The sequence below is a fragment of the Streptomyces sp. WAC07094 genome (assembly GCF_036320405.1).
Lineage (GTDB): Bacteria > Actinomycetota > Actinomycetes > Streptomycetales > Streptomycetaceae > Streptomyces > Streptomyces lannensis.
Genome location: NZ_JAVMJZ010000001.1, coordinates 1,199,658 through 1,255,911, shown reverse-complemented (window position 1 = coordinate 1,255,911; position 56,254 = coordinate 1,199,658). Strand labels below are relative to the sequence as shown.

Below are 56,254 nucleotides of genomic sequence, written 5' to 3'. Positions count from 1 at the left end.
GAGGGTGTGGCCGCAAGCACCCGGTGCAGCAAGTCGACGCTGTACCGGCAGTGGAAGACGAAGCCCCAGTTCGTGGCGGCCGCCCTCAGAGCCACCCGCTGCGTGCGGATCTCGGGCATCGACACCGGCTCCTTCGCCGGGGACCTGCGTGCCGCGGCGCAGGCCGCCGCGGAGTGGTCGCGTCGCGACAGCGCGCTGTTCCAGGCCCTCGGTCCCGCCGTCATGCAGGACCGGGAACTCGCCCAGGCGCTGCGGGAGACCCTTGTGGAGCCCGAGATCAGGGCGCTGCAGGAGATCGTCCGCCGCGGTGTGGAACGCGGGGAGGTGCCGGCCGACCATCCGGCACTGGAGTACATCCCCGCGCAGTTGCTGGGCCTGCTGCGACTGCGCCCGATCCTCGAGGGGCGGCACGCGGATGAGGAATATCTCACACGCTTCGTGGACGCGGTGATGCTCCCGGGGCTCGGACTCACCTGAGACGCAGGTCGTCGTCCGCGGGATGACCGGACGACGGCCTGTTCGCGCCGCACCGTGGGGACGGGGGCGGCGCACCACCCCGGCCGGGCGGGGTTCCCCTTGAGCGGAGGGGAACCCCACCCGGCCGCTCGGTATCCGGCCGGGCGGGGAGGCCGAAGCGGCTCAGGCGTTCTGCCCGCTGCCGCCCAGCGAGGCGGACTTGATGCCCTTGGTGATCTGGTCGAGAACGGAGGGCGCGGGAGCGTTCGCCCCCACGTCTATGCCGAAACGGACGACGACCAGGTGCTTTGTGCCGGCCGGCGACGGGAAGACCAGGGACTCGACATAGCCGTCCGCACCGTCCTTCGTGATCGCCTTCCAGCGGACCATGTAGCCCTGCTGACCGGCCACGGTCACCGCCTTGGAGGCCAGCACCTGGTGCGAGGTGATCCCGCCGTAGGAGTTGCCGCCGTAGGACTCCTCGGCGTTCTTGGCGATGTCCTGCTTCGCCGCCGCCTCCGCGGTGGCGGCCGCCAGCCCCTGCGCGTCGGCGGAAGCCGAGTACGCCCCTCCGGTGCTGCACGTCTTCGACGGGTCGCCGGGGCACTTGTACTCGCCCTTGGACTGGACGGTCGCCCCTCCGTCGATCATCCCGCCGCTCCAGCCGTCCGGCACGGGGATGCTGATGCCGTTGAACGGGTCGAGGGCGTATCCGTCCTCGGTCTGCGGCCCGCCGGGCTCGCCGGGTGCGGGCGTCTGCCCGTCGGAGCCCCCGGAACCGCCCGGACCGCCGGATCCGCCCGAACCACCGGATCCGCCCTGGTCCCCGAAGGGACCTCCCTGGCCGCCGAAGGGGCCGCCCCGGTCGCCCTGACCGCCCGGGGCCTCGGAGCGCGCCGTGTTGCCGCTGCCGCCGTCGTCCGCGGTGAGCGCGTACACGCCGCCGCCGACTCCCGCGAGGACCAGGATCGCCGCCGCGACGGCCACCGCGGTGCGCCCACGGCGCCGTGCGGGCGAGGGTGCCGCGCCCGGATACGGGCCGGCGCCGAACGGGGCGCCCGGCTGGGCGACGACCGTCGGCGGACCCCACGCGGCGGACGGCTCCGCGAGGCGGGTCCGGTCCGTCCATGCCGATCCGTCCCACCAGCGCTCGGTGGCGGGCGCGTCACTTGTCTGCCCCGGGTCGGGGTACCACCCGGGAGGAGTCACCTGCGTCATGGACCCACCGTATGAGGCATGCGTGAAAGACGGATGAGAGCGTCCCCCGTACGCCGGGAAACCGGCGCGCCGCCGGACTGCGGCACGAGCGCGCCCTCCGCACCCGGAACGCCGGCCCTCCGTGATCGAGTGCCGTCGCGCCGTTCGTCCCTCCACCCGGTCGCCGGCGTGCCGGAGGCACTGGTTCCGGACGCCCGAGGGGGAACGCGAGTGCGAAGAGGGCTGACGCCATCTCGTGTCCGCAGCCCTGCCGGGTGCGGGGCCGGGCCCCGATCACGTCGGCCGACCGGTCGCGGACGCCGATCCCGCCCTCCGCGCCCGAGTTGCCCAACTCCCCGGTGATCAGGCCGGTTCGGGAGTGTCCCGCCGGTGTCGTACGAGTGGCCGGGTCGTGGGCGAAGGCGATCGTGCACGGGCCTTTCGGATGCCGTGACCCCGTGGGAAAGTTTGCTTCATTTCCAACGGGCTTTACTGTCGATAACTTTCATCGGACCTGGTCGGCGGCCATCGGCGTCGCCCCCGGACACCCCGCGTCACCCGTCACGGCAACAGGTGTCACGACCTGGCTCCGTCGGGGCCCGCGGGAGACTAGGCTCGATGCCTGTACGTCGTTTGGGCGATCTGGGGAGGTACCGGGATGACGGAGGCAGGGCCCGGCGGGGCCGCCTCGGCTTCCCTGTGGGAACGCGACGCGGAACTCGCCGTCGTCACCGATGCGATCGACGCCCTGCGCGACGATGCCTCGCCGACGGAGATGGGGAGCCTGCTGATGTTCGGCGGGGAGGCCGGCATCGGCAAGACCGCGCTCCTCGCCGAGACACGCCGCATCGCCGAACGCCGCGGGTGCACAGTGTGGTCGGCGCGCGGCGGCGAGACCGTCACGTCCGTTCCGTTCAATGTCGTACGGCAGTTGCTGCAGCCCGCGCTCGTCTCACTGATGCCGGAGGAGGCGCGCGAGTACCTGGGCGACTGGTACGAGGTCGCCGGCCCCGCCCTCGGGATAACCGACCCCGGTGAGCGCCAGGCCGACCCGCAGGGTGTGTGCGACGGACTGGTCGCGGCCGTCTCCCGGCTCGCCAAGCGGGAATGGCCGCTGGTCCTGCTCATCGACGACGCGCACTGGGCCGACCAGGAGACCCTCCACTGGCTCGCGGCCTTCTGCGAGCGCCTCGACGAACTGCGTGTCCTCGTCGTCGTCGCCCGCCGCCCCGGTGAGGTCTCCGGCGAGAGCGAACGCCATCTGGAGACGATCGCCGCGGCCGCCCGCCTCCCGCTCACCACGCTGACGGCGCTCACCCCCGATGCCGCCGCGGGACTCACCCGTGCCACCGTCGGCGCACACGCCGACGCCCCGTTCTGCCGTGAGGTGTGGGCCGTGACCGGGGGCAACCCCTACGAGACGGTCGAACTCCTCGCCAAGGTGCAGGACAGCCAGCTGGAACCGGTCGAGTCGTCCGCCGCCGAACTGCGCGGCCTGAACCGATCGGCCCGCGGCCATGGCCTGGTGGCCCGGCTGGAGGGCCTCGGCATCGAGGCCACCCGGTTCGCCTGGGCCGCGGCCATCCTCGGCACCGGCATCACCGTGGACCTGGTGGCCCGCCTCGCGACGATGCGTCCCGCGGAGGCGGTGCGCTGCGCCGAACTCCTGAGCGCGGCCCGCATCCTCACCGAGCCGGACGCGGCCAACCGCCAGGCGGACGGCGGCGAGCTGGAGTTCGTGCACCCGCTGATCGCCAGCGCCGTGTACCGGTCGATCCCCGACGGACTGCGCACCGCGATGCACGGCATCGCCGCACAGGTCGTCACCGACTCGGGACTCGGCGCGGCGGCCGCCTCCCGCCACCTCCTCGAGGTCCATCCGGACGACGACGAGGAACTCGTCGAGCAGATGCGTGAGGCCGCGCGCGAGCACCTCGCGGTCGGCGCGCCCGAGGCCGCCCGCCGCTGCCTCGAGCGGGCCCTGCTGGAGCCTCCGCTGCCGGAGGTCCACCCCCATGTGCTCTACGAACTGGGCTGCGCCACTCTGCTGACCTCGCCCTCCACCACCATCGAGTACCTCCAGGCGGCACTCGCCATGCCGGGCCTGGAGGGCGACGACCGGGTGAGCGCCGTCTACCGGCTGTCCCAGGCACTGCTGCACAACGACCAGCTGGACGAGGCCATTCGCACCGTCGACGAGGAGGCCGCCCGGCTCGAGCCCGGCCCCGCGCGCATGCGTCTGCAGGCGGTGCACTACATGTGGGAGGGCATCCATGCGGCGGAGGAGGACTCCCCGGCCCGCTCCCGGGAACTGGCCGAACTCGCCGCCACCTGCACCGGGCGGGACAACTCCGAGCGCGCCCTGCTCATCCTGCGCGGCTTCGACGCGATGACCCACGGCGAGAGCGCCGAGGAGGTCGTGGAGCTGTGCGACCGCGCCCTCGTCAACGGCCGGCTGGCCCCCGGACTCGGCTGGACCGACAGCGCATGGGGCATCGAACTGCTCCTGATGCTGGGCAGCGCCTACGCCTACACGGACCGCCTCGACCGCGCCGAGAGCCTGTTTACCGAGGCCCTGCGCGCCTATGAGACGGCCGGCTGGAGCGGCGGTCATCTCTCCCTGGCCCATGCCTATGTCGGGCTCGCCCATCGCAGGCGGGGCCGTCTGAGGGACGCGGAGGCGTCCCTGCGCGAGTCACTGCGCCTCGCCGAGCGCGTCGGCCGCGGACTGCCCCTGTACTGGTCGTCGACCTGTGGACTCGTCGACACGCTGCTCGCCCGCGGACATGTGGAAGAGGCCTGGTCGATCGCGGAGCGCTACGGCTTCGCCCCGCCCTACCCGTCCACGATCGTGCTGCCCGACACCCGTTCCGTGCGCGGGCGGCTGCTGATCGCCGTGGGCCGGACCAAGGAGGGCGTCAACGAGCTGGAGGCCGCCGAGAAGGCCTGCGCCGGACGTGGCCGCAATCCGGTGCTGGCCCCCTGGGCGGGTGACCTCGCACGCGCGCTGGTCTCCGACGACCCGCGTCGCGCGGCCGAACTGGCCGCGACGGCACGGCAGCAGGCGGAGCTCCTCGGCACCGACACGGCGATCGGCGAGGCCCTCCGGGTCGCCGCCGCCCTGGAGACGGGCCAGCGCTCGGTGGCGCTGCACGCCCAGGCGGTGACCTACCTGGAGTCCTCGCCCTGCGCCTACGAGCACGCGGCCGCCCGGGTCGAGTACGGGATCGCCGCGAAATCGGTGGCCGAGCTCAACCGCGGACTGACACTGGCGCGGTCGTGCGGCGCCGACGGGCTGGCGGCGCGGGCGCAGGAGGTGCTGGACCACGGCAGGGGGCTGCGCTGACCGCCCGTCACATCGCCAGCAGCTGACCGGTCACCGTCTCCAGACGCTTCCGTGTCTCCCCGTCGTACGCCCGCTCGTGCGCCCGTGCCGGACGGGTGCCGTCGAAGTAGCCGCCGGTGCCCGCGTCCTGGGTCGCCAGGGCCAGCACCCCGGGCGCGCCGTCGGCAACGCTGTTCCAGGGGGTGATGCCGCCCTCACGGACCATCGCGGTGTCCATGTAGGTCGCCGGGTGCAGGACGTTGACCGAGACACCGCTGCCGCGCAGTTCCTCGGCCAGTGTGAAGGTGTACGCGGCCAGGGCGAACTTGCTGCGGCAGTACGCCGAGAGGCCGCTGTAGCCGCGAGTCAGCTCCGGGTCGTCGAAGTCCAGCGGCTCCTGGCCCGCGGAGCCCACGTTGACGATCCGGGCGGGGGCGTTCGCCCGCAGAACGGGCAGCAAGGCACGGGTGAGTACGACGGGTGCCAGGTAGTTGACGGCGAGCCGCAGTTCGTGACCGTCCGCACTGATCTCCCGATCCGAGCCGCGCGGACCGCCGCCCAGACCCGCGTTGTTGATCAGGACGTCGAGGCGGGGCTGCGCCGCGCTCACCTCCGCGCCGAGGCGCCGCACCTCGGCGAGCGAGGCCAGGTCCGCGACGAAGCCCTGCGCCTCGCCCTCGGTGCGCAGCTCCTCGACGAGCCGTTCGGTGCGTGCCGCGTCCCTTCCATGGGCGAGGACCAGGTGTCCCGAGCGGACCGATTCGAAGGCGACATAGCGGCCGAGACCTGAGGTGGCACCGGTGATCAGAACAGTGGACATGCCTTCAGCCTAAGCACCGTCCCGCGGTGGTCGAGTGGCACTGCTGAGGCTACGACCGGCAGGGTCACCCTTCGGGCGAGTCCTCCTCCGCGAGCACCCGCTGCGCCACCGCGAACGCGGAGTTCGCGGCCGGAACGCCACAGTAGACGGCGGTCTGCAGCAGTACCGCGCCGATCTCCTGCGGTGTCAGCCCGTTGCGCCGGGCCGCCTTGACATGCATGGCCAGCTCGTCGAGGTGCCCGTGGGCGACGAGCGCGGTCAGCGTGATCATGCTGCGTTCCCGGCGCGAGAGCGTGGGGTCCGTCCAGATCTCGCCCCAGGCGTAGCGCGAGATGAAGTCCTGGAACCGGGCGGTGAAGGGCGTCTGACGCGTCTGCGCCCGGTCCACATGGGCGTCGCCGAGGACCTCACGGCGCACCTGCATGCCGTATCCGGAGGCTCCCGAGAAGTGCGCACGCAGCGCCGTCAGGACGGCCTTCGGGCACTGCGCGGGCGCCAGGTGCGAGGCTCCGGGAATCTCGACGAGCACGGCGCCGGGCACCGCGTCCGCGATCTCCCGGAGATGGGCCGGTGGAGTCGCTGGGTCCTTCCGGCCCGCGACCAGCAGCGTCGGCGCGGTGATCGACGCCAGCCCGTCACGGATGTCGAAGGCGGCCAGTGCGTCACAGCAGGCGGCATATGCGGCCGGGTCGGCGTCGTGGTGGTCCTGCACGAGCCGCGGCACGGTGAACCCGTCCGTGAACCAGCGGGCTTCGGCGGTCGCCGCGACGGGGGCCAGGCCCTCCCTGCGCACCAGGGCGGCCCGCTCCTCCCACGGCCGCGCGCCGTTGAAGTGCGCGGACGAACAGAGGACGGCCAGCGAGGAGATCCGTTCGGGGTGGTGCACGGCCAGATGCAGTCCCACCGCACCCCCCAGTGACACTCCGGCGTAGGCGAAGCGCTCCACGTCCAGGGCGTCCGCCAGCGCCAGCACCAGCCCCGCGAGATCGGCGACCGTCGCTCCGGGACCGATGAGGCCCGGCGCCGAACCGCCGTGGCCGGGCAGATCCCAGCGGATCACCCGGTGGTCGGCGGACAGTTCGGGCGCGACCCTGTCCCACAGGGCGTAGGAGGTGCCGAGCGACGAACCGAGGAACAGCGGGGGAGCGGAGGGGGCGCCCTCGGCACGGTGGTGCGGCAGCATGTCGGTCACGAACGCTCCAGTGCACGGTCGGTGAGGGATCCGGCGGAGCCGGTGTACTGGGCCGGGTCCGTGGGACCCGCGAGGTCGATGTCCTTCAACTCGGCTTCCTCGGACAGCAGTTCGGCGAGGCTTCGGCTTTCCGTCCGGGTGCGCCGGGCGACCTCGTCGAGCAGCTCCCTGGCACGGGCGCGGCCCAGCAGCGGGGTCAGCTCGGCCGCCAGCCGTTCCGAGACGATCAACCCGTGGGTGAGAAACAGATGCAGGCGCATGGACTCCTCGTCCACCTGCAGACCATCGGCCAGTTCGGCCCCGTCGCGGGCGGCGCCGCCGACCAGCCGCAGCAGATCGCGCAGCGGCTCCCACTCGGCGTGCCAGGCCCCGGCGGGACGTTCGTCCTCGGCGGCCAGCGATCCGTACAGCGTTGCGGCCAGTTGCGGCGCCCGTCGGGCCGCGGCCGTGATCAGCGTCGCCCGCACGGGGTTCGCCTTGTGCGGCATCGCGGAGGATCCGCCGCCCGCGGCCTCGCCCACCTCGGCGATCTCGGTGCGGCCGAGGGTCAGGACGTCCGCGGCGAGCTTGCCGAGAGCCCCGGCCGTGAAGGCGAGTCCGCCCGCGAGATCGGCGATCGGAGTACGCAGACTGTGCCAGGGCAGTACCGGGTCGGCGAGCCGGAGTTCTTGTGCGTACGCGGCCGTGAGCGCCCGTGGGTCGTCCGCGCCGTACGCGGTGAACGCGGCCAGGGTGCCGGCCGCACCGCCGAGTTGGGCGGGCAGACCGTCCCGGACGGTGCGCACGCGGTCCCGGGCGTCCAGCACCAGCGACCGCCAGCCCGCCGCCTTCAGGCCGAACGTCGTCGGCACGGCGTGCTGGGTGAGCGTGCGCCCGGGCATGACCGTGTCCCGGTGGCGCGCGGCGAGGCGGGCCAGCGCCGTCTGGATGCGCTCGAGATCGGCCAGGACCGGGTCGAGCGTGCGCACGGCGACCAGCATCGTCGCCGTGTCCAGGATGTCCTGGCTGGTCGCTCCCCGGTGCACGTACGGCCCGTGCTCCGCGCCCACCGCCTCGGTCAGATCCGCGACCAGGGGGATGACCGGGTTCCCACCGGCCCGGGCGCGCCGGGCGATGGAGCGCACGTCGAAACGGTTCGTACGGGCCGCCTCGGCCACCGCGGCGGCCGCCGCGCTGGGAGCCAGGCCCAACGAGGCCAGGGTCCTGGTCAGCGCGACCTCCGCGTCGAGCATGGCCCGCAGCCAGGCGGAGTCGCTCGTCGTGTCCGCGGCGGGGGCGCCGACCCACCCGGGGGCGAGCAGGCCGGTATCGGAGGGGTCGGATGTCACTGGAACTCCAGGAAGACCGTCTCGCCTTCGCCTTGAAGGCGGATGTCGAAACGGTACGTGCCGTTGCCCTCGGCCACAGCGATCAGCGTGTCGCGGCGCTTGCCGTCGAGCCGGGACAGCAGGGGGTCCGCGGCGAGCGCCGCCTCGTCGTCCGGCAGGTGGATCCGGGTGAACAGGTGTGTGAGCAGGCCGCGCGCGAACACGCACACACTGATGTAGGGGGCGCAGCGACCGCGTGCGCCGGGGCGCAGCGTACGGGCGTACCAATGGCCGTTCGCATCGGTCTGGATCCGGCCCCAGCCGGTGAACTCCACGCCGTTGCGGCCCAGATGGCCACCGGTCGCCGCATCGCGCCGCATCGAGCCGTCGACGGTGGGGAGCCTGCCCTCGGGATCGGGCCCCCACAGTTCCACCAGGGCGTCCGGCAGTGGGCTGCCCTCGCCGTCGAGGACGTATCCCTGGATCGTGATGGTGTCGGGCCGGCCGGGCGGGGCGATCTCACCGCCGCCGGGGAACGGCAGCGCATATCCGTAGAAGGGGCCGACCGTGTGCGAGGGGGTGGGCAGCACGTTCTCCGGACTGCTTGTGTCGATCTTCGTCATGGCAGGTCAGCGTCCTTCCTCGATCCAGGTGGCGTTCGGGCCGTCGAGCACGATGTCCCAGTGGTAACCGAGTGAGAACTCCGGCACCGAGAGGCTGTGGTCGTATGTCGCGATCAGCCGCTGCCGGGCGGCGTCGTCGGTCACGGACTGCAGGATCGGGTCGTACGGGAAGAGCGGGTCGTTCGGGAAGTACATCTGCGTCACGAGCCGCTGGGCGAAGGCGCTCCCGAAGAGCGAGAAGTGGATGTGCGCCGGGCGCCAGGCGTTCACATGGTTGCGCCAGGGGTAGGGCCCGGGCTGGATGGTGGTGAAGCGGTAGAAGCCGCTGTCGTCGGTGAGCGTACGACCCACGCCGGTGAAGTTGGGGTCCAGCGGGGCGTCGTGCTGCTCGCGCCGGTGCGCATAGCGGCCTGCGGAGTTGGCCTGCCAGATCTCGACGAGCTGGCCGCGAACCGGGTGTCCGGCGCGGTCGAGCAGCCGCCCGGAGACGGTGATCCGCTCGCCCAGGGGCTCGCCGCGGTGATGCCGGGTGAGGTCGTTGTCGATCTCGGTGATGTCGCGCTCGCCGAAGGCCGGGGAGGACAGCTCCACCATCTCGGGGTCCTGGCCGACGTCGATCGTGATCGGCTGCTGCCGGGGGTGGCGCAGCACGGAGGAGCGGTACGGGGCGTAGTCGCGGCGCGGATGGTGCTCGACGGGCGCGCCCTCGGCCACCCGCTTCTCGTAGGCGGCGTGTTCGGCCGCGATCTCGACGTCGATGTCGTGCTGAGTGAGAGCCATGCGGGGTCCTAGCGTTCGGGGGCGGGGGTGCGGCCCCGGACCACACCGATGCACGGGGAGGCGATGTCGTCGTCGCGGCGGGCGGACCGGCGGGCGGCGGTGCGCCTGCGCCTGCCGGTGGTGTCGCCGTCGCCCTTCACGCGCGTTCCTTCGCCACAGCCACTTCGGCGCCGGTCTTGGCGTTGATCTCGTCGATGCCTACGCCGGGTGCGGTTTCGGTGAGGAGGAGTCCGTCGGGGGTGATGTCGAGGACGGCGAGGTCGGTGATGATGCGGTTCACGCACCGTTTGCCGGTCAGGGGCAGGGAGCACTGGTCGAGGATCTTCGGTGTGCCGTCCTTGGCGGTGTGGGTCATGACGACGATGACGGTGCGGGCTCCGTGGACGAGGTCCATCGCTCCGCCGATTCCGGTGACGAGTTTTCCGGGTATGGCCCAGTTGGCCAGGTCTCCGTGGGCGGAGACCTGCATGGCGCCCAGGACGGCGACGTCGATGTGGCCGCCGCGGATCATGCCGAAGGACAGGGCCGAGTCGAAGTAGGAGGCGCCGGGCAGGACGGTGACGGTCTCCTTCCCGGCGTTGATGAGGTCGGGGTCGATCTGGTCCTCGGTGGGGTAGGGGCCGGTGCCCAGGATGCCGTTCTCCGATTCCAGGACCACCTCCACTCCTGGGGGGAGGTGGTTGGGGATCAGGGTGGGCAGTCCGATGCCGAGGTTGACGTACTGGCCGTCCTGGAGTTCCTGTGCGGCCCGGGCGGCCATCTCCTCGCGTGTCCAGGCCATCAGCCGTTCACCGACTTTCCTGCGGCAGGCACGGTCAGGGTGCGCTGCTCGATCTTCTTGTCCGCTGCCTGATCGGGGGTGAGGGCCACCACGCGCTGGACGAAGATGCCCGGCAGATGGACCGCGTCCGGATCGATCGCGCCCGGCTCCACCAGCTCCTCCACTTCAGCGACAGTCACGCGTCCCGCCATGGCGGCAAGCGGGTTGAAGTTGCGGGCGGATTTGTTGAAGACGAGGTTTCCGTGGCGGTCGCCGCGTGCTGCCCGTACCAGTGCGTAGTCCGTGCGGATTCCGTGTTCGAGGACGTACTCGACGTCGTCGAAGGCGCGTACTTCCTTGGGGGGTGAGGCCAGGGCGATGCCGCCGTGGCCGTCGTAGCGCCAGGGCAGTCCGCCGTCCGCGACCTGTGTGCCCACGCCTGCGGGGGTGTAGAAGGCGGGGATGCCCGCTCCGCCGGCCCGCATGCGTTCGGCGAGGGTGCCCTGCGGGATCAGTTCCACCTCCAGTTCCCCGGCGAGGTACTGGCGTGCGAACTCCTTGTTCGCGCCGATGTAGGAACCGGTGACCCGTGCGATCCGTCCGGCGGCCAGCAGGACCGCGAGGCCGGAGTCCATGGCGCCGCAGTTGTTGGAGACGACCGACAGGCCGCCGATCCCGCGCTCGAACAGTGCCTGGATCAGCACGTTCGGAACGCCGCTCAACCCGAACCCGCCGACCGCCAGCGACGCACCGTCCGGCACATCGGCCACCGCCTCCAAGGCCGTGGCGACCACCTTGTCCATCCGCGAAGCCTCATCTCTTCCTGGCGTTCCGACCCGTAATTAATCAGCACACGGAGCATTTCTGCGAGATGGTTCTCACGCTGCCACCGTCGGCGGAGAGGCGTCAAGGCCCTTGATGGGACACAAGGTATTGGGGTACTTCGAGGTGGGACGGCCGTCGAATCACCGGCTATCGTTCAGTACACGAATCAAAACGACCAGGGGAGCGCACATGGCCGCGGTGGATCTCTCCACCCATCCGGGGCACCTGGCCCGGCGGTTGCAGCAGGCGCACTACCTGCTGTGGAACACGATGGTCTCCGAGGAGATCACCTCGCCGCAGTTCGCGGTCCTCAACGCGCTCGTCGCCGAGCCCGGCCTCGATCAGCGCACCGTGGGGGAGCGCGTGGGTCTGGACCGGTCGACCGTCGCCGAGGTGATCAGCCGGCTGAGCCGCCGGGACCTTTTGGGCAAGGTCCGCGACCCGCAGGACGGCCGTCGTTTCCTGTTGCGGCTCACGGACGAGGGGGTGCGCGCGCACCGCAGGCTGATCGTGCGCACGGCACGGATGAACCAGGTATTCCTCGCCCCTCTCTCCGCCGACGAGCAGTCCGTGTTCTTCGATCTCATCCGGCGCGTCTCGGAGGCCGCCGAGGGGCTGCGCAACCCGGCGACACCTCTCACCGCGGCGGACGCCTGACGAAGTCCGCCGGGCAGTACCGTGCAGGTGCAAGGGGGTCCAGCCGGGCCGTGGCGCGGTTCCCGGATCGAGAGGATCAGCGATGGCGGTCGAGTCGGAACGCGTCGGGATGAGAACCGTGCAGCGGGCGATCGACATCCTCCAGCTCTTCGACGAAGGCCGTCCCGCCCTGTCGATCCGTGAGATCGCCACCGAGTCGGGGCTGCCCAAGACCACCGTGCTGCGCCTGCTGGGGACGCTTCGGCTCAACGGGCTGCTCTGGCTCGACGAACACGGCCGCCATCTGGCGGGCCCCGCTCTGCTGCGCTGGTCGCGGCTGGCCGAGCAGGCCTGGCGGCTGCCGCCCGCGGCCGGGGTGATCCTGCGGGAGCTGGCCACGGAGCACGGCGAGACGGTGCACCTGCACGTGCGCCGCGACATCCGCCGCATCTGCATCGCCCAGGAGGAGGGGCCGCAGTCGCTGCGCCAGGTCGTCCGGATCGGGGACGAACTGCCGCTGTGGGCGGGCGGCGTCTCCAGGGCGCTGCTGCTGGACGCGCCGGAGGCCCTGCTGTGCCGCGTCGCGGGGACCTCACCGTACGGGGCGGCCCACCTGGAGACGCTGCGCGCCCGGATCGAGGAGGCACGGGCCCTCGGCTACGCCACGAGCCACGGCGAGTACGAAGAGGGCCTCTCGGCGGTGGCCGTGCCGGTGCGCGGCCGCGACGGGGCGCCGGCCGCGGCTCTTTCCTTCGGGGGCCCCAGCACCCGTTTCACCGACGAGCGTGTACGGCGCTTCGCGGACGGACTCCGGGCGGCGGCGCGTGAGCTGTCACTGGTGGGGCTGCCGTTCGAGGGGTGAGCCCGCGGAGGTGGTCCGTTCAGCGGACCGGACGCGCCGTAGTGCGGAACGTCGGATTAGACTCCACTTGTCCGCAGCGCCCTGTATGCGTACCCGTAAGGAAGGCGGCACCACCGTGGACCGCACCGTCGTCACCCGAACCTCGCGCACCTCCGCCGACTGGTGGGTCACCGCCGACCAGGCGCGGCACGCGGCGCAGAGCGGACTCGCGGGGGCCGCGACGGCACCGGAACTGCTCCGCACGCTCACCGAACTGGACCGGGCCCGCCGGGCGACGGTGGTCGCCGTCGGTGCCGCCGTGGAGGCATTGCTCGAAGGAGGCGTCGCCTGGGAGGCGATCGCGGCGGCCCTGGGATTCGAGTCCGTCGAGGAGGGCCGCCGGGCGCTGGCTCCCGCACGCGAGGACGCGGCCGCCGCGATCGAGCGACGGCTCGGCCGCCGGGCGTAGGGCGCCCGCCTGGTGCGGCCGGGTCAGGCCTTCGCGAGCACGACCCACACCTGCCCCTTCGCGAAGTTCAACGGTGCGCCGTCGGCCGTCGTGAACCGGGTGCCGCCCGTCGCGGACGACCGCTGCCAGCGGGCGTCGAACGCCTTTCCGTCGCGCAGCACTTGGGCCTTGCCGGAACCCACGCTCTCCGAGTAGGGCGAGTTGTTGCCGAGGACGTCGTGGAAGCGTGAGGCGCGCACCCGCACGTACTGCACCACCACCGTGGCCGGGGCCACCCGCGTACCGTCCGACGTCACGGTCGGCGTGCCGTCCATCGACACGAGCCAGCGGTGCCGTTGTGCGGACCAGTTGAACGTGAAGCGGGCCGAGGGGAAGCGGACCGTGCGTGTGTTCTCGGGAGTACCGCCCGACGGCGCGGAACCGAACCGGAACCCGGTCGTCAGCGCCGCTGCTCCGGGAGCGGACCGGAGCAGCCGCCGAGGCCGCAGAAAGAGGTTGTGCGGCGCGACCTTGCCGCCGCCGCGGAAGTAGGCGCCCGAGTTCTTCTCGGGCGGCACAGGGGTGAGCGGCGCCTTGTTGATGAGGGGCAGCAGTTTGTGCTGGGCGCCGGAGAACGCGAGCGTCGGATCGTGGAACTGGCGCAGCAGTTCCAGATCCGACTCGCGGGCACTGCGCACCGGTCCCACCACGGGCGGCAGCCTGGTGGCGAACACCGCCATCAGCCGGCTCAGACCGCCCTCGACCTGCTCCGCGTAGACGATGTCCGCCTGGTCCAGGCCCGTCTGGGGGCGGGCCGCCGACACATTGTCGATCTTCACGGCGAGCAGCGGGCCGGCAGGTGCGGCGGATGTGGTCGGGGTGGCGGGGGCCTTGGTGCTGCTCTGCGGGGGCCGCACCGACCGCCCGCCCCGGGCGTCGGACCTGTCGGCCTGCGATGTGCAGCCCGCCAGCAGGGAGCCCGTCAGGGCGACGGTCAGAAGCACCGCCGTCGCCGCAGTCCGCCGCATTCGCGCAATCTGTCCCATGCCCACCGTTCCATCACGCCTGTGCCATCGATTGTGCACTTATAAGTTCATCGATGCCCATACCCGTTCTCTTCCGTTCGCGTGCCTTGTGGGGGCGATCGTTTTGAGGAGGGGGAAGGTGGGGAGCGTTGGCACGCTCGGCGTCGGTGCGGGTCAGTCCGTGGTGCCGAGGATCTCCGCGAGGTCGTAGCGCACCGGCTCCTCCAACTGCGCGTATGTGCAGCTCTCGGGGGTGCGGTCCGGGCGCCAGCGGCGGAAGCGCGCGGTGTGCCGGAAGCGCGCCCCGTTCTCCATGTGGTCGTAGGCCACCTCGGCCACCCGTTCGGGGCGCAGCGGCACCCAGGACAGGTCCTTCTTGCCCGACCAGCGGCTCGGCGCGCCGGGCAGCCTCGCCGTCTCGTGCGCCGCCTCGTCCGACCACGCGGCCCACGGATGCCCAGCCGCCTCGTCCATCCGCAACGGCTCCAGCTCCTGCACCAGCTCGGCGCGCCGCTTCATCGCGAACGCGGCGGCCACCCCCACGTGCTGGAGGGCGCCCCGGTCGTCGTACAGCCCGAGCAGCAGCGAGCCCACGACCGGACCGCTCTTGTGGAAGCGGTACCCGGCCACCACGACGTCCGCGGTGCGCTCGTGCTTGACCTTGAACATCACACGTTCGTCCGGCCGGTAGGGAAGTGTGAGGGGCTTGGCGATCACTCCGTCCAGGCCCGCGCCCTCGTACTGCCGGAACCACTGCTCCGCCACGGCCCGGTCCGTCGTCGCCGGCGCCAGGTGCACGGGCGGCGTCACCCCGGACATCGCCCTCTCCAGCAGGGCGCGCCGGTCGCTCAGCGGAACCTCGAGCAGGGAGGAGTCGTCCAGCGCCAGCAGATCGAACGCCACGAACGAGGCCGGGGTCTTCTGCGCGAGCATCCGCACCCGGGAGTCGGCCGGATGGATCCGCTCCGTCAGCGCGTCGAAGTCGAGATGCCCCTCCCGGGCGATCACGATCTCGCCGTCCAGTACGCACCGCTGGGGCAGCCGCTCCCGCAGTGCCTCGACCAGTTCGGGAAAGTACCTGGTCAGAGGCTTTCCCGTGCGGCTGCCCAGTTCGACCTCGGCGCCGTCGCGGAAGACGATCGCCCGGAACCCGTCCCACTTCGCCTCGTACTGCATGTCCGGCGGAATCACGGCCACGGACTTTGCGAGCATCGGCTTCACGGGCGGCATCACCGGCAGATCCATGTCTTCGATTCTCCTGCCATGTGATGCGGTTCGCCCGGTGTGCGGGGGCCGGTCCCCGGGCCTACCGTGGCACGCATGGGCAATGCGGTGGAGTTGGAGGTGGCAGGCAGGACGGTACGGCTGTCCAGCCCGGACAAGGTCTTCTTCCCGGAACGCGGCTTCACCAAGCTCGACCTCGCGCAGTACTACATGGCCGTGGGTCCGGGCATCCTGCGGGCCCTGCGCAACCGGCCCACCACACTCGAGCGCTACCCGGACGGCGTGTCGGGCGAGTCCTTCTTCCAGAAGAGGGCGCCCAAGAACATGCCCGACTGGATCCCCACCGCCCACATCACCTTTCCCAGCGGCCGCTCGGCCGACGAGATGTGCCCCACCGAGGCGGCCGCCGTCGTCTGGGCCGCGCAGTACGGGACGCTGACCTTCCACCCGTGGCCGGTGCGCCGCGGCGACGTCGACCACCCCGACGAACTGCGCATCGACCTCGACCCGCAGCCCGGCACCGACTTCACGGACGCGGTGCGGGCCGCCCACGAACTGCGTGCCGTCCTGGACGAGTTCGGCGGGCTGCGGGGCTGGCCCAAGACCTCCGGCGGCCGGGGGCTGCATGTGTTCGTGCCCATCGAACCGCGCTGGACCTTCGCCCAGGTGCGCCGCGCAGCCATCGCCGTCGGGCGCGAGCTCGAACGGCGGATGCCGGAGCGCGTGACCATCGCCTGGTGGAAGGAGGAGCGGGGCGAGAGGATCTTCGTCGACTACAACCAGACCGCCCGCGACCGCACCATCGCCTCGGCCTACTCCGTACGACCGAGACCCGGCGCCCCGGTGTCCGCGCCGCTGCGCTGGGAGGAGGTCGACGACGTGGCGCCCCGCGACTTCGACCTGGAGACCATGCCCCGGCGGTTCGCCGAACTCGGTGACGTCCACGCCGACATGGACGACCACGCCTACTCCCTCGAGGCGCTCCTGGAACTCGCCCGCCGTGACGAGCACGACCACGGCCTGGGCGACCTGCCCTATCCGCCCGAGTATCCGAAGATGCCGGGCGAGCCCAAACGGGTGCAGCCGAGCCGCGCGCGGCGGGAGGGAAAGCCGGCGAGCACCGAGGGCAAGGGCGGAAGACCGGGGAAGCAGCCCGGGAAGTCCGACGCGCCGGCCGGCCCGGGCGGGACCGACGGACCGGGGGACGAGGCGCCTCCCGAGGGCTCCGCCTCCCCCTGAGCGGCGGACGGCTCCGCAACGGGACTCGCCACGACTCGGCCAGAGGTATGACCGAAATACTACGAATTTGGCCAGTCGTGAGCATAAAATCACGCTGTGCCGCTACTGTCGCTTTTTCTTTCCGGCGGCCTGTCTCCGTGAATTCCCGTACAGGATGGGGGAACCCGCCATGGACAGACGCAGCTTCCACCGCAGTATGCTGCTGGGCGGTACGGCCGTCGCGACATCGATGACACTGGGGCCGGAGTCCGTCGGTGTCGACAAGCGTCTGCGAACCGCGCCCGCAGGCGGCCAGGTCAGACGCATCACGATGTACGCCGAGAAGCTGAGAGACGGGCGGATGGGCTACGGCTTCGCCCGGGGCAAGGCGACCGTCCCCGGCCCGTTGATCGAGATCAACGAAGGCGACACGCTGCACATCGAGTTCGTGAACACCATGGACGTCGCCGCCAGTCTCCATGTGCACGGACTCGACTACGCGATCACCGACGACGGCACGAAGACGTCCCGGAGCAGTGTGGCGCCGGGCGGCAGACGCGTCTACACCTGGCGCACGCACACCCCCGGACGCCGCGAGGACGGGACCTGGCGTGAGGGCAGCGCGGGCTACTGGCACTACCACGACCATGTCGTGGGCACCGAACACGGCACGGGCGGCATCCACAAGGGCCTGTACGGGCCGGTGATCGTGCGCCGCGTGGGCGATCTGCTCCCCGACAAGACCTTCACGATCGTCTTCAACGAGACGATGATCAACCAGCAGAAGCACGAGGGCCCCGACCTGCCGGCGATCGTCGGGGAGAGGGTCGAGTTCGTGATGATCACGCACGGCGACCTGTACCACACGTTCCATCTGCACGGTCATCGCTGGGCCCACAACCGTACGGGGCTGCTCACCGGGCCCGACGACCCGAGCCAGATCATCGACAACAGGATCGTGGGTCCCGGGGACTCCTTCGGCTTCCAGGTGCTCGCGGGCGAGCACGTCGGACCCGGAGCCTGGATGTACCACTGCCATGTGCAACACCACGCCGACCACGGGATGGTGGGTCTCTTCATCGTGAAGAGGGCGGACGGGACGATTCCCACGTACGTGGCGCACGAGCACTAGCGTCTGTCGTTCGGACCGGGTCGGGCCGCGGGCATGTCCGGCGGCGCTCCCCGTCGGCCCGGTCCAGGGCGGGCGAGTCAGGGAGCGAGGCGGCGGCAAGGGTGCGGTTTCCGCTCCGCCGTGCGCCCCGCCACGGCAGGCAGGCGCTCGAGAAGGCCCGTTGTGTCGGCGAATCCTCACCGGTCCCGAGTCCGGGCATCCTCAGGTCCGTCCGGCCCGATCGTGTGACGCCTCCGAGCCGTGCCGGACGCGATGAGTTTCGAGGAGAAGCCGGGTCTACGAGGCGAGGGGGGAGGCCCGACGAGAGGATCGACCATGGACGCATCGAGGACCCCGCGGCGCACCGGCCCTGCGGTGCGCCGGGCGCCGGCGGACACGGAACGGCAGACCGCCGGGGCGAAGGTGCTGTGGCATTTCACCATGTCGCTGGACGGGTTCGTGGCGGGGCCGAATCACTCGATGGACTGGATGACGGGCTTCTCCGTCCGGCCCGGTCTCGTCGAGGAGTACACCGGGACGACCGGCGCCGTCCTCGGCGGCCGGAACGGCTGGGACGCCCGCCCCGACGCCGCCGCCGTCTACGGCGGCGCGTGGCAGGGGCCGCTCTTCGTCCTGACGCACCATCCCGAGGACGCGCGGCCCGCCGACGGTGTGACGTTCCTGAACTGCGATGTGGCGGAGGCGGTCCGGATCGGGCTGGAGGCCGCCGGCGGGAAGAACCTCGAGGTCTTCTCGCCCACGATCGGCCGTCAGCTTCTCGAGCGCGGGCTGATCGACGAGGTCGACCTGCACATCGTGCCGGTACTGCTCGGCGAGGGGATCCGGCTGTTCGACAACCCCGGCGGCGTCCCGGTCCGGCTCGAACTGCTCAACGGCGAGGACCGCACCGCGGCGGTGAACCTGCGCTACCACCCGGTGTCGATCGGCTGAAGTCGTCTGCTCCGCGGGCGCTGCCGCCCCCGTCACCCACCGGCGTGCGACGGCGGAGGCGTGATCGGATGCCCGTGCGGGAAAGCGCTCTCAGCGCCATGGGCCTTGCGGGCTATCCTGATCGGCAGCCGCCGAGGAGGAGTCCCGCAGTGACCGAGACCGCGCCCCGCCCCACGCTCGAGGCCGTGGCCGCGCGGGCCGGTGTCTCGCGGGCCACCGTGTCCCGGGTCGTGAACGGTGGTGAGGGGGTGCGCGAGCCGCTCGTCGAGCGGGTGCTCCGCGCCGTCGAGGAACTCGGTTATGTGCCGAACCAGGCGGCCCGCAGCCTGGTGACCAAACGGCACGACGCGGTCGCCGTGGTGATCGCCGAACCGGAGACCCGGGTCTTCGCGGACCCGTTCTTCGCCCTGCAGCTGCGCGGGATCAGCAAGGAACTGACCGCGCACGACTCCCAGTTGGTGCTGCTGCTCACGGAGGGCCGCGCCGACCACGCAAGGGTCGGCCGCTATCTCGCGGGCGGTCATGTCGACGGCGCCCTTGTCTTCTCGCTGCACCTGGACGACCCCCTGCCGGAGCTGGTGCAGCGCGCCGGGGTGCCGACGGTGTTCGGCGGGCGGCCCGACTGGGGCGAGGGCAACCGCAGTGTGTACGTGGACAGCGACAACCGGGGCGGGGCCCGCGAGGCCGTGCGGCATCTCGTGGGACTCGGCCGCCGCCGAGTCGGGCACATCACGGGAGCTCTGGACCAGACCTCCGCCGTGGACCGGCTCGACGGCTTCCGGGACGTCATGGTCGACGCCGATCCGCGTCTGATCGCCGAAGGGGACTTCACCCCGGCCGGCGGCGAACGCGCCATGCGGCTGCTGCTGGAGCGCTGCCCGGATCTCGACGCCGTCTTCGCCGCCAACGACCTGGCCGCCTCCGGCGCCCTGCGCGTACTGCGTGCGCAGGGACGCCGGGTGCCCGAGGACGTCGCCGTCGTCGGCTTCGACGACATGCTTCCGGTCGCCGAGCAGACTGACCCGCCCCTGACGTCGATCCGTCAGGACATCGAGGAAATGGGCCGGTTGATGGCCCGGCTGCTGTTGCGCGCCCTCGACCGTCGGGGTACGTCCCTGGACGACGGGCCGGGTGCGGACGACGGGCCGTCCGGAGTCGTGCTGCCGACGACGCTGGTGCGGCGGGCGTCCGCCTGAACCACCGGTCGGTGTGTCGGTCAGGAGCCGACGGTCACCGTGAAGCGCCGGGGGTTCCCGTCGTTCGCGGCGCCCGACACGTCCGGCTGACCGTCCGGGCGGACGTCGTCGTAGGGGAACGCGTAGCCGATCGGTGAGTTGGCGTGCACCACCCGCGCCCAGTGGTTGGTCACCCCGCCCTGGTAGTAGTCGGCGCTGTCGGCACCGTTCGGCTGGTCGGGGTGGGTGAGCATCAGTGAGCGGTTGAAACCCGCGGCCAGTCGGGCGAGGAGGCCCTTCTTGTCGTCGGGGTCCCCCGGGTTGTTGGCGAACGGGCCGTGGTTGCAGGTGAAGACGTCCTTCGAGCTGGGCTTGGCGAAGGTGTGCCCCCCGGTGAAGGTGAGCGTGTCACCGCTGACCCTGCCGGTGAACACACCGCGTCCGCCCTGCAGGTCGATCCTGAGGTCGGCCGCACGGTACTTCTGCCAGACCTCGTCGATGTAGGAGCTCCACAGGTCGCGGAACGGCATCCTGTCGGGCTGGTCGAAGTAGGGCGCCATGAGGTTCTGCGGCGAGATGACGCGCAGGACCTCTCCGCCGGTGCCACGGACCACGAGCCGGTCCCACGGCTGTCCGTCCCGCGCTGCCTGCGCCGTGAGGTCCGCGGCGATCCCGCCCACCGCGCCGTCGGGCAGGGGAGCGACGGTGTGCGTGGCGTCGCCTTCCAGGGTGAGTCCGATCGGGAGCGCGGTCACCAGGTCGACATAGCTGATGTTCGCGTACAGCTGGGCGGAGTTGAAGGTGAACTCGCAGAACGACCAGGTCTTGCCGTAGTTGGCGTCGGCGGGTGTCGCGAAGGCCGGCTCGACCAGGGCGGGGCCCGGATTGAGGAAGAAGGCGAGGGTGTCGTCGCGCACGAAGTAGATCCGGGCGCCGTACATCTGAGGAAGTGTCAGTACCGTGGCCGGGGAACCCGCCGGTCCGAGCGGGATGGAGCAGTCGACGGGCAGCGGGGTCTGCGGGGCGGACGGGGAGGTCGGCCGGTAGACGCTGCCGTCGGCGCGCAGCAGCATCCAGGCGCCGGTCGACTGCTCGTGCCCGGTGACGTACGCCCGCACCGTGCCCGGTAACGAGGCGTTGCACAGGGCGAGTTGGCAGGTCGCGGGGGCCGCTTGGGCGATGCCGGAGGCGAGTGCGCCGATGCCTGTCGAGGCGGCGGCGGCTCCGGTCAGAAACACACGACGCGAAATCACGAGGCGTCTCCTGGGGTGTGGGGGGAGTGCAAAGGGCGGCCGTGGGGGGCGTGTCCCTGCGGTGCTCCACTGTTCCCAGGGGCGGTTGAGGCGTCAAGAGTTATGACTGAGAGCGCTCTCGAAAATTGTCCGCCTTCAAGAACCGACGGTTGCGGGCCGCCGGCTGCGGGCGGCAGGACGGCGTCGAATGCCGAACGGGCAGAGGTGCGCGAGGCGGGGCCCCCGACCGCGCACCTGGACGACGACCCGGACTTCGTCAGCCCTGGCCGGGCTCCTGCGGCGCGCTCGTGATGACCGCGAACCGAGCTCCGTACGGATCGGCGAGTCGCGCGATGCGGCCCACTCCCCGCACATCCGTCGGGGGCATCAGGACGGTGCCGCCGCGTTCCTGAGTCGCGCGTGCGACGGCGTCGGTGTCGGTGGCCTCGAAGTACGGCAGCAGATATGCCCCCGACTCCGGATCCACGGGATCGTCGGCCTGCGGCACCAGTCCGCCGAACCCCGTCTCCGGGCTGCCACCGTCCGGGTTGATGCAGGTGTACGTACCGCCGGGGAAGGACACGCCCTCGGTCTCCCAGCCCAGCACCTTGCGGTAGAACGCGGCGGCGCGGGCGATGTCCGGTGTGAACAGCTCGATCCAGCACAGTGAGCCCGGCTCCCCGGCCACGTCGACCCCCTGGGTCCGCCCCGGCTGCCAGACGCCGAAGGGCACACCGGCGGTGTCGGCGAGGATGGCCATGCGGCCCTCGCCCAACACGTCCATGGGCCGGAGCAGCACGGTGCCGCCCGCCTGCTCGGCGGCCTTGGCGGTGGCCTCGGCGTCGGTGCTCCGGAAGTAGACGGTCCAGGACGGCGCGCCCTGTTCGGAGGTGGTCTGCATACCGCCGGCGACGGTCCTTCCGGTGAGTTGGAAGAAGCCGTAGCCCCCGGAGTCGGGTCCCGCCGACCGGAACTGCCAGCCGAAGAGATCACGGTAGAAGGAGATGGCCCCATCGATGTCGGAGGTGCCGACATCCAGCCAGTTCGGGGCGCCGTTGACAAAACGGGTCGTGAGCATGACTGCATCCTTCGAGGTTCCCGTTGCCTGCACTGCCGAGTCTTGCACTGCGCACCGGCGTGCGCCGCCGGGACGGCGCGAAAGTCCACGTACACGGGGGGCCGACGCACGCCGTGAGTCCGGCGAAGTTTCTCCGCGCGCCGCCGTGCGCGGGCCGGCCGGCCCGGGACATCATCGGGTGCTGCGGGAACGCCGGACGGGCCGTTGATCACGCGTTGATCGAACGTTTGTCGCCGAGCGACACGATTTCGCCATGCACATCGAAGCGATCACCGCGTCCGACATCGCCTGGCAGGAGCAGGCGCTGTGCGCGCAGACGGGGGCAGACTTCTTCTTCCCCGAGCCCGGCAGCTCGGTGCGGGAGGCGAAGCGCATCTGCGCGCTGTGCGACAGCCGCTCCGCGTGCCTGGAGTACGCGCTCGCGAACGACGAACGGTTCGGTGTCTGGGGCGGGCTGTCCGAGAAGGAGCGGATGCGTCTGCGGCGGTCGGAGGAGAACGGATGAGATCCACCGGTCCGGCGACGGGTACGGGGGTGCCGTCGAGGGTCGGTGAGCGCGGCGGCGAGGCCCGCGTGGGCCTCGCGGCCGGACCCGGCGGGCGTCCCTGAAGACCGCCGGGTACGAAGCCGGGTCGTGGCCCGAGCCGTCCGTCCGGATGCGCGGCGGGGCGCGCGGGACGATCCTGGAGTTATGTCCGGAAGGGCCCCTGTCATCGTTCATCCGCCGTCCGGCACCGGCGGCCGTCGGGTGACCACGCGCGGGGAGAGCCTGGGGATGGCCTTCTCCGACGAGGATCTGATCGAGTTCCTCGGCCGCGCCGGGCTGCCCGATGCCGAGGACGTGCTCGACGATCCGTCGTGGGTCAAGTGGCGCGGCGCGGACGCACACCACTACGAGGCGGCGTAGCGGCCGACCGCGACGAGGCGGCCGCAGGAGACGCGCACCGTCGGGGCGCGCCGTGGTGACGGTGTGCGCCGGCCGACCCGCGTGCGCAGGAGCGTGTCCGGGCATGCGCCGCCCCCGCGTCGGCGCGGATCGGGCCGATCGGAGACCTCTGCGCTCAGTCGGTGCTGACGGGGGCCAGTACGGCGAGCGTCTCGTTGGCCTGGCGCAGCGCGAGCTCCAGGGTGAGAGGCGGATGCAGGGTGCCGCTTCCGTCGGGCGGCACGATCCACTCCACCGAGCCCGCCGACCGGTACGGCGGGGGCGCCGCGACCCATGAACCCTTGCTCGCGTGGCGGACGTCGGCCCCGGTCCAGTGGCCGGCGGGGTCCGGCGGCACGAAGAAGCCCACCCGGTGCGCCGCCGAGTCCACCAGGGTCGGTCCGGGGGTCTGCAGCGGGTCGTACCACAGGATGTCCAGTGCGAGCAGACCCAGTTGCCGGGGGACGCTCACCACGTCCCAGTGGCGCCCGGCCTCCAGGAGCACGGTGCCCGCACCGCGTTCCCACTCCCGCTTGCACGCCTGCGGGTCCGGCGCGGCGGCGGCCAGCCACTCCACGCCCTGCATCCACATCGCATTCCTCATGACCCGCTCCAGGGGCGCCACCCGGCGACCAGGCGTCCGACAGGGACCGCGCCGGTCGCGGGTCCGGGAGGGGACGCGCAACCGGCATATTCATGCTGATAGATAATTCCACCCCGAGGAAAGGGTGGCGCGGCCTGGCGATTAGTGCTGAAACGTTCTGCCTCTGCATTGACGTTCCTGCCGTCGGCCACCGACCGTGCCGGGGCCGACGGCATGTGCGCGGCGCTGCGCCGCGCACGGGGTCACGCCCGGTCCCGCCCCGCCATCCGCGCCTTGCGGGCCGCGAGCTTCTCGTCGAACTTCGCCGCCTCGGCGTCCAGTCCACCCATGAACATGCCCAGTTCCTCCTGGGCGCGGCACCCCTCGGGGCCGAGGCCGTCGATCTCCATGACCTTCAGGAAGCGCAGTACGGGCTGGAGCACGTCGTTGTGGTGGATGCGCAGGTTGTAGACCTCGCCGATCGCCATCTGCGCGGCGGCGCGCTCGAAGCCGGGAATGCCGTGGCCCGGCATCCGGAAGTTCACGACGACGTCCCGGACCGCCTCCATGGTCATGTCGGGGGCGATCTCGAACGCCGCCTTGAGGAGATTCCGGTAGAAGACCATGTGGAGGTTCTCGTCGGTCGCGATACGGGCCAGCATCCGGTCGCAGACCGGGTCGCCGGACTGGTGGCCGGTGTTGCGGTGCGAGATGCGGGTCGCCAGCTCCTGGAAGGCGACGTACGCGACGGAGTGCAGCATCGAGTGCCGGTTGTCCGACTCGAAGCCCTCGCTCATGTGCGACATGCGGAACTGTTCCAGCTTGTCGGGGTCGACCGCGCGGGACGCGAGCAGGTAGTCGCGCATGACGATGCCGTGCCGCCCCTCCTCGGCGGTCCAGCGGTGCACCCAGGTGCCCCAGGCGCCGTCGCGGCCGAAGATCGTGGCGATCTCGTGGTGGTAGCTGGGGAGGTTGTCCTCCGTCAGAAGGTTCACCACCAGGGCGATCCGGCCGATTTCGGTCACCTTGGACTGGTCCTTCTCCCAGGCCACGCCGTCCTCGAAGAAGCCGGGGAAGTTGCGGCCGTCGGTCCAGGGCACGTACTCGTGCGGCATCCAGTCCTTGGTCGCCTTCAGATGGCGGTTCAGTTCCCTTTCGACCACTTCCTCCAGTGCGTACAGCAGCCGGGCGTCGGTCCAGACGGAGGCGCTGCCGAGGCGGGAAGAAGTGATCGTCACAGGAACTCCAGGGGGACACTGAGATAAACCGGCGTACCGTGCCGGAACCTACGGGATCGTAGGCTACGAAGCCGTAGGTTACGAACCCGTAGGTTAAGCGCGCTGTAAGGCCAGTTGCTCCACCGGTGCCCGTGCGGGTCTCCGCAACCGGTTCCGGCCCCGTTTTCGGGGATGCCGAACTACCGTGCGACGTAAGCCTCACGGGTGTGACGGACGCGGAGTCAGCAGGTCAGACGTACAGCTCCCGCATGCGCACCGAGAGGCATGTCACACAGCCCTCGAGCTTCTCGAACTCGCTGATGTCCACGACCACCGGCTCGTGGCCGAGGTCGGCGAGCAGTTCCGCCGTCTTGGGGGCGCTGGCCGCCATCAGCAGTCTGCCCCCGCCGAGGACCACGACGTGCGAACCGGACTCCTCCGGGACCGGCAGGAAACGCGGGAAGAGCGCGGGTTTGTCCACCAGCGGCACATGGCCGATGACGGTGCCGTCCGGCAGCGCGGTGACCGCCGACTTCAGATGCAGCACCCGAGTGACCGGTACCGAGACGACCCGGGCGCCCAGCGGTTCGAACACGGCGCGCACCTGCTGGACGGCTGCCGCGTTGGTGCGTTCGCTGCGGCCGACGTAGAGGGTGTCGTCGATCTTCAGCACGTCACCGCCGTCGAGAGTGCCCGGCTCCCAGATCCAGTTCACCGAGCAGCCGAGGCGGGCCACGGCCTCCTCGACCCCGTCGGTCTCGTCGCGTCGTGACTCCGCCCCGGGCCGGGCGATCAGGGCGACGTTCCTGTACATCACGACCGTGTCCTCGACGAACACCGAGTCGGGGCAGTCGTCGGCGGGATCCACCTCGATCGTCTCCCAGCCGTGCGTACGCAGCGCCTCGCCGTACGCCTCCCACTGCTCGAGCGCGAGATCGGGGTCGACCTTCTCCCGCTCGATGTGGGTCACCAGTCCATCGGCGAGGCGTGGGCTGGGTCGGCGGATCAGGGCCTTCTTGCTGGGCACGTGGGACTCCGTCTCGGCTGAAGGTTTCGCCCGCCATCATGCAGGCCCGGAACCCGGGGACAAAGCCCCGGGTTCCGGCAGTCGCCTGCCCGACACACGGTCCGCCAATCGTGTTCACGGGCGAGGGTCGGGATCTCCGAGCGCCTCGGGAGAGGTCTCCTTGAGCTCTCCGTCGAGCAGCACCATGCGGGTGATGCCGATCGACTCCAGGAACGGGATGTCGTGGCCCGCCACGATCAGCGCTCCCTCGTACGACTCCAGGGCCGTGGTGAGCTGCCGCACGCTCGCCATGTCGAGGTTGTTCGTCGGTTCGTCGAGGATCAGCAGTTGCGGCGCGGGCTCGGCGAGCATCAGTGCGGCCAGAGCGGCGCGGAAGCGCTCGCCGCCCGAGAGCGTCCCCGCCGGCTGGTCGGCCCGTGCGCCACGGAACAGGAAGCGGGCCAGCCGGGCCCGGATCCGGTTGTTGGTGGCCCCCGGGGCGAACCGCGCCACGTTCTGCGCCACCGTCAGCGTGTCGTCGAGGACGTCCAGCCGTTGCGGCAGCAGACGCATCGGGACGTGCGCGGCGGCCTCGCCCGAAAGCGGTTCCAGCTCGCCCGCGATCGTGCGCAGCAGGGTGGTCTTGCCCGCCCCGTTGCGCCCCACCAGACCGATCCGCTCGGGACCTCGCAGCTCGAAGGTGCCCTTCACACGCGCTCCGTAGGTCAGCTCCAGATCCCTGAGCGTCAGCACGGACCGCCCCAAAGGCACCGCCGTGTACGGCAGATCGATGCGGATCTCGTCGTCGTCCCGTACCGCCTCGACGGCCTCGTCGAGACGTTCCCTGGCGTCGGCGAGCCGCTCCTCGTGCATGATGCGGTGCTTGCCGGCGGATTCCTGCGCCGCCCGCTTGCGCGCCCCCATGACGATCTTCGGTTCACGCTTCTGGTCCCACATCTTCTGGCCGTACTTCTTGCGGCGGGCCAGCTTGACCTGGGCGTCGACCAGTTCGCGCTTCTGCTTGCGGAAGTCGGCCTCGGCCGCGCGCACCGTGCGCTCCGCCGCCTCCTGCTCCACGGCCAGCACCTGTTCGTACGCCGAGAAGTTGCCGCCGAACCAGGTGACCTCCCCGGAGCGCAGATCCGCGATCTGGTCGACCCGGTCGAGAAGCTCCCGGTCGTGACTGACCACGACCATGACCCCCGACCACGCCTCGACCGCCGCGTACAGACGCCGGCGCGCGTACAGATCGAGGTTGTTGGTGGGCTCGTCCAGCAGCAGCACGTCGGGCCGGCGCAACAGCAGAGCTGCCAGCCGCAACAGGACGGACTCGCCCCCGGAGACCTCGCCGATGGTGCGGTCGAGACCGATGTGGCCGAGGCCGAGTTCGCCGAGCGTCGCCTCGGCGCGCTCCTCCACGTCCCAGTCGTCGCCGATGGCGGTGAAGTGCTCCTCGGACACGTCGCCCGCCTCCACGGCGTGCAGTGCCCGGCGGGTCGCGGCGATGCCGAGCGCCTCGTCGACCCTCAGGGAGGTGTCGAGCGTGACGTTCTGCGGGAGAAGGCCGACGTCACCGGTGACGCGCACCGCTCCCGCGGACGGCACGAGTTCGCCGGCGATCAGTTTCAGCAGGGTGGACTTGCCCGATCCGTTGACGCCGACGAGTCCCGTCCTGCCGCCGTTGAACGCGATCTGGAGGTCGTCGAAGACGGATGTCCCGTCGGGCCAGGAGAAGGACAGGGACGTGCAGGTGAGTGAGGGGGTCTGTGACATACGGGCCTCGCGGTTGCTGGGAGTGGACATGGGCAACGCGTGTGAGACACCGCAAAGGGGCGACGGTCCGGGAACGGGAAACGGCCCCGTACCGGAGGACGGACGGCTCGAACGCCGAGGTCGCACACGACGCACACAGGCGCGGACAGCGCTGTGTGACGCGGTGTCTCATGACCTCAGACGAGCAACGTCCTTCTCCTATCGACGGCAACAGGACCGCTGAACACCGTAGGAACGGGTACGAGGAGTGTCAACGGATTAAAACCCGCATCACGACCTCCGTCCGGCCACGCGGCCACCGCGTGCGCGGGCCGGACGACTCCCCCCCGAACCGTGCGCCAGGAGGCCTCGTGTCCCACGGCTCCACCTCGCTGCCCGCCCGGCTGTATCTGCTGGCCTGGGACACCTCCGGGCCCTGCCTCACCGGTGCGGCCGGTATCGGATACCTCGTCCGGGCAGGCGCCCTCACCGAACTGGCGCAGCGGGGTCTGCTGGTCGACGTGGAGGGCGTCGCCACCCCCGCCGACCTCGACGCCGAGACGGGCGACCCCGTCCTCGACGGGCTCCTCGAACTCGTCGAGGAGTCGATGCCCCGTCCCTGGGGCACCTGGGTGACCCTGCACACCGGGATCACCCTGGACGCCGTGCGCGCGGGGCTCGTCACGCAAGGCCTGCTGCGCGCCGGGAAGAAGAGGGCGCTCGGGCTGCTGCCTCCCGCGGACCACGAACTGCGGGACGTGCGGGCCGTGGAGGCGCTGCAGCAGGAGGCGCGCCGGGTGCTCGCGGGCGGGGCACCCGTCACGGAGGTCTCCGACCGTGACGCCGCCCTCGTGTCGCTGGCCGCCGCGGCCGGACTGCGCACGGTGGCGACCGAGGCGGAGCGGGAACGCCACGGGGAGCGCATCGAGGCGCTGGCCGACCATGCCGGTGGCGCCTCGCCCGCGCTGCACAGGGTCGTCCACGAGGTGCGCTCGGCCCTGGTCGCGGTGGCGACGGCGGGTGCGGCGGGCTGATCCCCGTCGCTGCGGCACGTACCTGTCGGAAACCTGCCGGACTCCGACCCGTGGTCCTGGTTGGCTCCTCCCCATGACCTCCGAGACTCTTCCCGGCGAGCAGGCCCTCGCCTTCCGTGCCCTCCATGTGCCCGGCCGTCCGCTCGTCCTGCCCAACGCCTGGGACACGGCCAGCGCGCGGCTCGTCGAGGAGGCCGGCGCGGCGGCCGTCGCCACCACCAGCGCCGCTGTCGCCTGGGGGCTCGGCGCCGCCGACGGCGACCGGCTGACCCGGGCCGACGCCCTCGCCGCCGTCGCCCGCATCGCGGACACGGTGGCCGTGCCCGTCACCGCGGACATCGAGACCGGGTACGCGGACGACCCCGCGGGCGTCGGGGACACCATCAGGGAGGTGCTCGCGGCGGGCGCCGTCGGTGTGAACATCGAGGACGGCCTGTACGGCCCGGGTGCGCCGCTCCGCCCGGTGGACGAGCAGGCCGAACGTATCGCCGCGGCGCGTGCGGCCGCCGACGCCGCGGGGGTACCGCTGTTCGTCAACGCCCGCGTCGACACGTATCTGCGCGGTGCCGGGGGACTGGGCGACACCCTCGAGCGAGCGGCCGCCTTCCTCGCGGCCGGGGCGGACGGCGTCTTCGTGCCGGGGACCTTCGACCCCGTGACCGTGAAGGCGCTCGCCGAGGGCATCGAGGGTCCGCTGAACGTGCTGGTCGGCCTCGGCGCGCCCTCCGTCGCCGAACTGGCGGCCCTCGGTGTCGCCCGGATCAGCGCCGGATCGGGCCTCGCCGAGGCGGTCCACGGTCTGGTCCTGCGCGCCGCACGGGAGCTGCTCGACGCGGGGACGTACGGGAGCCTCGCGGGCGGAGCCGACTACGCGAGCCTCAACGGGCTGCTGGGCGGCGTTCGTTAGTCCTCCGGGGCGCTGTGAGGCGATGCGCGCCCTGCCTCACGGGGTACGGCCGCCCGACGGCCGGACCCCCGCGGGCGGTTTCGGTCAGGCGTCCCGCATCAGTTCCGCCAGGTCGTGGTCCAGGTCCATCTGCAGATGCTCCAGGCCCGTCGGCACCAGTTCCGCGGTCCGCTGCAGGAACAGCCGGACATCGGCCGAGTGGATGTGCACCACGGCGGTGCCCTCCGGGGCGTGGAACTCCACCACGGTGCGGTCGTAGCCGTACGGCCGCACCCGGACGTCTCCGTGGCCCTCGGATCCCTGCAGACCCGCGCGCAGGAGTTCACGGGCGAAGGTCCAGCAGACCTCCACACCCTCCAGGGTGGCCGGGGCGGGGAAGGTCATGCGGACGGCGAAGGGGTCGCGCCGGTCGTAGTGGAGCGTGGCTGGAATGCTCTGCATGCGCGGCGCAGCGGCGACGAGCCGGGCCTCCACTGGCTGCTCGATCAGGGTGGACAACGCCTTGCTCCCTCGTGACGGCTGAACGGACTTCGGGCGGATGTGACACGGCACTTGAAGAGACGATGGAAGCGGCGATTCCGTGCACATGAACGGCGAGTGACCTCTGTCACCGAGTCCATGCCAGTGAGGTGATCCACAGGAGCTCGATGGCTTCGGCCCGTGGTTCGCGGGTCACTCGGGAGGACTCCGTGCGCGCCGGTACGGTTCCCGGGTACGGCCATCTGGACGGGGCCGTGGCGGTGGGCTAGCTTCGCGCGCCATGACGGGCATGGGGAACACGAAGCGTTCGGGCCGGATGATGGCCGTGGGACTGTGTGCCGCCGCGCTGGCCGCGCTGTCGGTCGCACCGGCGCACGCGCACGGGGCGTCGCGGCACGCGCCGCACTGGGAGCTCAAGGACAGCGGCACCGCGGCGCGTTTTCGCGGGCTGGCCGCGGTCGATCGGGACACCGCGTGGCTCGCCGGGTCCGGAGGCACCGTGCTGCGCACCACCGACGGCGGCGCGCACTGGCGCAACGTCTCCCCGCCGGGCGCCGGGGACCTGGAGTTCCGCGACGTCCAGGCGTTCGACGCGCGACGCGCGGTGGTCCTCGCCATCGGCGAGGGCGAGGCCTCCCGGGTCCTGCGCACCGAGGACGGGGGCGCGACCTGGACCGAGACCTTCCACAACACCGACACCAAGGCCTTCTACGACTGCCTCGCCTTCTTCGACCGGCGTCACGGCCTGGCCATGAGCGATCCCGTCGACGGAAGGTTCCGCATCCTGTCCACCAGCGACGGCGGCCGTTCCTGGAAGGTCCTGCCGAGCGCCGGGATGCCCGATGCCCAGGAGGGGGAGGCCGGGTTCGCGGCCGGCGGCCAGTGCCTGGTCACCTCGGGGCCGCGCGACGTGTGGATCGCCACCGGCGGCGGCGCACATGCGCGCGTACTGCACTCCGCCGACCGTGGGCTGACCTGGAAGGCCGCCGGTACACCCGTCCCTGCGGGCGATCCCGCCCGCGGCGTGTTCGCACTCGCCTTCCGCGACCGCACCCACGGCATCGCGGTCGGCGGTGACTACCGCGCGGACCAGGCCTCGCCGATGGCGGCGGCGGTGAGCGGGGACGGCGGCCGTACCTGGACGCCGGCGGCCCAGCCGCCGCCCGCCTACCGTTCCGGCGTCACCTGGCTACCGCACAGCCGCAGCACGGCGCTCGCCGTGGGCCCGACCGGCACCGATCTCACCACGGACGGTGGGCGCACCTGGCGAACCGTCGATCCGGGCTCCTTCGACACCGTCGACTGCGCCCCCGATCTGGGCTGCTGGGCCTCCGGCGAGCAGGGTCGGGTGGCCCGGCTCGAGCCCTGACGCAGGCGGCGGCGGAACCCTGGCGACGCGTGATGGTGGAGTGGGGGGATGCGTACGCTCGACACCATCATGACGACCGTACGCATCCCCGAGGACTGGCCCACCACGGAAGCGGAAGCACGCGCCGTACAGGACGAGTTGCGCGACCGGGTGGTCCTCGACGAGCCGGGGCCGCCGCCCGGGACCGGCCGGGTGACGGGGGTCGACGTGGCCTACGACGACGAGCGCGGCGTGGTCGCGGCGGCGGCCGTGGTCCTGGACGCGGCCACGCTCGCCGTGGTCGCGCGGGCCACCGCGGTAGGCAGGGTCTCCTTCCCGTACGTCCCCGGACTGCTGGCGTTCCGTGAGATCCCCACGGTCCTGGCGGCCCTTGAGGCTCTGCACCTCGACCCCGGGTTGGTCGTCTGCGACGGCTACGGCCTCGCCCATCCACGCCGCTTCGGCCTGGCCAGCCACCTCGGTGTGCTCACCGGGCTGCCCACCATCGGCGTGGCCAAGAACCCGTTCACCTTCGCCTACGTGGAGCCGGCCGCCCCGCGCGGCAGCACGGCCCCTCTGCTCGCGGGTGCCGACGAGGTCGGCCGGGCGGTGCGCACCCAGGCAGGCGTCAAGCCGGTGTTCGTCTCCGTGGGACACCGGGTGAGCCTCGACACCGCCTGCGCCCACACCCTCGTGCTGGCGCCGAAGTACCGCGTCCCCGAATCGACCCGGCGTGCCGACGCCCTGTGCCGGGAGGCGCTGAAGGAGGCGGTCGCCCGGCCCGGCGCCCGGTCGCCCGAGTACGGGAACTGAGTATCCGTACGGATGCGGCCGGGTCGTCCCGGCGCGCAGGCTGGGCGCATGACGACACATCGCGCCCCCGAGAGCACGAACGAACCCGCCGCGCCCGTCGAGCGCGGCGTGCGGGTCGCGTTGCTCCTCGCCGCCTTCACCGGGCTCGCCTGGACGGCCGGGATGATCTACACCGTCCTCACCTGGCCTCTGTAGGCGCCAGGGCCTGTCGCTCGGATCACGCCGGCGTGGCGGGGCGTGGCACCCGCGTCCGCCACGACGGGTCCTGGCGGCGGTCCGCCGTCCGGAAGGTGATGCCCGCCGCGCGGAGCCGGCCGATCAGCGCTTCGCCCATCGCCTGGGCGGTCGTGACCTGGCCGGACGTGGGCGGCAGGTCGTCCAGGGCCAGAGACAGGGCCGACTCGGCGAACATCTTGGCCGTCTCGTCGTACCCCGGGTCGCCGCCCGCGACCTCCGTGAACACGCGCCGCCCGCCGCCCTCACCCACGAACCGCACCGAGAACCAGCTCCTCGCCCGCCGCTCGGTACTCGGGCCGTCCCCCGGGCGCAGCCGCCCGGACAGCCAACGCCGGGCGGGCGGCAGCTGGGCGGCCGCGAACAGGGCACCCGCGGTCCCGACGCCGCCCAGTGCATAGGGCAGGGTCTCGACGGCCGCGTAATGCCGGTAGCGGAAGTCGGGGCCGTACTGCTCGAGCGCCCGTGCCGACCGGCGCACCACCTGGGCGTCGATGGTGGGCAGCGGCAGCGCCCACGCCCCGACCTCCTTGGCGAAGCGCGGTGCGCCGAGCGGCGCCTGCGCCCGGCGGCCCAGCAGGCGCGGCTCGTGGCGTCCGCGGTCCCGGGCCGCGGCCAGCATCTGCGGCCCGCGCGCGAGCTGGCCGAGCGCGGAGGCGAAGGTGCCGCCCGAGAACATGGCCTGCGCCCGGACGTACCCGTCGACCGTCAACGGCACCCCTTCCGGGAGCTGCCGCACGGTGAAGTACGCCCCGAGGTCGTGCGGGACGGAGTCGAACCCGCAGGAGTGCACGATCCGGGCCCCGGTCTCCCGTGCGCGTGCGTCGTGCCGCACGTACATGAGGTCGACGAATTCCGCCTCGCCGGACAGGTCCAGATAGTCGGTGCCCGCATCGGCGCAGGCGGCCACGAGCTCCTCGCCGTACTCCAGATAGGGGCCGACGGCGGTGGCCAGCACCCGCGCGCCGCGGGCGAGAGCGCGCAGCGATTCCGGATCGGAGACATCCGCCTGGAGTACACCCGGGTCACTGCCGCCGGGCAGCCGTTCCCGCAGCCGCTCGAGCTTCTCGGCGCTGCGGCCCGCGATCGCCCAGCGCAGTCCCTCGGGGGCGTGCGCGGCGAGATACTCCGCGGTCAGCGCGCCGACGAAGCCCGTGGCTCCGAACAGCACGATGTCGTGCGCGCGATCCGTTTTCAGCCTGTTCATGACACCTCTCCGCCCGCGCCGTTGTCGGTGGCCGAGGCTAGCGTGAGCGGTGAGCGATCGGACGGGGAGGTGGGTGCGCGAGTGAGCCGGTGGTCCCTGTGACGCAATTGACTAAGCGCTTGCTCGTGTGGGTATTGCCCCTCCCGCCACCCGTTCATAACATCATCGATGTCACATCAGTTGTGTCACGTACCTGGGGGCCAGATGGCAGTGGCAGGGACGCCGGGGCACGGCCCCCTCGCCGGCGTGCGCGTCGTGGAGCTCGCGGGCATCGGGCCCGGCCCGTTCGCGGCCATGCTCCTGGCCGACCTCGGCGCCGACGTCGTCCGCGTGGACCGTCCGAACGGAACAGGGCTCGCGATCGATCCCGCGTACGACGTCACCAACCGGAACAAGCGGTCCGTGATCGTCGACCTGAAGACCGCGGACGGCGCGGCCACGGTGCTCGAGCTGGTGGAACGCGCGGACATCCTCATCGAGGGCTACCGGCCCGGCGTGGCCGAACGCCTCGGTGTCGGCCCCGGGACCTGCCACGCCCGCAACCCGCGCCTCGTCTACGGCCGTATGACCGGATGGGGCCAGGACGGGCCGCTCGCCCCGCGCGCCGGACACGACATCGCCTACATCGCCCTCACCGGCACCCTCGGCATGATCGGGGATCCCGACACGCCACCCGCAGTCCCCGCGAACCTCGTAGGCGACTACGCGGGCGGCTCCCTCTATCTGGTCGTCGGCCTGCTCGCCGCCCTCCACCACGCGCGTGCGACGGGCACCGGCCAGGTCGTGGACGCGGCCATCGTCGACGGCACGGCGCATCTGTCCTCCATGATCCACGGAATGCTCGCCGCCGGCGGCTGGCAGGACCGCCGCCGCGCCAACCTGCTGGACGGCGGCTGCCCGTTCTACGGCACCTACGAGACGGCCGACGGGCAGTACATGGCGGTCGGTGCCCTGGAGCAGCAGTTCTACGAGGAGTTCGTCGCCCTGCTCGGCATCGGGGACCGGGCTCCGGACCGCAAGGACGTCACCCGCTGGGATGAGTTGCGGGAGCAGGTCGCGGCCCGTTTCAAGACCCGCACCCGCGACGAGTGGACGGCGGTCTTCGAAGGCTCCGACGCCTGTGTGGCCCCCGTCCTTTCGCTGCGCGAGGCCCCCGGGCATCCCCATCTCGCCGCCCGCGGCACTTTCACCGACCACGGCGGAATCACCCAGCCGGCCCCCGCACCGCGCTTCTCCGCCACCCCCGCGTCGGTGCGCAGCGGACCCGCGCGGCCCGGGGCCGGCACCGCGGACGTGGCGCGCGAGTGGGACGTGCCCCGACTGCTCCGGGACGGCGGCTGATGGCGCCCACGACCCTCCTCGGCCGCACGGCGGCCCCTCGGCAGGCCGTCGACAAGGTCCGCCGGCTCGAAGGGACCGCCCGAACCGCTCTCGCCGTACCTGCCGACCTCCTCCGCGAGTCGGGGAGCGGTGTCCGGGCGCGTGTCGAGGGCCCCGCGCGCCACCGGGATCGAGATGCTGAACGTCGCGCCGCCGTGCCGGGATCCGGCCCGGCCGGCCGAAACCGCCGGGAACCGGCTGCGAGGAGGACGTGCACCCAATGAAGCGGCAGATCTACAGCGCGGAGCACGAGGCGTTCCGCGAGACCGTGCGCGTGTTCCTCGCCAAGGAGGTGCTGCCGCACTACGAGCGGTGGGAGAGGGACGGCGTGGTCTCCCGCGCCGTCTGGCGGGCGGCCGGGAAGCAGGGGCTGCTCGGACTCGCCGTACCGGAGGAGTACGGAGGCGGCGGCACCCCGGACTTCCGCTACAGCGCCGTCCTCGTGGAGGAGTTCACGCGCGCCGGCGCCTCCGGGCTCGCGATCGGACTGCACAACGACATCATCGGCCCGTATCTGACGGGCCTGGCCACCGAGGAGCAGAAGCGCCGCTGGCTGCCCGGCTTCTGCGACGGCTCGATCATCACGGCCATCGCCATGACCGAGCCAGGGGCCGGTTCCGACCTCCAGGGCATAAGGACCCGGGCCGAGGACAGGGGCGACCACTGGCTGCTCAACGGCTCCAAGACCTTCATCTCCAACGGGATCCTCGCCGACCTCGTGATCGTCGTGGCGAAGACGACTCCCGAGGGAGGGGCGCACGGGCTGTCGCTGCTCGTCGTCGAGCGTGGGGCGGAGGGCTTCGAGCGCGGCCGCAACCTCGACAAGATCGGCCAGAAGGCGCAGGACACGGCCGAGTTGTTCTTCCACGACGTGCGGGTGCCCAAGGACAACCTGCTCGGTGACCTGCACGGCGCCTTCGGGCACCTGATGACGAACCTGGCGCAGGAGCGGCTGAACATCGCCGTCGCCGGTATCGCCGCTGCCGAGCACCTGCTGGAGATCACCACCGAGTACGTGAAGGAACGCGAGGCCTTCGGGCGGCCGCTCGCCAGACTTCAGCACATCCGCTTCGAAGTGGCGGAGATGGCGACCGAGTGCGCCGTCACCCGCGCCTTCCTCGATCGCTGCATCGCCGACCACGCGGACGGCGGACTCGACGCCGTGCACGCCTCCATGGCCAAGTGGTGGGCGACCGAACTGCAGAAGCGGGTCGCGGACCGCTGCCTCCAGCTGCACGGCGGCTACGGCTACATGACGGAGCACCGTGTGGCCAGAGCCTTCACCGACGGCCGCATCCAGACCATCTACGGCGGGACCACCGAGATCATGAAGGAGATCATCGGACGTTCCCTGCTCGGCTGACCCTCCCCGAAAGGCTTACCAGTGAGCACCGAAGCGTATGTGTACGACGCGATCCGCACCCCGCGCGGTCGCGGCAAGGCCAACGGCGCCCTGCACGGCACCAAGCCCATCGACCTGGTGACCGGACTCATCCACGAGGTCCGGCGGCGGTTCCCCGACCTCGATCCGGCCGCCGTCGACGACATCGTGCTCGGTGTCGTGGGCCCGGTCGGCGACCAGGGCTCCGACATCGCCCGTATCGCAGCCATCGCCGCCGGACTGCCCGACTCCGTGGCCGGTGTCCAGGAGAACCGGTTCTGTGCCTCCGGTCTCGAGGCCGTCAACATGGCCGCCGCCAAGATCCGCTCGGGCTGGGAGGACCTGGTCCTGGCGGGCGGCGTGGAGTCGATGTCACGCGTGCCCATGGCCTCCGACGGCGGCGCCTGGTTCGCCGACCCGATGACCAACATGGCCACCAACTTCGTGCCGCAGGGCATCGGCGCCGACCTCATCGCCACCATCGAGGGCTTCTCCCGGCGGGACGTCGACGAGTACGCGGCCCTGTCCCAGGAGCGTGCCGCGGCCGCCTGGAAGGACGGCCGCTTCGAGAGGTCCGTGGTGCCGGTCACGGACCGCAGCGGCCTCGTCGTCCTCGACCACGACGAGCACATGCGGCCGGGTACGACGGCAGACTCCCTGGCCAAGCTGAAGCCGTCCTTCGCGGACATCGGCGAACTCGGCGGATTCGACGCCGTGGCGCTCCAGAAGTACCACTGGGTCGAGCAGATCGACCACGTCCACCACGCGGGCAACTCCTCGGGCATCGTGGACGGCGCGGCACTGGTCGCCATCGGTTCCAAGGAGGTCGGCGAGCGGTACGGGCTGCGGCCGCGGGCACGGATCGTCTCCGCCGCGGTGTCCGGCTCCGAGCCGACGATCATGCTGACCGGCCCCGCGCCCGCCACCCGCAAGGCGCTCGCCAAGGCGGGGCTGACGATCGACGACATCGACCTCGTCGAGATCAACGAGGCGTTCGCCGCGGTCGTGCTGCGCTTCGTCAAGGACATGGGGATCACGCTGGACAAGGTCAACGTCAACGGCGGTGCCATCGCCCTCGGCCACCCGCTCGGTGCGACCGGCGCCATGATCCTCGGCACGCTGGTGGACGAACTGGAGCGGCAGGACAAGCGGTACGGCCTCGCCACGCTCTGCGTGGGTGGCGGCATGGGCATCGCCACCGTCGTCGAACGCGTCTGACTTTCCCCAACGGATCCTACGGAGCACCCTGATGAGCACTGAGTCCACCACCATCCGCTGGGAGCAGGACGACAGCGGGATCGTCACCCTCGTCCTGGACGACCCCAACCAGTCCGCGAACACCATGAACCAGGCGTTCAGGGACTCGATCGCGGCGATCGCCGAGCGTGCCGAGGCCGAGAAGGACTCCATCCGCGGCATCATCTACACCTCCGCCAAGAAGACCTTCTTCGCGGGCGGCGACCTGAAGGACATGATGAAGGTCGGGCCGGCCGAGGCCCGGCAGGCGTTCGACACCGGTACCGCGATCAAGAGTTCCCTGCGACGCATCGAGACCCTCGGCAAGCCGGTCGTCGCGGCCATCAACGGCGCGGCCCTCGGCGGCGGTTACGAGATCGCCCTCGCCTCCCACCACCGCATCGCCCTGGACGCCCCCGGCTCCAAGATCGGCCTGCCCGAGGTCACCCTCGGTCTGCTGCCGGCCGGCGGCGGCGTCACCCGCACCGTACGCCTCATGGGCATCGCCGACGCCCTGCTGAAGGTGCTCCTCCAGGGCACCCAGTACGCGCCGCGGCGCGCCCTGGAGAACGGCCTGGTGCACGAGGTGGCCACCACCGTCGAGGAGATGCTCGAGAAGGCCCGCGCCTTCATCGACGCCCACCCCGAGTCCCGGCAGCCCTGGGACCAGCCGGGCTACAAGATCCCGGGCGGTACGCCGTCCAACCCGAAGTTCGCGGCCAACCTGCCCGCGTTCCCGGCCAATCTGAAGAAGCAGCTGAACGGCGCTCCCTACCCCGCCCCGCGCAATATCCTCGCGGCCGCGGTGGAGGGCTCCCAGGTCGACTTCGAGACCGCCCTGACCATCGAGGCGCGCTACTTCACCGAGCTGGTCACCGGGCAGACCGCGAAGAACATGATCCAGGCGTTCTTCTTCGACCTCCAGGCAGTCAACTCCGGCGCCAACCGGCCGAAGGGCGTCGAGCCCCGGCAGGTCCGCAAGGTCGCCGTGCTGGGCGCCGGGATGATGGGCGCGGGTATCGCCTACTCGTGCGCCCGCGCGGGTATCGAGGTCGTCCTGAAGGACGTGTCGCTGGAAGCGGCCGTCAAGGGCAAGGAGTACTCCGAGAAGCTGTGCGCCAAGGCGGTCGGCAGGGGGCGTACGACCCAGGAGAAGGCGAACGCCCTGCTCGCTCGTATCACGCCCACCGCCGAGGCGGCCGACCTCGCGGGTTGTGACACCGTCATCGAGGCGGTGTTCGAGGACTCGACGCTCAAGCACAAGGTGTTCCAGGAGATCGAGAACGTCGTCGAGCCGGACGCGCTGCTGTGCTCCAACACCTCGACGCTGCCGATCACCGCGCTGGCCGAGGGTGTGCAGCGGCAGTCCGACTTCATCGGGCTGCACTTCTTCTCGCCGGTCGACAAGATGCCGCTCGTCGAGATCATCAAGGGGGAGCGGACCGGCGAGGAGGCACTGGCCCGTGCCTTCGACCTGGTCCGCCGGATCAACAAGACGCCGATCGTCGTCAACGACTCGCGCGGCTTCTTCACCTCCCGGGTGATCGGGCACTTCATCAACGAGGGCGTCGCCATGGTCGGCGAGGGCATCGAGCCCGCGTCCGTCGAGCAGGCGGCGGCCCAGGCCGGCTATCCGGCCAAGGTCCTCTCCCTGATGGACGAGCTGACGCTGACCCTGCCGCGGAAGATCCGCAACGAGTCCAAGCGGGCCGTCGAGGAGTCGGGCGGCACCTGGGCCCCGCACCCGGCCGAGGCCGTCATCGACCGCATGGTCGACGAGTTCGGCCGGCCCGGCCGCAGCGGGGGCGCCGGCTTCTACGAGTACGGCGAGGACGGCAAGCGCGGGCGGCTGTGGCCGGGCCTGCGGGAGCACTTCACCGAGCCGGGCCGCACGATCCCGTTCGAGGACATGCAGGAGCGCATGCTGTTCTCCGAGGCGCTGGACACCGTCCGGCTTCTGGAGGAGGGCGTGCTGACGTCCGTCGCCGACGCCAACATCGGCTCGATCTTCGGCATCGGCTTCCCCGGCTGGACCGGTGGTGTCCTGCAGTACATCAACGGCTACGCCGACGGCGCCGGTCTCCCCGCCTTCGTGGCCCGTGCCCGGGAGCTCGCCGAGCGGTACGGCGAGCGGTTCACCCCGCCCGCGCTGCTGGTGGAGAAGGCGGACAAGGGCGAGCGGTTCACCGACGCGGGCTGACACGGGCCGGGGCGCACGGGGTCACAGGTCCCCGTGCGGTCCCGTGTCCGGGAGCCATTTGCGCAGCTCCTCCCTCAGGGAGCGCTGGAAGGTGGTGAGCAGGGCCTGCACCACCAGCGGATGCATATGGGCGGACAGTGACTTCACGGCCGTGGAGTCGCTGTCCGCGACCGCGTCGCGGAACAGGCACGACAGCTCGTGCGCCGCCGCCCGCGAATGTTCGATGAGCACGCCGCGGGCCGCGAGGATCGTCTCGAGGCCGAAGGGCACGTCGAGGAGCTGGACGCCGAGCCGGAGGAGCCCCGGATCCACGCGGTACGCGCCGTCGCGCGGCACGGCCACGTTCATCGCCGTGAGCCGCTCCACCTCCTCCTCGCCGAGCGGCCGTCCCGCCCGGCGTTCGAGCTCCGCGCGAGTCATCGTCTCCGTCGCGTCCGGCGCCCAGGACGCCACGACGGCGCGGTGGATGGCCAGGTCCCTGGGGGACAGGTCTCCCGGCAGCTGCTGCATGTAGCGCTCGATGGCCGCCAGTGTCATGCCCTGGCGCTGCAACTCCTCGATGAGAGCAAGCCGGGCCAGGTGCCCGGAACCGTAGTGCCCCACCCGCCGCGGGCCGATCACGGGCGGCGGCAGCAGGCCCTTGGCGCTGTAGAAGCGAACGGTGCGGACCGTGACCCCGGCCCGTGCGGCCAGCTCGTCGACGGTGAGTGCCGGCTCCTCGGTCTCGGTCGTCATGTGCAGCAGTATCGCTGTCCCACCACTGCTGTGACACCTGAGCGGGTGCTGCACGGCAACGTGGCCGCCAGGTGACGCCAAGGTGGACTTCATGTGAGAAGTGCCCCCATGTGACGTGCACCATCGCATGCCCGGCGATCTTCGGGGGAAGGTGGCGCCTTGGTCTGTGCCACGTCAGGGGTGGTCCGGGCCGAGCCCCATCCGGACACCCGCGCAGCAGCTGGGCGACGGGCGCACCAGAGAGTAGATCCACTCGTGAGCAAGGACGCCGTGAACACGGCCGCGGTCCCATCCCAGCGCGATGCGGCCCGGACGCCCGCGGACGCCGGCGACGCCGGTTACAGCAAGGACCTCAAGGCCCGCCACGTCAACATGATCGCGATCGGCGGCGCCATCGGGACCGGACTCTTCCTCGGCGCCGGCGGACGGCTGCACAGCGCGGGTCCGGCCCTCGCCCTGGCCTATCTGGTCTGCGGCGTCTTCGCCTTCTTCGTGGTCCGCGCCCTCGGTGAGCTGGTCCTGTACCGGCCGTCGTCCGGGTCCTTCGTGTCCTACGCCCGCGAGTTCCTCGGCGAGAAGGGCGCGTACGTCGCCGGCTGGATGTACTTCCTCAACTGGTCGACGACCGGTATCGCGGACATCACCGCCATCGCGCTCTACACGCACTACTGGAGCTTCTTCACCTCCGTCCCGCAGTGGGTGCTCGCCCTCATCGCGCTCGCGGTCGTGCTGGCGGTGAACCTGATCTCGGTGAAGATCTTCGGTGAGATGGAGTTCTGGTTCGCGATCATCAAGGTCGCCACCCTGGTGTGCTTCATGTTCGTCGGCATCTTCCTGCTGGCCACGCAACACGACGTGGACGGCACCAAGCCGGGTCTGAGCGTGATCACCGACCACGGGGGGATCCTTCCGCACGGGGTCATGCCCGTCGTCATCGTGATGCAGGGCGTGATCTTCGCCTACGCGGCCCTGGAGCTGGTCGGCGTCGCCGCCGGCGAGACCGACCGGCCGGAGAAGGTCGTTCCGCGCGCCGTGAACTCGATCATGTGGCGGGTGGGCCTCTTCTACGTCGGCTCCGTGGTGCTGCTCGCGCTGCTGCTGCCCGGCTCGGTGTACTCGGCGGACCAGAGCCCGTTCGTCACCGTGCTGTCGAAGATCGGAGTCCAGGGCGCGGGCGACGTGATGAACCTGGTCGTGCTGACCGCCGCGATGTCCTCGCTGAACTCGGGCCTGTACTCCACCGGCCGCATCCTGCGCTCCATGGCCGTGGCGGGCTCGGCGCCGAGGTTCACGGCACGGATGAACCGCAGCCAGGTGCCCTACGGCGGCATCCTGCTCACCTGCGCGGTGTGCGTCCTCGGCGTCGCCCTGAACTACTTCGTGCCGAGCCAGGCCTTCGAGATAGTGCTGAACGTGGCCTCGCTCGGTGTGATCAGCACCTGGGTGATCATCATGGTCTGCCACCTGGTGTTCGTGCGCCGCGCCCGGGAGGGCCGGCTCACCCGGCCGTCCTTCCGGCTGCCCGGCAGCCCGGTCACCGAGATCGTCACCGTCGCCTTCCTGCTGGCCGTGCTCGGCCTGATGTGGAACGACCCCGACGTCGGCCGCAAGACGCTGATGCTCGTGCCCGTGATCGCCGTCATGCTCGTCGGCGGCTGGTTCGCACTGCGCCGGCGCATCGCGAAGGCGGCGGACCGGGAGCTGACCGGGTTCACGGAGTAGCAGCTCACCGGCCACTGTCAGTGGTGGTCCCTACGGTTGCGTCATGTCGGAGATCCTGTATGTCCGGGGTGACGCCACCGTGCCTTCGGGCGAGGGCGCGAAGGTGGTCGCCCATGTGTGCAACGACGTCGGGGGCTGGGGGCGCGGCTTCGTGAGGGCGGTCTCCGAGCGCTGGCCGGAGCCGGAAGCGGCGTACCGCGCCTGGTACAGGGCCCGGGAGACGAACGACTTCGGTCTGGGCGCCGTCCAGGTCGTCCGGGTCGAGACCGACGTATGGGTGGCCAATCTGATCGGGCAGCGGGGGATACGCAGGCGTGGCCGCGGGACCGTACCCGTGCGGTACGAGGCGATCGGTACGGCACTCGCGGCGCTGGCCCCTCGGGCGCTGGACCTCGGCGCCCGCGTCCATATGCCGCGCATAGGGTGTGGGCTCGCGGGGGGCACCTGGTCCCGCGTGGAGCCGTTGATCAGCGAGCGGCTCCTGAGGCGTGGCGTGCACGTGACCGTGTACGACCCGGAGGAGGAGCCGAGTTGAGCCGGGACAGCGATGTGCTCGTCGTGGGCGGGGCCGGGGTGGACACCATCGTGTACGTGCCGGAACTGCCGCTCCCGTATGCGGACAGTTACATGATCCGGTCCGGGATCGAGACCCGGGCCGGGCAGACCGGGGACTTCGTGGCGCTGGGGCTGAGCGCCCTCGGGCTTCGCACCCATCACCTCGACATGCTCGGCGACGACCCCGAGGGGGAACTGGTCCGTGCCCTGCACCGCGACCGGGGCGTCGGGCTCACCGTGATACCCCAGCCCGCCGGCACGAAGCGCGCCGTCAACCTCGTCGGCCCCGACGGGCGGCGGCTGTCCCTGTACGACGCGAGCCGTTCGCACAGCGAGGACCGGTTCCCCGAGCCGGTGCTCCGGGCGCTGGCGGACGGCAGCCGGCACGTCCATGTCGCGATCACCCATCCGGCCGCCCACGCCTTGCCCGTGCTGCGTGACACCGGGGTCACCCTGTCCACCGATCTGCACGACTGGGACGGCGAGAATGCGTATCACGAGCCATTCGCCCGCGCCGCGGACGTCGTCTTCGTGTCCACCGCCCGTCTCACCGATCCGGAGCGGACCATGCGGCACCTCGTGGAGCGCGGCCGGGCGCGGATCGTCGTCGCCACGGCCGGAGCCGAGGGGGCGTACCTCCTGTCCGACGACGAGGTGACCCATGTCCCAGCCGTTGCCCCGCCCGCCCCGGTGGTGGACTCCAACGGCGCGGGCGACGCCTTCGCGGCCGGTTTCCTCTTCGGCCTTCTGAGCGGGGAGCCGCCCCGGCGGTGCGCGCTCTACGGCGCGGTGGCCGGAGCCCACGCCTGCACGGTGCCGGCCACACGGACGGCGGCGGCAGGCCGGGAAGAACTGCTGACCCGGGCGGCGGAGGCGGAGTCGGCCCTGCGGTGAGGCGGCGCAGGCACCCGGCCCACGCCGCCCGGCTCGGCATCAGCCTCCGTGCACGTCGTTCGTCGCCTCGATCCTCTTCCACGACTTCGGCGGTACGGGGGCGGTGGCGCGCTGCGCGACTGCCGCGCCCTGCGCCGCGGGCGCGGCGGGCTTCGTCGGCCGGAACAGCCAGGTGTCGAAGAGTTCGGCCAACGGCTTCCCCGACACCTTCTCCGCGTACGCCCGGAAGTCCGCGACCGAGGCGTTGCCGTACGCGTGCTTCTTCGGCCAGCCCTTCAGGACGGCGAAGAACGCGTCGTCCCCGATCTCGTTCCGCAGTGCCTGCACGGCGAGCGCGCCCCGGTCGTACACCGCGATGTCGAACTGGTTGTCGGGCCCCGGGTCACCCGGCGCGACGGTCCAGAAGGCGTCCTCAGCCGGATGCGAGGCGTACACGTAGTCCGCCAGCTCCTGCGCGGTGCCCTCGCCCTCGTGCTCGGACCACAGCCACTGGGCGTAGCGTGCGAACCCCTCGTTGATCCAGATGTCCTTCCAGCCCTTCAGCGACACGTCGTCGCCGAACCACTGGTGCGCCAGTTCGTGCACGACCACGGACGTGTTCGAGCCGCCCGCGAACTGCCGGGGGCTGTAGTACACACGAGTCTGTGTCTCCAGCGCGTACCCGGTGGTCGTGTCGGGGACGTACCCGCCGACCGAGTTGAAGGGATACGGCCCGAAGCGGCCGGTCAGCCAGTCGACGATCTCGCCGGTCCGCTCCACGCTCGCCCGCGCGGCGCCGTCGTCCGCACCGAGGTCCTTGCTGTAGGCGTTGACGACCGGGACGCCGCTCGACGTCCTCCCCGTCGTGATGTCGAACCTGCCGATCGCGAGCGTGGTGAGATAGGTCGCCTGCGGCTTGTCGGAGCGCCAGTTGTACCGGGTCGTACCGGGCCCGGAGACGGTCGACTGCAGCGTGCCGTTCGAGATCGCCTGTGTGCCCTTCGGCACCGCCACCGACACGTCGTAGGTCGCCTTGTCGAGCGGATGATCGTTGCTGGGGAACCACCACCACGCGGACTCGGGCTCGTCGGCCGCGACCGCGCCGTCCGGGGTGCGGTGCCAGGTGGAGAAGCCGTACGCGCTCTTCGTGGACGGCACCCCGCTGTACCGCACCACGACGGTGATCGCGGTGCCCTTCGGCAGCGCACGGGCCGGGGTGATCTCCAGCTCGTGCTGTCCGGACGTGGTGAACGCCGCCTTCGCGCCGTTCACCCGGACCTCGCTCACATCGAGCAGGAAGTCCAGGTCGAACCGGGACAGGTTCTGCGTGGTGGTGGCGAGGAGGGTGGTCGTGCCCTCCAGTTCGTCCGTCTGCGGCCGGTAGGTGAGCCGGATGTCGTAGTGGGAGACGTCGTAGCCGCCGTTGCCGTAGTACGGGTAATAGGAGTCGCCGATACCCGGTGCGCCGGGCCGGTCGTCGGCGGCCGATGCCGGGATCGCCAGCAACAAGGAAGCCGCCGCGAGCGCGCCCGGGGCGATGAGTCTGCGGTGCACGAGAGCTCCAAGTCATAGGGGCACGAGATCGGTTCGGACCCTATTCAGTCCCCGACCGCCTGAGCATGTCCATGGCACCCCCTGTCATACGATCGCCATTCGGCCGTCATGGTCCACGGCGTCCCTCGGGACGCTCCCGGCCGTCGCGCCGCGCCTGTCCGGCAGGTCGTCAGTTGCCCTCTTCTGCACGGGAGTTGACCCATGTACCGTCCCGCGCATGCCGAAACGTACGCGCTTCACGATCTGGAGACCACTCGCGACGGCGGCCACGGCCGCCCTGCTGGCCGCCTTCCTCACGCCGTCGGCCGCCCACGGCGCGCCACGGGAGAGCCGGCCCGTGTACTCGTACGAGAACGCCATCCGTGAGTCCGTCTGGGTGGACACCGGCCTGGACGGCGACGGCGACGGCCGTACCGACCGGGTCGCCGTCGACATCGTCCGGCCGCGCGAACCCGCAGCCCAGGGGCGCCGAATCCCCGTGATCATGGATGCCAGCCCGTACTACTCCTGCTGCGGGCGCGGCAACGAGAGCCAGACGAAGACCTACGACGCCGCGGGCCATGTCGTCCAGATGCCGCTCTTCTACGACAACTACTTCGTGCCGCGCGGCTACGCCTTCGTCGGGGTCGACCTGGCCGGAACCAACCGCTCCGACGGCTGTGTCGACGTCGGCGGCCGCTCCGACATCCAGTCCGCCAAGGCAGTCGTCGACTGGCTGAACGGCCGCGCCAAGGGGTACACCACCCGCACCGGTGCGACCACGGCGAAGGCGTCCTGGACCGACGGCAGCACCGGCATGATCGGCAAGAGCTGGGACGGCACCATCGCCAACGGCGTCGCGGCCACGGGCGTCAAGGGCCTGAAGACCATCGTGCCGATCAGTTCCATCTCCTCCTGGTACGACTACTACTTCGCCAAGGGCGCACCCCTGTACGACTCGGGCCCCGACTGGCTCGCCGACTACGTCGACAGCCCCGACGCCCGCGCCCGGTGCGCCGCCGTGCAGCAGAAGCTCGTCGAGGGAGCACCGCGCACCGGCGACTGGACGCCGCAGTGGACCGAGCGCGACTACGTGAAGGACGCCGCCAAGGTCCGGGCCAGTGTGTTCCTCGTGCACGGCATGCAGGACCTCAACGTCCGCACCAAGCACCTCGGTCAGTGGTGGAACGCGCTGGCGAAGAACGGCGTCGAGCGCAAGATCTGGCTCTCCCAGACCGGGCACGTCGACCCCTTCGACTACCGGCGCACGGAGTGGGTGGACACCCTGCACCGCTGGTTCGACCACGAGCTCCTCGGCTACGACAACGGCATCGATCACGAGCCCATGGCCGACATCGAACGCCACCCAGACCAGTGGTCCACCTCGGCCGTCTGGCCGCCGCGGGACACGGCGACCACCACCCTGCGGCCGGGCCGGGGCACCACGGCGGGCGTCGGCACCCTCGGGCTGCGGACCGGCAGGGGCACCGAGACGTTCACCGACGATCCGAAGCTGAGCGAGACCGACTGGGCCGCACACATCGACGAATCCACCCCGGGCAAGGCCGGCTTCCTCACCGCGCCCCTGTCGAGGGACCTGCGGGTCTCCGGCTCCTCCACGGTCACCGTCACCGTGACACCGACCACCCCCACGGCCCATCTCTCCGCCGTGCTGGTCGATCTCGGGCCCGACATCATCCGGGACTACGCCGACTCCGGCGAGGGCATCACAACGCTCACCGACCGCACCTGCTGGGGTGCGAGCACGACGGGCGACAGCGCCTGTTTCAGGGCCACCCAGGCCAAGAAGACCGACGTGGGCTCCACGGTGTTCAGCCGTGGCTGGGCCGACCTCGGCAACTACGCCTCGGACCGCAAGGGCCTCCCGCTCACCCCGGGCAGGGCGTACACGATCACACTCGACCTGGCCGCCACCGACCACGTCGTCCCGAAGGGCCACCGGCTCGCACTGATCGTCGCGGGCACCGACCGGGATCTCATCGACCCACCGGCCGACACCCCGACCCTGACCGTGGACCTGTCCCGTACGAGCGCCCGTGTGCCGCTGGTCGGTGGGGCGGCGGCCTTCGACCGCGCCGCCTCGGGCTCCCCCGCGGCCGCGCCCGGGTCCGCCGCCCGGGGCGGTGTGCGGACCCCGCACACCGCCCACCGGGTTCCGGGGGACGTCCGGTGACCATGCCGCGCACACCGGCTAAGCACCGCTGACGGCACGTCGGGCGGCCGGGCCCACCAGCCCGGCCGCCCGACGTGCACACCCCCACGCCACCGTGACGCCCGCACCCCCGTGCCCGTAGTTGTGCACCACCGTCCCACCGTCGGGCAGCACCTCGCGTTCCAGCCGGACGGTGTCGCGGGCCGGTCGCAGCCCCACCCGGTGCTGGAGGACGCGGGCTCCTGCGATCTCGGGCCGCACCGCCGCGCACCGCGCCACGATCGCCGCGGCCGTGCGCGGATCGGGTGTCAGCGACCAGTCGTCCTCCTCGGCGGTGCCGCCCAGGATCAGCCCGCCGGGCTGGGGGAGGATGTACGTGCTCGCCTTCGACGAGTGGTCCACCGAGGTGAGCCAGGTCGTGATCCCGGGGTTCTCCACCACGACGAGCTGCCCGCGTACCGGATGCACCAGGGGATCCCCGGCCAGCTCGCGAGCCCCCAGGCCGGTGCAGTTGACCACGACCGGTGCCTCGGCGGCCGGCTCCGCCAGATCCGTGACGGCCCGTTCCTCGGCCCTGCCGCCTGCCCGCAGCAACTGCTCGCGCAACCAGGGAAGATGAGTCGACATGTCGATCAGGGGGAGCCGTCCCCACAGCCCCGTTCCCGGGTACTCGGCGTCCGTGGCGGCCCGCAGACCGTCGATGCCCGCGGCCCAGGCCCCGAGCCCGTCCAGGCGCGTCTCGCCGTGTACGCCCTCGACCAGGCGTACGCCCGTCTCCTCGGGCCGCTCCGCCAGCTCCCGGTACACGGCGAGTGATTCCAGTGCCCAGTCGCCGACGAGGGACTCGGGCCGGATCCGGTAGGGCCACCACAGTGCTCCGGCGACCGCCGAGGTGGCCCGCTCGGCGGGTTCCCTCGCCCACACCCGTACCCGCCGGCCGCTCCTGGCCAGGACGATCGCCGTCGTCAAACCGATGACGCCGCCGCCGACCACGATCACATCACCGCTCTGGTCTCTCGTCACGCGGGGACGCTAGCCGAATGTGCGCCGCCGCGCTCACTGCACCGCGAGTGCGGGGATACTCACCACATGTCTGCCGAGTACGCGACCTTCGGCCTGGCGCCGGCGATGCGCACCGGTGGCGTCCTCGCCAACGGTGACCGTCAAGTGCACCGGGACTTCATCGACTTCGTCGTGGACGGACGTCCGCTGCTGTTCCGGCTCCCCGACCTGGACGCCGTCTCCCCGCTCGCCTGCGACCTGCCGCCCGCCGTCCTCACCGCCCAGGTGCGCGCCCTGCTGCTGGAGACCGGTGCGCCTCTCGCCGGCGGTCGCCACATCATCTACGGCTGCCCGGAGTGCGCGGACCTGGCCTGCGGCGCCGTGACCGCGGTGATCGAGAACGACGGTGACGACGTCGTCTGGCGGGACTTCGTCCGGCAGAGCGACGAGCGGGTGGACCTGGAGCTGAACGGCTGCCCGGGAACAGGGCCGTTCCGCTTCCACGGCGAGGAGTACCGCCGTGCCCTGCGTGCCCTGCTCGACGGTGGTGCGGCCGAACGGAGCCGGGTGCTGCTGATCGGCCCGCGCGTCGCCGGCCCGGCCCGGCTCGCCGCCGCACTGCGGACCATCGGCATCGGTGCGGACATCACGCAGGACGCCACGGACGTGCTCGCCGAGGAACTGCGCGGGTACGGCGCGGTCGTCTTCGGGGACGCGGTCGGCGAACGGGAACGCGCCGGTGTCCGGGACTCGTTCGAGCGTGCAGGGGTCGAGGTGGCGTACGTCGACGGACCGGCCCCCGTCGTCCCGCTCCTCGTCGCCCAGGTCGAGCAGGCGCTGGACCGCAATCCGCCGCAGCGGCGCCGGCTCGTCCGCCTGACGGCCGCCGACGGCACGGCGGACCTCGAGGTCGGTGCCACCTGCCGGGTCGGCCTCACCACGTACCGCCTGGACCGACTGCACCGCGTCCACATCCGTGAGGTCTTCGACGGAATGCTGGCGACGGGCCGCCATCGCATCGCCCTCGGCCCGAGGGCCACCAGGGGGGAGGCCCATGTGGTGGCCCGGACGTCCGCCGGAGTGCTGGTGGCGGCGGTGGCGAGCTGAGCGGCCCGGAGCGGCGCCCTGCGGTCCGGCCCGAGGCTCCTGCCGTTGGGACCGCCGTCCCGCGCTCGTTAGGATCGGCGGTCTGATGACTGCCACTCTCGTCGCCAAGGACCTCACCGCCGGGCACGGTGACCGTTCGCTCTTCTCCGGGCTCGACCTCGTCGTCGCGCCCGGGGACGTGATCGGGCTCGTCGGTGCCAACGGGGCCGGCAAGTCCACCCTGCTGCGGATGCTCGCCGGAGTGCTCGCCCCGGAGCGGGGGGAACTGCGCCTGTCCCCGCCGACCGCGACGGTCGGCCACCTCCCGCAGGAGCCGGACCGCAGGCCGGGTGAGACGGTACGCGCGTTTCTGGCGCGCCGCACCGGCGTGGCCGAGGCGCAGCGTCTGATGGACGAGGCGACACAGGGGCTCGTCGACGGGACGCCCGGAGCCGACGACGCGTACGCCGAGAGCCTGGAGCGCTGGCTCGGGCTCGGCGGTGCGGACCTCGACGAACGTGCCGAGGAGGTCGCCGACTCCCTCGGCCTGGGCGTCGGTCTCGACCAGCGGATGACCGCCCTGTCCGGCGGCCAGGCGGCCCGTGCCGGCCTCGCCTCGCTGCTGCTCTCCCGCTACGACGTGTTCCTGCTGGACGAGCCCACCAACGACCTCGATCTCGACGGTCTGGAGCGCCTGGAGCACTTCGTCGCGGGGCTGCGGGCCGGCACGGTGGTCGTCAGCCACGACCGCGAGTTCCTCACCCGCACGGCCACCAAGGTCCTCGAGCTGGACCTCGCGCAGCGGCAGATCAATCTGTACGGCGGTGGCTACGAGGCCTACCTGGAGGAGCGGGAGACGGCGCGCAGGCACGCCCGCGACGACTACGAGGAGTACGCCGACAAGAAGTCCGCCCTCCAGGACCGGGCCCAGATGCAGCGGTCCTGGATGGACAAGGGGGTCAGGAACGCGCGGCGCAAGTCGGGCAACGACAACGACAAGATCGGCCGCAAGTTCCGCAGCGAGGCCAGCGAGAAGCAGGCCGCGAAAGCCCGGCAGACGCAGCGCATGATCGAGCGCCTCGAGGTCGTCGAGGAACCCCGGAAGGAGTGGGAGCTGCGCATGGAGATCGCGGCGGCTCCCCGTTCGGGTTCCGTCGTGGCCACGCTGCGGGACGCGCAGGTGCGGCACGGCGACTTCACGTTCGGTCCGGTGTCGCTGCAGCTCGACTGGGCGGACCGGGTGGCGGTGACCGGTGCCAACGGCGCGGGCAAGTCGACGCTGCTCGGCGCGCTGCTCGGCCGTGTCCCGCTGGACTCGGGCCATGCCGCGCTCGGTTCGGGGGTCCTGGTCGGCGAGGTCGACCAGGCGCGCGGGCTCTTCCACGGCCCCGAGACCCTGCTGGACGCGTTCAGCGCCGCCGTCCCCGACACGGAGCCGGTCGAGGTGCGTACGCTGCTCGCCAAGTTCGGCCTGAAGGCGGAACACGTCCTGCGCCCGGCCTCGACCCTTTCCCCGGGCGAGCGCACACGGGCGGCACTGGCCCTTCTCCAGGGCAGGGGCGTGAACCTCCTCGTCCTCGACGAGCCGACGAACCACCTCGATCTCCCGGCCATCGAGCAGCTGGAATCGGCCCTGGACTCCTACGAGGGCACTCTGCTCCTGGTCACCCACGACCGCCGGATGCTGGACGCCGTCCAGGTGAACCGCCGCCTGGAGGTGGCGGACGGCAAGGTGACGGAACACCGGTGACCGCGCGGCCGTAATCGGCTTGTTCCGCCGGAGGCGTGCGCCCTAGGGTGAGTCCACTTCGACGAGACGCTCCCCCGGAGTACGCCGCAGAGCGGGCGCGTCCCACCTCGCTGAGGTGCCGGAGGGGCGGCAGCAGTCTTTGCCGACCCTTCCTCCCGGAGGTCTCCTCATGCACATCGGTATCGGCCTGCCCATCGGCGACCCGACCGCATTGCTCGACTGGGCGCGGCGCGCCGACGCAGGGCCCTTCAGCACCCTCGGCCTGCTCGACCGGTTCGTCTACGACAACCCCGAACCGCTGGTGGCGCTCGCCGTGCTCGCCGGAGCCACCTCGCGCATCCGGGTGCAGACCGAGGTACTGCTCGCTCCGCTGCGCGACACCGCCCTGCTCGCCAAGCAGGCCGCCACCGTGGACCGGATGACCGGTGGCCGTCTGGTCCTCGGTCTCGGCATCGGCGGCCGGCACGACGACCACAGGGCCACGGGCGTCGACATCCGGACCCGGGGCCGGCGCCTCGACGAACAGATGAGGGTGCTGCGCAGGCTGTGGGCCGGCGAGCCGTACGGCGAGGGCGTCGGCCCCATCGGTCCCCTGCCCGCCCGTCCCGGTGGACCGGAGGTGCTCTTCGGCGGCTTCAGGCCCGTCGCGCTCGAACGCGTCGCGCGGTGGGGTGACGGGTTCCTCGCCGCCGCTCCGCCCTCCTGGGCGGGCGGCCTGTTCGACGCGGTCCGCCACTTCTGGCACGAGTACGGCCGTGAGGGGGAGCCCCGCATCGTCGCTCAGATCAACATCGCCCTCGGACCGGAAGCGCTGATCGACGAGGCCCGGGCGGCCATGCACGACTATTACGCCTTCACCGGCACGGCCGACCGGATGGCCGCTGGCATGCTCACCACACCGGTGGAGATCCGCGACGCGATCACCGGATTCGCCGACCTCGGCGCCGACGAGGTCATGCTCTACTGCTACGGCCTCGACCCGGCCCAGGTGGACCGGCTCGCCGACGTCCTGTGAGGCCCCGACACACCGGCGGACGCCGCGCGCGGACAGTTCCGTGGCCCGCTCTGTCTCCGGGGGCGCGACCCCGGAGCCGCGGCGTTCGCCGAGCCGCTCCGCCCGCTTCCGCCGCCGCGCGCCCGGGCCGGTCCCGACCGTCCTCCCACCACGTCGCGCCGCCCGGGAGCAGGCAGTCGCCGGCGGGCCGCTGCCCGGTGGTCCGGCCGACGATCACCCGGGCGGTGACGACGTGCCCCGTGTGCCGGCGGCGTCCGTGTGATCCGGCCCGGTCATGGGCCGGGCCGTGACGAACGCGCCGACGGCACGCACGTCTTCGACCGTGCGAAGGCGCAACGAGGGCCCCGGCCCCCGCGGTTCGCGGGAGGTCGGGGCCCTGTGCCTCAGCGGCGGCCGTTCTTCGGGTCGAGGAGACCCGCGCGACGCAGGGCGTCGGCCATCGCACTGTTGGCCGGCGGGGGCGCCTGCCGGGAACCGCCGCCCTGGCGGGAACCACCGCCCTGCCGGGAACCACCGCCCTGCCGGGAACCACCGCCCTGGCGGGGCTGGCGCTGCTGCGGTGCACGCCCGCCGCGCTGCTGGCGACCGCCGCCACCGTCGTTCTGCTCCGGGACGGCCTCGTCGTCCAGACGCAGCGTCAGCGAGATCCGCTTCCGCGGGATGTCGACGTCCAGGACCTTCACCTTGACGATGTCGCCCGGCTTCACCACGTCCCGCGGGTCCTTGACGAACGTCTTCGACATCGCCGAGACGTGCACGAGGCCGTCCTGGTGAACGCCGATGTCCACGAAGGCGCCGAAGGCCGCGACATTCGTGACGACACCCTCCAGGACCATCCCGGAGGACAGGTCGGAGATCTTCTCGACGCCCTCCTTGAAAGTGGCCGTCTTGAAGGCGGGCCGTGGGTCGCGTCCCGGCTTCTCCAACTCCTTGAGGATGTCGGTGACGGTCGGCAGACCGAACGTCTCGTCCACGAACTCGGACGGCTTCAGCGAGCGCAGCACACCCGTGTTGCCGATCAGCGAGGCCACTTCCCGGCCCGCGGTCTTCACCATGGCGCGGACGACCGGATAGGCCTCCGGGTGCACGCTGGAGGCGTCCAGCGGATCGTCACCGCCGCGGATCCGCAGGAAGCCGGCGCACTGCTCGTACGCCTTGGGGCCGAGCCGCGCCACGCCCTTCAGCTGCGAGCGCGAGCTGAACGGCCCGTTGGAGTCGCGGTGGGCGACGATGTTCTCCGCGAGTCCGGAGGAGATGCCGGACACCCGGGCGAGCAGCGGAGCCGAGGCCGTGTTGACGTCCACGCCCACGCCGTTCACACAGTCCTCGACCACCGCGTCCAGCGAACGCGACAGCTTCACCTCGGACAGGTCGTGCTGGTACTGGCCGACGCCGATGGACTTCGGGTCGATCTTCACCAGCTCGGCCAGCGGGTCCTGCAGGCGGCGGGCGATGGAGACCGCACCGCGCAGCGACACGTCCATGTCCGGCAGTTCCTGGGAGGCGAAGGCGGAGGCCGAGTACACCGACGCGCCCGCCTCGGACACCATGACCTTGGTGAGCTTCAGCTCCGGGTGCTTGGTGATGAGTTCGCCGGCGAGCTTGTCCGTCTCACGGGACGCGGTGCCGTTGCCGATCGCGACCAGTTCGACCGCGTGCTCCTTCGCCAGCCGTGCCAGCTTGGCGATCGCCTCGTCCCACTTGTTGGCCGGTACGTGCGGGTAGATGACGTCCGTCGCGACGACCTTGCCCGTCGCGTCCACCACGGCCACCTTGACACCCGTACGGAATCCGGGGTCCAGGCCCAGCGTCGCGCGCGTGCCGGCCGGGGCGGCGAGCAGCAGGTCGCGCAGGTTCGCCGCGAAGACCGCCACCGCCTCGTCCTCGGCGGCCGTGCGCAGCCTGAGGCGCAGGTCGATGCCCAGGTGCACGAGGACACGGGTGCGCCAGGCCCAGCGGACCGTGTCCGTCAGCCACTTGTCGGCGGGCCGGCCGCGGTCGGCGATCCCGAACCGGTTCGCCACGATGCCCTCGTACGAGGACGGCCCCTCCGTCGCCTCCTCCGGTTCCAGGACGAGGTCGAGGACTTCCTCCTTCTCGCCGCGGAGCATCGCGAGGATGCGGTGCGAGGGCAGCTCGGTGAACGGCTCCGCGAAGTCGAAGTAGTCGGCGAACTTGGCGCCCGCCTCCTCCTTGCCTTCCCGAACCTTGGCGGCCAGGCGCCCGCGAACCCACATCCGCTCGCGCAGTTCGCCGATCAGGTCGGCGTCCTCGGAGAACCGCTCGGTGAGGATCGCCCGCGCGCCGTCGAGCGCGGCCTGGGCATCGGCCACCCCCTTGTCGGCGTCGACGAAGGCGGCGGCCGCGGCGAGCGGCTCGACCCCCGGGTCGCCCAGCAGCCCTTCGGCCAGCGGTTCCAGACCCGCCTCACGCGCGATCTGCGCCTTGGTGCGCCGCTTCGGCTTGAACGGCAGGTAGATGTCCTCCAGGCGCGCCTTCGTCTCGGCGCCCCGGATCTGGGCCTCCAGCTCTTCGGTGAGCTTGCCCTGCTCGCGCACCGACTCCAGGATCGCCGTGCGCCGCTCCTCCAACTCCCGCAGATAGCGCAGCCGCTCCTCGAGCGTGCGCAGCTGCGCGTCGTCGAGCATCTCGGTCGCTTCCTTGCGGTAGCGGGCGATGAAGGGCACCGTCGAACCGCCGTCGAGCAGCTCGACCGCGGCCTTCACCTGCCGCTCCCGTACGCCGAGCTCCTCGGCGATCCTGCCTTCGATGGACCCTACGAGGGGTGTCGTCACGATCCCGTACCGCCTTCTCCACTGAGGTTGCGCGGCAATTGTGGCAGGTCGCACGGGCAACAGGGGATCAGGGCGGGGGCCCTGGCGGTTCCGGGTCGCCCAAGGCGGCCGCCGCGGCCCCGCCGCCGCGTGCGACCGGCCGCTCAGGCCCGGCGGGCGCCGCCTCGCCCCGGGCCGGACGCCGCGCCGAAGAGCCTGGCCAGAGCCCTGAAGGGCAGGGCCACCAGAGTGCCGAGCGCGCCGCCGATCCGGCGCAGTGCATCCGCGATCGCATGGAACACGTCGTTCCCCTTTCCTCGTCCCGGCGTGTCCGCCGGGACGAGGTCCGGGTACCTCATCCCTTGCCGATCATGTCCGGGGGAAAGGCTCCCGCCGCGAACGCCCTGGCGAGGAAATCCCCGGCCAGGCCCGTGAGGCGTTCGACACCCGCGGCACCGAGGTGCTCGTAGGGAGCGCGGTCGAGACGGTCGGTCTCCACCTCGATCTCCTTGCGCAGCGCGGTGCCCTGCGCGGTCAACCCGCCGTCCGCGTCGAGCAGCCCGCGCTCGCGCAGCCGGCCGGATGCGGCATCCCAGTCCTCCCTGCTCCAGCCCCGGGTGGCCAGCGCCCACTTCGGCGCCATGCCCTTGCCCGTGGCGGTGTGCGTCACCAACGCCTCGAGCGGGCCGAGCCCGGCGTCCAGCAGCACCGCGAGATGACCGTCGCCACGGTGTTCGCGCAGCAGTGTGGCCGCGTGCCAGAAAGCCAGATGAGGTGCGTCGGGCACGGGAAGTGCGGCGTGCGCGGCGTACAGCGGGCGTGCCTGCGGGGTGCACGCCTGTGCCGCGCGCAGCGCGAGCTCCGCGGCCTCGGCCATCTCCTCGGAGGCGACGGCCTCCTCGCCGAGCAGCCGCCGCAGCGTCGTGTCGACGGCACGCGTGCGTGCCGCGAGGACCACGGGGGCGGGCGCGGTCTCCCAGACGGCGGGCACATGCCGTGCCACCGTCTCGGGCCGGAAGTTGTAGAACGTCGCCGTCACGACGCCCGCGCCGACCGGTCCCATCGCGGCGGCGCGCACCGCGAAGTAGGCGGCCCTGCGGTCCTCGATC

General features: G+C 71.6%; 52 protein-coding genes (2 of these 52 only partly in view). 27 read left to right on the top strand and 25 right to left on the bottom strand.

The window, feature by feature from the left end:
- On the top strand, positions 1-477 hold the 3' portion of the coding sequence (locus RCR19_RS05650; protein ID WP_059131812.1) for a TetR/AcrR family transcriptional regulator. 138 nt of this gene lie to the left of the window's left edge; the window shows 477 of its 615 coding nt (coding positions 139-615); the start codon falls outside the window, past its left edge; its stop codon occupies positions 475-477.
- 162 nt (positions 478-639) lie between these two features.
- On the opposite strand, the gene RCR19_RS05645 is transcribed toward RCR19_RS05650, so the two are convergent.
- The gene (locus tag RCR19_RS05645) at positions 640-1,674 is read right to left on the bottom strand and encodes a DUF2510 domain-containing protein (RefSeq protein WP_331264082.1); all 1,035 of its coding nucleotides are present in this window, start codon (positions 1,672-1,674) and stop codon (positions 640-642) included.
- A 637-nt stretch (positions 1,675-2,311) separates the two neighbouring features.
- On the opposite strand from RCR19_RS05645, the gene RCR19_RS05640 reads away from it, so the two are divergent.
- Positions 2,312-4,999 (top strand): AAA family ATPase, encoded by a 2,688-nt coding sequence (locus tag RCR19_RS05640; RefSeq protein WP_331264081.1) that lies wholly within the window; start codon positions 2,312-2,314, stop codon positions 4,997-4,999.
- A gap of 7 nt (positions 5,000-5,006) precedes the next feature.
- Here the strand turns inward: RCR19_RS05640 and RCR19_RS05635 are convergent, their stop codons facing one another.
- The 8 genes from RCR19_RS05635 to RCR19_RS05600 all read right to left on the bottom strand — a co-directional run bounded on the left by RCR19_RS05635 (position 5,007) and on the right by RCR19_RS05600 (position 11,263).
- Complete coding sequence (locus RCR19_RS05635; protein WP_331264080.1) at positions 5,007-5,798, bottom strand: SDR family NAD(P)-dependent oxidoreductase; 792 nt, start codon at positions 5,796-5,798, stop codon at positions 5,007-5,009.
- Positions 5,799-5,862: 64 nt separating this feature from the next.
- Positions 5,863-6,990 carry a 3-oxoadipate enol-lactonase gene (pcaD, locus tag RCR19_RS05630; protein WP_331264079.1) on the bottom strand — a complete coding sequence of 376 codons (1,128 nt, stop codon included), beginning with the start codon at positions 6,988-6,990 and terminating at the stop codon, positions 5,863-5,865.
- Positions 6,987-8,318: a 3-carboxy-cis,cis-muconate cycloisomerase gene (gene pcaB, locus RCR19_RS05625; RefSeq protein WP_331264078.1), complete on the bottom strand. Its 1,332-nt coding sequence runs from the start codon at positions 8,316-8,318 to the stop codon at positions 6,987-6,989. Before pcaB ends, pcaD begins: the two co-directional genes overlap by 4 nt.
- Complete coding sequence (gene pcaG, locus RCR19_RS05620) at positions 8,315-8,920, bottom strand: protocatechuate 3,4-dioxygenase subunit alpha (RefSeq protein WP_331264077.1); 606 nt, start codon at positions 8,918-8,920, stop codon at positions 8,315-8,317. The genes pcaB and pcaG overlap by 4 nt, the downstream gene beginning before the upstream one ends.
- A 6-nt stretch (positions 8,921-8,926) precedes the next feature.
- Positions 8,927-9,700, bottom strand: coding sequence for a protocatechuate 3,4-dioxygenase subunit beta (pcaH, locus tag RCR19_RS05615; RefSeq protein WP_331264076.1), 774 nt, complete (start codon positions 9,698-9,700; stop codon positions 8,927-8,929).
- A gap of 8 nt (positions 9,701-9,708) precedes the next feature.
- Entirely contained in the window at positions 9,709-9,840 is a 132-nt protein-coding gene (locus tag RCR19_RS05610; RefSeq protein WP_331264075.1) for a hypothetical protein, read from the bottom strand.
- Positions 9,837-10,481, bottom strand: coding sequence for a CoA transferase subunit B (locus RCR19_RS05605; protein WP_331264074.1), 645 nt, complete (start codon positions 10,479-10,481; stop codon positions 9,837-9,839). The genes RCR19_RS05610 and RCR19_RS05605 overlap by 4 nt, the downstream gene beginning before the upstream one ends.
- Positions 10,481-11,263, bottom strand: coding sequence for a CoA transferase subunit A (locus RCR19_RS05600; protein ID WP_331264073.1), 783 nt, complete (start codon positions 11,261-11,263; stop codon positions 10,481-10,483). The genes RCR19_RS05605 and RCR19_RS05600 overlap by 1 nt, the downstream gene beginning before the upstream one ends.
- A 211-nt stretch (positions 11,264-11,474) precedes the next feature.
- Here RCR19_RS05600 and RCR19_RS05595 point away from each other — a divergent pair, with 211 nt between their 5' ends.
- The 3 genes from RCR19_RS05595 to RCR19_RS05585 all read left to right on the top strand — a co-directional run bounded on the left by RCR19_RS05595 (position 11,475) and on the right by RCR19_RS05585 (position 13,231).
- On the top strand, positions 11,475-11,942 hold the full coding sequence (locus RCR19_RS05595) for a MarR family transcriptional regulator (protein WP_331264072.1): 468 nt from the start codon (positions 11,475-11,477) through the stop codon (positions 11,940-11,942).
- Positions 11,943-12,024: 82 nt separating this feature from the next.
- Positions 12,025-12,783, top strand: coding sequence for an IclR family transcriptional regulator (locus tag RCR19_RS05590; RefSeq protein ID WP_331264071.1), 759 nt, complete (start codon positions 12,025-12,027; stop codon positions 12,781-12,783).
- Positions 12,784-12,868: 85 nt separating this feature from the next.
- A complete protein-coding gene (locus tag RCR19_RS05585; protein WP_331264070.1) occupies positions 12,869-13,231 on the top strand; it encodes a hypothetical protein in 363 nt (120 codons plus the stop codon).
- 23 nt (positions 13,232-13,254) lie between these two features.
- Here the strand turns inward: RCR19_RS05585 and RCR19_RS05580 are convergent, their stop codons facing one another.
- Positions 13,255-14,238 (bottom strand): DUF3048 domain-containing protein, encoded by a 984-nt coding sequence (locus tag RCR19_RS05580; RefSeq protein ID WP_331264069.1) that lies wholly within the window; start codon positions 14,236-14,238, stop codon positions 13,255-13,257.
- A gap of 171 nt (positions 14,239-14,409) precedes the next feature.
- Positions 14,410-15,480, bottom strand: a complete 1,071-nt coding sequence (locus RCR19_RS05575; protein WP_331264068.1) for an ATP-dependent DNA ligase — start codon at positions 15,478-15,480, stop codon at positions 14,410-14,412.
- Positions 15,481-15,555: 75 nt separating this feature from the next.
- On the opposite strand from RCR19_RS05575, the gene ligD reads away from it, so the two are divergent.
- The 4 genes from ligD (at position 15,556) to RCR19_RS05555 (ending at position 19,935) form a co-directional block, all read left to right on the top strand.
- Positions 15,556-16,698 (top strand): non-homologous end-joining DNA ligase, encoded by a 1,143-nt coding sequence (gene ligD, locus RCR19_RS05570; RefSeq protein WP_331264067.1) that lies wholly within the window; start codon positions 15,556-15,558, stop codon positions 16,696-16,698.
- Positions 16,699-16,867: 169 nt separating this feature from the next.
- Positions 16,868-17,809 (top strand): multicopper oxidase domain-containing protein, encoded by a 942-nt coding sequence (locus RCR19_RS05565; protein ID WP_331264066.1) that lies wholly within the window; start codon positions 16,868-16,870, stop codon positions 17,807-17,809.
- 315 nt (positions 17,810-18,124) lie between these two features.
- The gene (locus tag RCR19_RS05560; RefSeq protein WP_331264065.1) at positions 18,125-18,739 is read left to right on the top strand and encodes a dihydrofolate reductase family protein; all 615 of its coding nucleotides are present in this window, start codon (positions 18,125-18,127) and stop codon (positions 18,737-18,739) included.
- 149 nt (positions 18,740-18,888) lie between these two features.
- Positions 18,889-19,935, top strand: coding sequence for a LacI family DNA-binding transcriptional regulator (locus RCR19_RS05555; protein ID WP_331264064.1), 1,047 nt, complete (start codon positions 18,889-18,891; stop codon positions 19,933-19,935).
- A 20-nt stretch (positions 19,936-19,955) separates the two neighbouring features.
- On the opposite strand, the gene RCR19_RS05550 is transcribed toward RCR19_RS05555, so the two are convergent.
- Together RCR19_RS05550 and RCR19_RS05545 are read right to left on the bottom strand one after the other, a co-directional pair.
- Complete coding sequence (locus tag RCR19_RS05550; protein ID WP_331264063.1) at positions 19,956-21,167, bottom strand: glycoside hydrolase family 64 protein; 1,212 nt, start codon at positions 21,165-21,167, stop codon at positions 19,956-19,958.
- Between the two features lie 256 nt (positions 21,168-21,423).
- Positions 21,424-22,224: a VOC family protein gene (locus tag RCR19_RS05545; protein WP_331264062.1), complete on the bottom strand. Its 801-nt coding sequence runs from the start codon at positions 22,222-22,224 to the stop codon at positions 21,424-21,426.
- A 253-nt stretch (positions 22,225-22,477) separates the two neighbouring features.
- On the opposite strand from RCR19_RS05545, the gene RCR19_RS05540 reads away from it, so the two are divergent.
- Together RCR19_RS05540 and RCR19_RS05535 are read left to right on the top strand one after the other, a co-directional pair.
- Positions 22,478-22,729, top strand: a complete 252-nt coding sequence (locus RCR19_RS05540) for a WhiB family transcriptional regulator (RefSeq protein WP_331264061.1) — start codon at positions 22,478-22,480, stop codon at positions 22,727-22,729.
- Between the two features lie 186 nt (positions 22,730-22,915).
- Entirely contained in the window at positions 22,916-23,131 is a 216-nt protein-coding gene (locus RCR19_RS05535; RefSeq protein ID WP_059130979.1) for a hypothetical protein, read from the top strand.
- Between the two features lie 154 nt (positions 23,132-23,285).
- Here RCR19_RS05535 and RCR19_RS05530 read toward each other — a convergent pair whose 3' ends face one another.
- The 4 genes from RCR19_RS05530 to RCR19_RS05515 form a co-directional block, all read right to left on the bottom strand.
- Positions 23,286-23,753 carry a hypothetical protein gene (locus tag RCR19_RS05530; RefSeq protein ID WP_331264060.1) on the bottom strand — a complete coding sequence of 156 codons (468 nt, stop codon included), beginning with the start codon at positions 23,751-23,753 and terminating at the stop codon, positions 23,286-23,288.
- Between the two features lie 242 nt (positions 23,754-23,995).
- The gene (locus tag RCR19_RS05525) at positions 23,996-24,970 is read right to left on the bottom strand and encodes an acyl-ACP desaturase (protein ID WP_331264059.1); all 975 of its coding nucleotides are present in this window, start codon (positions 24,968-24,970) and stop codon (positions 23,996-23,998) included.
- Positions 24,971-25,199: 229 nt separating this feature from the next.
- Positions 25,200-25,976, bottom strand: a complete 777-nt coding sequence (gene ddaH, locus RCR19_RS05520; protein ID WP_331264058.1) for a dimethylargininase — start codon at positions 25,974-25,976, stop codon at positions 25,200-25,202.
- Positions 25,977-26,090: 114 nt separating this feature from the next.
- Entirely contained in the window at positions 26,091-27,758 is a 1,668-nt protein-coding gene (locus RCR19_RS05515; protein ID WP_331264057.1) for an ABC-F family ATP-binding cassette domain-containing protein, read from the bottom strand.
- Positions 27,759-28,078: 320 nt separating this feature from the next.
- Here RCR19_RS05515 and RCR19_RS05510 point away from each other — a divergent pair, with 320 nt between their 5' ends.
- On the top strand, positions 28,079-28,741 hold the full coding sequence (locus tag RCR19_RS05510; protein ID WP_331264056.1) for a GPP34 family phosphoprotein: 663 nt from the start codon (positions 28,079-28,081) through the stop codon (positions 28,739-28,741).
- A 73-nt stretch (positions 28,742-28,814) separates the two neighbouring features.
- Positions 28,815-29,648 (top strand): isocitrate lyase/phosphoenolpyruvate mutase family protein, encoded by an 834-nt coding sequence (locus RCR19_RS05505; RefSeq protein ID WP_331264055.1) that lies wholly within the window; start codon positions 28,815-28,817, stop codon positions 29,646-29,648.
- 84 nt (positions 29,649-29,732) lie between these two features.
- On the opposite strand, the gene RCR19_RS05500 is transcribed toward RCR19_RS05505, so the two are convergent.
- Positions 29,733-30,146, bottom strand: a complete 414-nt coding sequence (locus RCR19_RS05500; RefSeq protein ID WP_331264054.1) for an SsgA family sporulation/cell division regulator — start codon at positions 30,144-30,146, stop codon at positions 29,733-29,735.
- Between the two features lie 262 nt (positions 30,147-30,408).
- On the opposite strand from RCR19_RS05500, the gene RCR19_RS05495 reads away from it, so the two are divergent.
- From RCR19_RS05495 to RCR19_RS05485, 3 genes are all read left to right on the top strand, one after another.
- Positions 30,409-31,497, top strand: coding sequence for an oxidoreductase (locus RCR19_RS05495; RefSeq protein ID WP_331264053.1), 1,089 nt, complete (start codon positions 30,409-30,411; stop codon positions 31,495-31,497).
- 69 nt (positions 31,498-31,566) lie between these two features.
- Entirely contained in the window at positions 31,567-32,289 is a 723-nt protein-coding gene (locus RCR19_RS05490) for an endonuclease V (RefSeq protein ID WP_331269355.1), read from the top strand.
- Between the two features lie 48 nt (positions 32,290-32,337).
- Positions 32,338-32,484, top strand: coding sequence for a hypothetical protein (locus RCR19_RS05485; RefSeq protein WP_331264052.1), 147 nt, complete (start codon positions 32,338-32,340; stop codon positions 32,482-32,484).
- 22 nt (positions 32,485-32,506) lie between these two features.
- Here the strand turns inward: RCR19_RS05485 and RCR19_RS05480 are convergent, their stop codons facing one another.
- On the bottom strand, positions 32,507-33,730 hold the full coding sequence (locus RCR19_RS05480) for a saccharopine dehydrogenase NADP-binding domain-containing protein (protein ID WP_331264051.1): 1,224 nt from the start codon (positions 33,728-33,730) through the stop codon (positions 32,507-32,509).
- Between the two features lie 204 nt (positions 33,731-33,934).
- Here RCR19_RS05480 and RCR19_RS05475 point away from each other — a divergent pair, with 204 nt between their 5' ends.
- The 4 genes from RCR19_RS05475 (at position 33,935) to RCR19_RS05460 (ending at position 39,927) form a co-directional block, all read left to right on the top strand.
- Positions 33,935-35,071, top strand: coding sequence for a CaiB/BaiF CoA-transferase family protein (locus tag RCR19_RS05475; RefSeq protein ID WP_331264050.1), 1,137 nt, complete (start codon positions 33,935-33,937; stop codon positions 35,069-35,071).
- Positions 35,072-35,330: 259 nt separating this feature from the next.
- The gene (locus tag RCR19_RS05470) at positions 35,331-36,473 is read left to right on the top strand and encodes an acyl-CoA dehydrogenase family protein (RefSeq protein WP_331264049.1); all 1,143 of its coding nucleotides are present in this window, start codon (positions 35,331-35,333) and stop codon (positions 36,471-36,473) included.
- Between the two features lie 21 nt (positions 36,474-36,494).
- Complete coding sequence (locus RCR19_RS05465) at positions 36,495-37,709, top strand: acetyl-CoA C-acetyltransferase (protein ID WP_331264048.1); 1,215 nt, start codon at positions 36,495-36,497, stop codon at positions 37,707-37,709.
- A 31-nt stretch (positions 37,710-37,740) separates the two neighbouring features.
- Positions 37,741-39,927, top strand: a complete 2,187-nt coding sequence (locus RCR19_RS05460; RefSeq protein WP_331264047.1) for a 3-hydroxyacyl-CoA dehydrogenase NAD-binding domain-containing protein — start codon at positions 37,741-37,743, stop codon at positions 39,925-39,927.
- A gap of 21 nt (positions 39,928-39,948) precedes the next feature.
- Here RCR19_RS05460 and RCR19_RS05455 read toward each other — a convergent pair whose 3' ends face one another.
- On the bottom strand, positions 39,949-40,662 hold the full coding sequence (locus RCR19_RS05455) for a MerR family transcriptional regulator (protein WP_331264046.1): 714 nt from the start codon (positions 40,660-40,662) through the stop codon (positions 39,949-39,951).
- Positions 40,663-40,917: 255 nt separating this feature from the next.
- Here RCR19_RS05455 and RCR19_RS05450 point away from each other — a divergent pair, with 255 nt between their 5' ends.
- From RCR19_RS05450 to RCR19_RS05440, 3 genes are read left to right on the top strand one after another with little or no spacing between them, the layout of a single operon-like run.
- Complete coding sequence (locus tag RCR19_RS05450) at positions 40,918-42,384, top strand: amino acid permease (RefSeq protein ID WP_331264045.1); 1,467 nt, start codon at positions 40,918-40,920, stop codon at positions 42,382-42,384.
- A 43-nt stretch (positions 42,385-42,427) separates the two neighbouring features.
- Positions 42,428-42,919, top strand: a complete 492-nt coding sequence (locus RCR19_RS05445) for an Appr-1-p processing protein (RefSeq protein WP_331264044.1) — start codon at positions 42,428-42,430, stop codon at positions 42,917-42,919.
- Positions 42,916-43,833: an adenosine kinase gene (locus RCR19_RS05440; protein WP_331264043.1), complete on the top strand. Its 918-nt coding sequence runs from the start codon at positions 42,916-42,918 to the stop codon at positions 43,831-43,833. Before RCR19_RS05445 ends, RCR19_RS05440 begins: the two co-directional genes overlap by 4 nt.
- 39 nt (positions 43,834-43,872) lie before the next feature.
- Here the strand turns inward: RCR19_RS05440 and RCR19_RS05435 are convergent, their stop codons facing one another.
- A complete protein-coding gene (locus RCR19_RS05435; RefSeq protein WP_331264042.1) occupies positions 43,873-45,366 on the bottom strand; it encodes a M1 family metallopeptidase in 1,494 nt (497 codons plus the stop codon).
- Positions 45,367-45,583: 217 nt separating this feature from the next.
- Here RCR19_RS05435 and RCR19_RS05430 point away from each other — a divergent pair, with 217 nt between their 5' ends.
- A complete protein-coding gene (locus RCR19_RS05430; protein ID WP_331264041.1) occupies positions 45,584-47,539 on the top strand; it encodes a Xaa-Pro dipeptidyl-peptidase in 1,956 nt (651 codons plus the stop codon).
- A gap of 18 nt (positions 47,540-47,557) precedes the next feature.
- Here the strand turns inward: RCR19_RS05430 and RCR19_RS05425 are convergent, their stop codons facing one another.
- Entirely contained in the window at positions 47,558-48,541 is a 984-nt protein-coding gene (locus tag RCR19_RS05425; RefSeq protein WP_331264040.1) for an FAD-dependent oxidoreductase, read from the bottom strand.
- Between the two features lie 66 nt (positions 48,542-48,607).
- Here RCR19_RS05425 and RCR19_RS05420 point away from each other — a divergent pair, with 66 nt between their 5' ends.
- The 3 genes from RCR19_RS05420 to RCR19_RS05410 all read left to right on the top strand — a co-directional run bounded on the left by RCR19_RS05420 (position 48,608) and on the right by RCR19_RS05410 (position 52,371).
- Positions 48,608-49,627: an oxidoreductase gene (locus RCR19_RS05420; protein ID WP_331264039.1), complete on the top strand. Its 1,020-nt coding sequence runs from the start codon at positions 48,608-48,610 to the stop codon at positions 49,625-49,627.
- Between the two features lie 85 nt (positions 49,628-49,712).
- Entirely contained in the window at positions 49,713-51,356 is a 1,644-nt protein-coding gene (locus tag RCR19_RS05415) for an ABC-F family ATP-binding cassette domain-containing protein (RefSeq protein ID WP_331264038.1), read from the top strand.
- 169 nt (positions 51,357-51,525) lie between these two features.
- Positions 51,526-52,371 (top strand): LLM class flavin-dependent oxidoreductase, encoded by an 846-nt coding sequence (locus RCR19_RS05410; protein WP_331264037.1) that lies wholly within the window; start codon positions 51,526-51,528, stop codon positions 52,369-52,371.
- A gap of 383 nt (positions 52,372-52,754) precedes the next feature.
- Here the strand turns inward: RCR19_RS05410 and RCR19_RS05405 are convergent, their stop codons facing one another.
- The 3 genes from RCR19_RS05405 to RCR19_RS05395 all read right to left on the bottom strand — a co-directional run.
- On the bottom strand, positions 52,755-55,166 hold the full coding sequence (locus tag RCR19_RS05405) for a Tex family protein (RefSeq protein ID WP_331264036.1): 2,412 nt from the start codon (positions 55,164-55,166) through the stop codon (positions 52,755-52,757).
- A gap of 143 nt (positions 55,167-55,309) precedes the next feature.
- A complete protein-coding gene (locus RCR19_RS05400) occupies positions 55,310-55,447 on the bottom strand; it encodes an LPFR motif small protein (RefSeq protein WP_331264035.1) in 138 nt (45 codons plus the stop codon).
- A gap of 53 nt (positions 55,448-55,500) precedes the next feature.
- Positions 55,501-56,254 carry the 3' portion of a hypothetical protein gene (locus tag RCR19_RS05395; protein ID WP_331264034.1) on the bottom strand. 113 nt of this gene lie beyond the right edge of the window, so only the last 754 of its 867 coding nucleotides appear in the window; its start codon lies beyond the right edge, outside the window; it ends in the stop codon at positions 55,501-55,503.

Coding starts and splice junctions, on each gene's coding strand:
- RCR19_RS05490 (WP_331269355.1), top strand. CDS start 31,567: ATGACGACCGTACGCATCCCCGAGGACTGGCCCACCACGGAAGCGGAA.
- RCR19_RS05455 (WP_331264046.1), bottom strand. CDS start 40,662: ATGACGACCGAGACCGAGGAGCCGGCACTCACCGTCGACGAGCTGGCC.
- RCR19_RS05445 (WP_331264044.1), top strand. CDS start 42,428: ATGTCGGAGATCCTGTATGTCCGGGGTGACGCCACCGTGCCTTCGGGC.
- pcaG (WP_331264077.1), bottom strand. CDS start 8,920: ATGACGAAGATCGACACAAGCAGTCCGGAGAACGTGCTGCCCACCCCC.
- RCR19_RS05420 (WP_331264039.1), top strand. CDS start 48,608: ATGTCTGCCGAGTACGCGACCTTCGGCCTGGCGCCGGCGATGCGCACC.
- RCR19_RS05545 (WP_331264062.1), bottom strand. CDS start 22,224: ATGCTCACGACCCGTTTTGTCAACGGCGCCCCGAACTGGCTGGATGTC.
- RCR19_RS05470 (WP_331264049.1), top strand. CDS start 35,331: ATGAAGCGGCAGATCTACAGCGCGGAGCACGAGGCGTTCCGCGAGACC.
- RCR19_RS05635 (WP_331264080.1), bottom strand. CDS start 5,798: ATGTCCACTGTTCTGATCACCGGTGCCACCTCAGGTCTCGGCCGCTAT.
- RCR19_RS05540 (WP_331264061.1), top strand. CDS start 22,478: ATGCACATCGAAGCGATCACCGCGTCCGACATCGCCTGGCAGGAGCAG.
- RCR19_RS05485 (WP_331264052.1), top strand. CDS start 32,338: ATGACGACACATCGCGCCCCCGAGAGCACGAACGAACCCGCCGCGCCC.
- RCR19_RS05460 (WP_331264047.1), top strand. CDS start 37,741: ATGAGCACTGAGTCCACCACCATCCGCTGGGAGCAGGACGACAGCGGG.
- RCR19_RS05495 (WP_331264053.1), top strand. CDS start 30,409: ATGACGGGCATGGGGAACACGAAGCGTTCGGGCCGGATGATGGCCGTG.
- RCR19_RS05505 (WP_331264055.1), top strand. CDS start 28,815: ATGACCTCCGAGACTCTTCCCGGCGAGCAGGCCCTCGCCTTCCGTGCC.
- RCR19_RS05645 (WP_331264082.1), bottom strand. CDS start 1,674: ATGACGCAGGTGACTCCTCCCGGGTGGTACCCCGACCCGGGGCAGACA.
- RCR19_RS05640 (WP_331264081.1), top strand. CDS start 2,312: ATGACGGAGGCAGGGCCCGGCGGGGCCGCCTCGGCTTCCCTGTGGGAA.
- pcaH (WP_331264076.1), bottom strand. CDS start 9,700: ATGGCTCTCACTCAGCACGACATCGACGTCGAGATCGCGGCCGAACAC.
- RCR19_RS05605 (WP_331264074.1), bottom strand. CDS start 10,481: ATGGCCTGGACACGCGAGGAGATGGCCGCCCGGGCCGCACAGGAACTC.
- RCR19_RS05475 (WP_331264050.1), top strand. CDS start 33,935: ATGGCAGTGGCAGGGACGCCGGGGCACGGCCCCCTCGCCGGCGTGCGC.
- RCR19_RS05575 (WP_331264068.1), bottom strand. CDS start 15,480: ATGGATCTGCCGGTGATGCCGCCCGTGAAGCCGATGCTCGCAAAGTCC.
- RCR19_RS05410 (WP_331264037.1), top strand. CDS start 51,526: ATGCACATCGGTATCGGCCTGCCCATCGGCGACCCGACCGCATTGCTC.
- RCR19_RS05535 (WP_059130979.1), top strand. CDS start 22,916: ATGTCCGGAAGGGCCCCTGTCATCGTTCATCCGCCGTCCGGCACCGGC.
- RCR19_RS05585 (WP_331264070.1), top strand. CDS start 12,869: ATGCGTACCCGTAAGGAAGGCGGCACCACCGTGGACCGCACCGTCGTC.
- RCR19_RS05595 (WP_331264072.1), top strand. CDS start 11,475: ATGGCCGCGGTGGATCTCTCCACCCATCCGGGGCACCTGGCCCGGCGG.
- RCR19_RS05530 (WP_331264060.1), bottom strand. CDS start 23,753: ATGAGGAATGCGATGTGGATGCAGGGCGTGGAGTGGCTGGCCGCCGCC.
- RCR19_RS05430 (WP_331264041.1), top strand. CDS start 45,584: ATGCCGAAACGTACGCGCTTCACGATCTGGAGACCACTCGCGACGGCG.
- RCR19_RS05415 (WP_331264038.1), top strand. CDS start 49,713: ATGACTGCCACTCTCGTCGCCAAGGACCTCACCGCCGGGCACGGTGAC.
- RCR19_RS05480 (WP_331264051.1), bottom strand. CDS start 33,730: ATGAACAGGCTGAAAACGGATCGCGCGCACGACATCGTGCTGTTCGGA.
- RCR19_RS05580 (WP_331264069.1), bottom strand. CDS start 14,238: ATGCGGCGGACTGCGGCGACGGCGGTGCTTCTGACCGTCGCCCTGACG.
- ligD (WP_331264067.1), top strand. CDS start 15,556: ATGGGCAATGCGGTGGAGTTGGAGGTGGCAGGCAGGACGGTACGGCTG.
- RCR19_RS05515 (WP_331264057.1), bottom strand. CDS start 27,758: ATGTCCACTCCCAGCAACCGCGAGGCCCGTATGTCACAGACCCCCTCA.
- RCR19_RS05565 (WP_331264066.1), top strand. CDS start 16,868: ATGGACAGACGCAGCTTCCACCGCAGTATGCTGCTGGGCGGTACGGCC.
- RCR19_RS05590 (WP_331264071.1), top strand. CDS start 12,025: ATGGCGGTCGAGTCGGAACGCGTCGGGATGAGAACCGTGCAGCGGGCG.
- RCR19_RS05600 (WP_331264073.1), bottom strand. CDS start 11,263: ATGGACAAGGTGGTCGCCACGGCCTTGGAGGCGGTGGCCGATGTGCCG.
- RCR19_RS05560 (WP_331264065.1), top strand. CDS start 18,125: ATGGACGCATCGAGGACCCCGCGGCGCACCGGCCCTGCGGTGCGCCGG.